This window comes from Oxalobacter paeniformigenes (assembly GCF_027158465.1).
GTDB lineage: Bacteria > Pseudomonadota > Gammaproteobacteria > Burkholderiales > Burkholderiaceae_D > Oxalobacter > Oxalobacter paeniformigenes.
This window is the reverse complement of record NZ_JAMKYL010000005.1, coordinates 55,748-113,418: the sequence shown is the minus strand read 5'-3', so window position 1 is coordinate 113,418 and position 57,671 is coordinate 55,748. Positions and strand designations below refer to the sequence as shown.

The following is a 57,671-nucleotide window of genomic DNA, read 5'->3' as shown; positions in this document are numbered from 1 at the left end:
GTTCGGCTGAAGGGTCCGGCATGCCGCGTTCGGAAATCGATGCCTATACGCAGTTCGTCGGTATTTATGGTGCCAAGGGACTTGCCTATATCCGTGTCAACGATATCAGCAAGGGCGCAGCCGGTTTGCAGTCGCCGATCGTGAAGAACCTGACGGATGAAGCGATCAAACAGATTCTGGAACGTACGGGTGCGAAGAACGGCGACCTGATTTTCTTTGGCGCGGACAAGGCACGGATCGTCAACGATGCATTGGGCGCATTGAGAAACAAGATCGGTTATTCCGATTTCGGTCAGGCTCACGGTCTGTTTGAAGATACCTGGAAACCGTTGTGGGTGATCGATTTCCCGATGTTTGAATATGATGAAGGTGAAAATCGCTGGGTTGCTTGCCATCATCCGTTTACTTCTCCGAAGGACGGCCATGAAGATTTCCTGGAAAGCGATCCGGGACGTTGCCGTGCCAAGGCATACGATATGGTATTGAACGGTTGGGAACTGGGCGGTGGCTCGATCCGTATCCACAAGGAAGATGTACAGAGCAAGGTATTCGGTGCGTTGAAGATCGGACCTGCCGAAGCCAAGGAAAAATTCGGCTTCCTGCTCGATGCCTTGCAGTATGGTGCCCCGCCGCACGGTGGCCTGGCTTTCGGACTGGATCGTCTGGTGACCCTGATGACCCGTTCGGATTCCATCCGCGATGTGATCGCGTTCCCGAAGACGCAGCGTGCGCAGTGTCTGCTGACGCAGGCGCCATCGGCGGTCAGCGAAAAACAGTTGCAGGAATTGCATATCCGTCTGAGAAAGATCGAAACGACACAACCTGCCTCTTGAAAGGAAAGGGAGCGAGATGCTCCCTTGTTTTTATTGTGAATGTGACATACAAGATTCCGCAGTCGGTTCTGGTCGTGATTTACACGAAAGAACTGGATGTTTTGCTGATCGAACGTGCCGATCGCCCGGGGTTCTGGCAATCGGTGACCGGGTCGCGTGATTCGCTTTCTGAGCCGCTTGAGCAGACAGCCGTGCGCGAGGTATTCGAGGAAACGGGGATACGGATCGTCACGACAGAACCTCATCCGGAACGTCATGAAGTGTCTTTCGATTGCCTGTGTGACTGGAAAACGGAGAATGTCTTTGAAATCTTTTCGGTCTGGCGTCACCGTTTTGCGCCCGGCGTGACGGAAAATACGGAACATGTTTACGGGCTTTTGGTGCCTGAGAAATTTCCGGTGGTTCTGGCACCGAAAGAACATCTGAATGCGGTCTGGCTTCCTTATCGGGAAGCAGCGGCGAAATGTTTTTCCTATACGAATCGTGATGCCATTTTGCAGCTGCCGGATCGTTCAGGGTGTCATGGCTGAATGCGTTATATAAAAAAGCCGGTTCATGCGAACCGGCTTTTTGTTGTGTGGAAGGCTTATTCGACTTTTGCCTGTTTCATGAGACCCATTTCATATTCCTGCCATTTCTTTTCTTCCAGGGCAGCCTTGATTTTCGGCTTGACCTGATTGAGCGTCGGCATGGTTGCCTTGCGTACATCGACTACCTTGAGGATATGGTAGCCAAACTGGGTTTTGACCGGGGTCTTGGAAGTCTGTCCTTTAGGCAGCGCAACCATGGCATCAGAGAAAGGCTTGATATAGTTGGATGGTGAGGCCCAGTTCAGATCGCCGCCATTGACGGCAGAGCTCTGGTCAATGGATTTTTCCTTGGCCAGTTTTTCGAAGTTGGCGCCTTTGTTGAGCTGGTTGATGATGTTTTGCGCTTCAGCTTCCGTTTTTACCAGAATATGCTTGACGTGGTACTGCTTGCCGTTTTGCTGGGAAGCGACACGGTCGTATTCCGCCTTGACTTCCTTGTCAGATACGGGATTCTTCTTCAGGTAATTCGCGCGCAAGGCATCGATCAGGATGCTGCGTCTTGCGAATTCCAGCTGTTTCTTGACTTCGTCGGTCGAGGCGATATTTTGTTTTTCGGCTTCCTGTACAAGGACTTCTCGCAAAACCAGCTTGTTTTTGACGTCCTGTCTTAACTGTGGGGTGTCTTTTTCACCATAGCTGACCAGTTCCTTGACCAGCGCGTCGGAATAGGAGGACGGAATCGGTTTGCCATTGACGACAGCCAGATTCTGGGCCAACGCAGCGGTGGACATGAGGGAAAGCGATACGGCGCTTAAAACCAGAGCCTTTTTGATCATGGGATTTCCTTGCGAATTGATGACATCAAAAAATATTACTGAAAAAAGTAACGGTTCGCCATTTTGTTGCAAAAAATTACAAAACATTTGCAGGCGGCGGTACGGTGTTTTTACTATACGCTTCTTTTGGTCAAAGTTTACGTGGCAAGTGACCGGATTTGGTGACAGAATAACTTTTTTCGGTTTCCTGCCGGATACCGAAGTGCCGTTGCGGCAGGGGTCCGGCTTTTCCTGTCAGGTTTCGCATGCAATGTCTTGTCAAAATGGTTCGTCTGTTGTTGGCCGCCTGGATCGGTATGTGCCTGAGTGTGGTGCATGCTGCGGATCCGGACAAGGTATTGCATTATGTTTTTACCGCTGCCGAAACCGGTTTCGATCCGGCTGTCGCGCATGATCTGTATTCCGCGCAGGTCATCAGCTCGATTTATGAAACGCTTTATACCTATGATTATCTGGCGCGTCCGGTGAAACTGGTTCCGCTGACGGCAAGCACGATGCCTCAGATCAGTCGTGACGGCAAAACCTATACCATTACCCTGAAAAAAGGGATTTATTTCGCGGACGATCCGGCTTTCGGCGGAAAAAAACGGGAATTGACGGCTGACGATTATATTTATTCGCTCAAGAGATTGCGTGATCCACGTGTCCGTTCGGCATGGAGCTGGTTGCTGGAAGGCAAGATCGCCGGCCTGGATGATGTCGCCGCGAGGGCGGCGAAAACGGGGCGTTTCGATTATGCCCGTACGGTTTCAGGAATGGAACGGGTTGACCGCTATACGTTCCGGATTCATTTGAACAGACCCGATTACAATCTGACCCATATTCTGGCGCATTTTCCGACCGGAGCAGTGGCCCGGGAAGTGGTGGAGAAATATTCGGGCGATGGCGGGCAGATCATGGCAAATCCTGTCGGAACGGGGCCTTACAGACTGGTGCAATGGCAGCGAGGCTCGAAAATCGTCCTGGATGCCAATCCGGATTACCGGGGATTTATCTGGCAGTTCGAGGCCTCGGCCGATCCGGACGACAGGAAAATCGTTGCGGATATGCAGGGCAAGCGGATGCCGCAAATCGGTCGTGTGGTGATCGACGTTATTCCGGAAGACCAGTCGCGCTGGCTGGCTTTCCAGAATCGCGAGATCGATTTGTTCAGTCTGGAAGGACCGCTTGCGCCGAAAGCGCTGGATAACGGTCGTTTGAAGCCCGATCTGGTGGCACGTGGTATCCGATTGTCGCGTATCGTGGAACCGGAACTGACACAATATTATTTCAATATGCGCGATCCGGTCGTCGGCGGGCTTTCAAAAGAAAAAATCGCATTGCGGCGTGCGATTGCCATGGCCCATAATGTTCAGGAAGAAATCGATGTGATCTGGAACGGTCAGGCGCAGTTGCTGGAATATCCGGTGCCGCCCGGAATTGCGGGACATGACCCGGCGTACAAGAGCAGTATCCGGTATGAACCGGATGTCGCCAATGCATTGCTGGACCGTTTCGGTTATCGTATCGGTGATGATGGCTGGCGGCAGCAGCCTGATGGCAAGCCGCTGGTGATCGTTTTTTCGGCAAGGGCCGATTCGACCGGTCAGCAGCAGCTTGAAATGTGGAAAAAAACCTTTGACCGGCTCCATATCAGAATGGAAAGCGACAAAAGGCTTTTTCCGGATATGCTCAAGGCAGAAAAACAGTGTCGCCTGATGATGCGTACCAGCAACTGGATCGCAGATTATCCGGATGGCAGCAATTTCATGCAGCTTTTTTATGGACCGCATGTCGGACAGAGCAATCATGGCTGTGTGGAAATACCCTTGTACGACCGGCTTTATGAGGAGTCGGCTGGCTTGCCGCAGGATGCGCGGCGTGATTTGCTGTATCACAAAATGGCAAGGGTTCTGGAGGTTTATACACCGATGCGCATAGGCTATGCACGTTACCGGAATATGCTGGTACAGCCTTATGTGATCGGTTACAAGAAACATCCCGTCATGCATAATGAATGGGTTTATATGGATATGGATAACGGCAGGCGGTAAGGGCGTTGCCGGCGCAGGTTGTCCATGGTGAAACGATGTGAATGAAATGCTGAATTTATGAACAAACGAGTACCCGTATTGAAATCCTTGGTGTGTGTCTTGTCGCTGGCTTTTTCGGCGATGGCTGTCGCGTCTAACGAGCGGCCGGTGTTGCCATTGCCTCAGGCAGGCGAGATCGGAACGCAATGCACCGCTTCTCTGGAAACATTGAAACAGAAAGTTTCCGAACTGGAAAACATTCCTGTCGAAACGGAAGAAGGTGCGGATGCTTTTCGCAAGGGATGGAACAATTTGCAGATCGGGATAGAAAATCTTCAGGGGCCCATGGCGTTGTTGAGTCAGGTGTCGCCCGACGCCGATGTCCGTCAAAATGCGGATGCCTGTTCGATCGATGTGCAGCGTTTCATTACGGATTTGTACCAGAACGGGAAGTTGTACCGGAATATGCGCATTGTCCGAGTCAATGATGATGAAGAACGGAAATGGCGGCAGGACAATGTCAGCGCCTATGAGGATGCGGGTGTGTCCCTGATGCCTGAAAAACGCCAGCGGGTGCGCCAGATTCTGTCCAGACTGGCGGAGATCGATCAGGAATTCAACAGGAATATCCGTGAAAACAGGACAAGGCTGACTTTTACGCCGTATGAGTTGCAGGGATTGCCAAAGGAGTATATCGACAGGGTGCCGCGCGACGAGAAGGGCAATTTCCTCCTCGGGTTTTCGTATCCCGAATATATTCCGTTCATGCAGTATGCGGAAAACGACAAGGCGCGTGAACGGTACCGTTTCGCTTTCATCAACCGGGGAACACCGGCCAATCTCAAGCTGTTGCAGGAAGCGGTCAATTTGCGTCACGAAATGGCGGTGCTCTCGGGCTATCGCAGTTTCGCCGATTTCGCATTGCGCCGGCGCATGGCGAAAAAACCTGTGGCGGTGGACAAGTTCCTCGAGGATGTCCGGAAAATCGTGGTGGCTCAGGAAAAACAGGAGCTCGACGAACTGAGCGCCTTCAAGGCCGCTGTAAGGCAGATTCCGCTGAATCAGGCCGAAATCAAACGCTGGGATACCAACTACTGGCTGCAAAAGGTCAAGCAGGTGCGTTATAACATCGACCAGAACGTATTGCGCCAGTATTTCCCGACCCAGGCGGCCATGGAATGGGCGATGGGGCTTGCCAGTCAGCTTTATGGGATCGAGTTCAGACAGGCCGATGTTCCTGTCTGGCATTCCGATGTGTTGTATTACGACGTGATCGATACCACGACAGACAAGCAGATCGGTGGCATTTATCTGGATATTTATCCGCGTGAGGGCAAGTATGGTCATGCGGCGGCTTTTCCGGTACAGGGATCCAGTACGATGGAAAACCGGTTGCCCATTTCGGTACTGGTCGCCAATTTCAACCGGTATGGTCTGGATATGGACGAGCTGGAAACGTTGTTGCATGAATTCGGGCATGTATTGCATGGCGTGATGTCGAAAACACGGTTTGTCGAACAGTCAGGTACCAGTGTGGAACGGGATTTTGTCGAGGCACCTTCCCAGATGTTCGAGGAATGGGCGCATGATTATGAAGCCTTGTCCCTGTTGCCGACCTATTGCGGCAATGCTTGTCCGAAGATCGACAGGGATATGCTGAGACGGCTCAATGAAGCGCGGCGTTTCGGACAGGGTATTTTCTATTCGCGACAGACATTGTATGCGCAATACGATATGAAGATATATGGCGACAAGCCGGTCGATGTCATGGATACCTGGGTGGAAATGGAGGGGAACACGCTTCAGGGTTATGATCAGGGTACCCAGTTTCCGGGGCAGTTCGGACATGTCGTCAGTGGTTATTCGGCGGGATACTATGGTTATCTCTGGTCGAAAGTGCTGGCGCTGGATATGCTCTCGCGCTTCAATGGCCAGCTGATGAATCCGCAGGTCGGGAAGTTTTACCGGAAAGCGATTCTGGAACGGGGAAGCGAATTGCCTGCCGACCGGATGGTCCGGTATTTTCTGGGACGTTCGCCGGACAGTACCGCGTTTTATGAAGACATTCGCGGTCTTGAACCGGCGAAATAGCGCATCGAGCCGGTCGTGACCGGCACGATGCTGGTGAGTATCCCGACAGGAAACGTCACATACTATGTTGCCTTATCTGATCCGTCGTCTCTGGCAGATGATCCCGACTCTTCTGGGAGTGCTGTTGCTGGTTTTTCTGCTTTTCAACTGGGTCGGGGGGGATCCTGCCTATGTGCTGGCCGGAAAAATTTCCAATCCCGAACAGATCGCGAATATTCGCAGGCAACTGGGGATCGATGAGCCGCTGTATGTACAGCTCTGGATATTTTTGAAACAGACAGTCTGTTTCGATTTCGGAAACAGCTGGAGTACCGGTGAATCCGTTTCCAGTATCATTTTGTCGCGTCTCGGGCCTTCGCTGATTTTGCTGGTCCCGCTGACGATTCTGGAAACGGGGCTGGCCATTGCACTGGGGTTGGCGGTCGCCTATGTGCGCGGTTCGCTGACCGATCGCATGATCATGATCGTTTGCACTATCGGGATGTCGGTCAGCATTCTGGTCTATATCATCGTTTTCCAGTACTGGCTGGCATACAAGCTGGGATGGTTTCCTGTGCAGGGATGGGGCGGTGGCTGGCTGGAGAACCTGTTCCGGTATGCTTCGTTGCCGATACTGATTCTGCTGGTAGTCAGCATCGCACCCAATCTTCGTTTGTACCGGACGTTCATGCTCGATGAAATCGGGCAGGATTATGTCAGGACGGCGCGTGCCAAAGGCGTGTCGGAGAAAAGGATTTTGTGGGTCCACGTATTGCGCAATGCGGCGATTCCGATCATTACCTACGTGATGTCGAATTTGCCGTCGTTGCTGATCGGCGCGTTTCTGGTCGAACGCTTCTTTTCCATACCCGGTATCGGTCGGGAAATCATTCTGGCTGTGGAACGGAGCGATTTTCCGGTGATCAAGGCCATTACGGTATATGTCGCCATTGCGACGATGTTTTTCAATCTTGCCGCGGATTTGCTGTATCAGAAGATCGATCCGCGTGTGCGTTTGCGGTGATGGGTATGACAAACCGGAAAGCGCAGTCCGACGGATTGTGGAAACTGACATGGAAACGCCTGAAGGCGGACAGGGTCGCCATGTGTTCGATGGGGATCGTTCTGCTTTTTCTGGCGATGATCGTGCTGTCGGCATCAGGCCTCGTCGCGTCGGACTGGTCAAGGGAAGTGGGTGTTCACTATGCACCGCCTGATTTTATCGGTGTACAGGCGGAAGATGGATCGGAACGGGCGGCAGAAGTGCCGGCGGCCGATTTGCCACCAGAAAATCCGGCTGATCCGTTAAGGGATGTATTGCGCAAATTGCGGAAATCGATGTCGTCCGGGCAAGCGGTCTTTGATGATTACGGTATCGCCGATCCGTTGCAGGAAGAACTCGATGTTATTCGTCAGGCACAACAGGACGGTGGGATAACGTCTGGCAATGAAGAAGGTCGCCTCAAAACGCTGCCGTTCGGTGCGGACAAGTGGGGGCATGATGTCATCAAGAAAACGGTCAAGGGTTCTGAAACGTCCATTCTTGTCGGCCTGGTCGCTGCGTTGGTCGCGACAGTGCTGGGCACGCTTCTGGGTGCTTTTGCAGGATATTTCGGCGGTTGGCTCGATGATTTGCTCAACTGGTTTTATAACGTGTTTACTTCGATTCCGTATTTGTTGCTGATTCTGGCGGTGGCCGCCGTATTGCAAAGCAAAGGAGTGCTGACGATCATTCTGATTCTGGGACTTACAGGATGGACCGGTGTGTTCCGTCTCGTTCGCGCCGAGTACATGAAGCACAAGGAGCGGGAATACGTACTGGCGGCCAGCACGATCGGTGCATCGGACTGGCGAAAAATGTTCATGCATATCTTTCCCAATGTCAGTCATATTTCACTGGTGCAGATGTCGATTTTGTCGGTCGGATTCATCAAGTCGGAAGTGATTCTGAGCTTTCTCGGTTTCGGGGTTCCGGTCGGTGTGGTTTCATGGGGCAGTATGCTCAACGAAGCACAAAACGAACTGATTCTCGGAAAGTGGTGGCAACTGGCTGCTGTGACCGCGGCCATGGCTGTGCTGGTGACGGCGTTGTCGCTGTTTACCGACGGCTTGCGTGATGCACTGGATCCGAAACTGAAACAGGGGGATGCATGAACGGTACCAGGTATCAGCACCTTCTGGAAGTGGACAATTTGCGGGTCTCGTTCAGGACAGGCAAAAAGACTTTTTTCGAGGCGGTCAAAGGCATTTCTTTTGTCGTTCCGGCAAACAGCACGGTTGCGCTGGTCGGTGAATCGGGAAGCGGAAAATCGGTCAGTGCGTTGGCGATCATGGGATTGTTGCCGCCTGAAAATGTCGTGATCGACGCCTCTTCGGATATCCGTTACAGGGGCGAGAGCCTTCTCGGCATGACGCCTAGGGAACGGCGGAAATTGTGTGGTTCGGAAATTTCCATGGTGTTCCAGGAACCGATGTCGTCACTGAATCCTGTGTTTACCGTAGGTGCGCAGATCGGTGAGGTGCTTCGCCTGCATATGGGAATGGATGCGCGGCAGGCGAAAAGAAGGGCGGTCGAATTGTTGCATGAGGTCGGCATCGTGGATCCGGAACACAAGGTGGATGCCTATCCGCACCAGTTGTCCGGCGGACAACAGCAGCGGGTCATGATCGCCATGGCGATTGCCTGTGAGCCACAGCTTTTGATCGCAGATGAACCGACGACAGCGCTGGATGTGACGATACAGCGGCAGATTATCGGGCTGATTCAGGCGTTGCAGCGCAAACGTCATATGTCTGTACTGTTCATTACGCATGATTTGCAGCTGGTATCGGAAATCGCGGATGAAGTTATCGTCATGCGTTATGGGGAAATCCGTGAGCAGGCCAGCGCGCAGGCGGTTTTCGAGCATCCATCGCATCCTTATACAAAGGCATTGCTGTTGTGCCGTCCGCCGATGGATGCGCGCCCGAATCACCTGCCTGTGATCGAGGATATCATGGCTTCGGGTGGCGAGTCGCTTGCGGGTGGCCCGGACAGGGTCAGGGGATATGCCGAAGAGGATGAAGTCGTCCTGGATGTGCGGCATTTGAGCAAGCATTTCGAGATCAGGGACGGTTTTTTTCGCAAGCGGGTATTTGAAGCGGTCCGTGACGTATCGTTTACGTTACCACGTCGCAGGACGCTTGGTATCGTCGGCGAGTCGGGATCGGGAAAGACTACGCTGGGTCTGACGCTCATGCGTTTGCACAAGGCGACGGCCGGTCAGGTCCTGTTTAAGGGAGACGATATTCTGGCCATGACTGACAGGGAATTCATGCCGTACCGGCGGCGGATACAGATCGTGTTCCAGAATCCCTATGCATCGCTCAATCCGCGCTTTACGGTCGGACAGATTTTGATGGAACCGATGACGATCCACAGAATCGGCGATTCGTCTGCCGAACGGCAGGAAATGGCGTTCGACTGGTTGCGCAGGGTCGGTTTGCCGACAGATGCGTTTTACCGTTATCCTCATGAGTTTTCAGGTGGACAGCGCCAGCGGATCGCCATTGCGCGTTGCCTGACGATGCAGCCGGAAGTTCTGGTGTGCGATGAGTCTGTTTCGGCTCTCGATGTCTCGGTACAGGCGCAGATTCTCAATCTGTTGCAGGATTTGCAGGACGAATTCGGTTTGTCGTATCTGTTTATTTCCCATGATTTGTCCGTCGTGAAATATATGGCGGACGAAGTGATGGTCATGCAGCATGGCCAGGTTGTCGAAACGGGGCAGTCCGATGCATTGTACCGTCATCCTGTCCATCCCTATACGCAGGCATTGCTGGCGGCGGTTCCCAAAGACCGGTATCGCATGAGGGCCGGATGACGGAGATGTTTTTCGTCGGTACCGGTGGTGTGTACCGGTGGTGTGTTTTCCGGCGACATCACCGGATGTATTCGTATCGTCCGGTTTGAGGTCATCAAGTACGCAGGAGTTATGGCGCTTTCCGCATCGATTTTCAAGGCGACTGTCCGGATCGACGATATGGACAGGTCGCATTATGGTACTTATTCACTGACGTTGGCACGGCATCCGTCCGAGACAGATGAACGCATGATGGTGCGTTTACTGGCGTTTATGTGTTATGCCGATGAAAGGCTCTCGTTTACGAAAGGTTTGTCTGAAACGGATGAGCCCGATTTGTGGATGCATGACTTGCAGGGGCAGGTTGCGTTGTGGATCGAAACCGGTACGCCGACCTTGCGTCGTGTCGTGTCCGCCTGTCGCAAGGCTGAACGGGTCGTGGTGTTCGCTTACGGGCGCAGCGTCATGCAATGGTGGCGCAAAAACGGGGCGGATTTCGGGAAAATGGGCAATCTCGATGTCGTTTGTCTGCCGGAAGCGTTGACAGATTTTATGGTTGCTCGTGTGCATCGTACGATGCAGTGGCAGTGTCTGGTTCAGGACGGACAAATGACCGTCATGGATGAGAAGGATGCCTTTGAGTGGGATTTGCAGGGCAGTATCGGCCCGTCTGCATGCAAGGCTGACCCGTGATATATATCACGGGTCGGGATGGGCATGGTTATGCCAGCAGCTGACGCAGCCAGTCTCCGAGGTCATTGACTTCGGTGAGGGACATGGTATGGGTCATGTGGTAGGCGTTCCAGCTGACATTGTAGTTCAGCGCGCGCAGCAGTCGCATGCTATCTTCTCCACGCGAGAACGGGACGACTTCATCCTCTGTGCCATGAGCCAGAAAGATCGGGGTGTCCTGATTGGCGGGATGGCGTTCTTCAGGAAAAGAATAAATCAGCGGGACATAGCCGGACAGCCCGATGATGCCGCCCAGTTTTTCCGGGAAGCACAGGCCGGTATAAAGTGCCATGGCGCAACCTTGCGAGAAGCCGGCAAGCAATATCCGGTCATAAGGTACGCCGCGTTTTCTTTCCTGTTCGATCAGGCCGGTGATGAGACGTTGTGACTCATGGACACCTTCGGTGTCTTCCATGTCCGAATCTTCAAAACCACTGTAAATATCGAACCATGCGCGCATCGGATAACCGGCATTGGCCGTAATCGGGCGTTCCGGAGCGTGCGGGAAAATGAAACGGATAGGCGGGCATCCTGTGAGGTCGAATTCCTGAACCAGTGGAATGAAACTGGATCCGTGATCTCCCAGACCGTGCATCCAGATGATGCTGGTTTGGGGGTCGGCGCCGGTATCGGTCTGGCTGTATTGCAAAAAGGTTCTGTTCATTGTTTTTCTCGTCGGTTAAACAGGTGGAAAAAACGGGTCAGCTGGTTTTGGTTTCCGGACGCCATGCCTTGCATATAGCTTCGTTCGTTTCGATGGCGGGGCCACCGATGAGTTCGATGCAGTAGGGGATAGCGGTGAAAATGCCGGGTTCGGTGATATTGCCGTCGGCATCGCGTACACCTTCCAGCGTCTGGCGGATGGCGGCCGGGCGGCCCGGAAGATTGAGGATCAGGGATGCGTGATCCGGCCGTTCGCAGATGACGGCGACTTGTCTGGACAGTACGGCAGTCGGCACGAAATGCATGCTGATCTGGCGCATCCGTTCGGCGATGCCTGGCAATTCACGGGTGCCGACAGCCAGAGTCGCGTCCGGTGTCTGGTCGCGACGGGAAGGCCCGGTTCCGCCGGTCGTGAGGATCAGCGAACAGCGATCTTCATCGACCAGTTCGTGCAAGGTTTTTTCGATCTGTTCACGGTCGTCCGGTATCAGACGGGTTTCGAGCCAATATGGCGATGTGATCGCATGTGCCAGCCAGTCCTGCAATGCGGGAATGCCCAGATCGGGGTAAGTGCCGTTGTAGGCACGATCCGATATGGAAACGAGACCGATCGAGATATCTCCGGGTTTATGGTTCATGGTTTTCCTCACTTTCCGTATCATGTAAGACGGTTTTTGCCGGTGATGGTTCTGTCATGATTTGTCTGAGTAGACGGTATATTTCACGATAGGCTTTCGGGGGTTTGCCACCTGAAATTTCTTTTCGCGCATTGCGGATGAGCGTTCGCAGTTGCTGGACGTCCGCATGGGGATAGCGTTGCATGAATTCCGTGAGTGCCGTTTCTTGCGAGAGCAATTTCTCGCGCTGGTTTTCCAGCGCGTGCATGAATACCGTATCCGCACGGGATTGTCCCTTCCAGCTTTCGACGGCTTCGTTGATCCTGGCGATGTCTTCTTCATCAAGCGAGCGCATGAGCTTGCCGACGTATTGCAACTGACGTCTTCTGCCTTCGTGGTTTTTGATGCGGCGGCATTCGGAAATGGCATTTTGCAAATCATCTGGTATGCCGATGCGGCCGACACGCTCGGCCGATGCATCGACCAGTTGCTCACCAAGTTTTTGCAATGCGGTCATTTCGCGTTTGCGTTGCGATTTGGAAGGGCGGTCGTATTCTTCTCCGAATTCTTCGGACTGGAAACCGCAGTTGCCTCTGTTGGAATTTGGCATAATCGGACTTCTGTGTAAGGTCATTAAATCATTTGTATTTGGCTGCTATCATAACAGCCTTGACAATACCTTCAATAAGATAATCATCATGGTCGATCCCGATTTCATTTACACAAGCGATCAGTTGAAACAGATCGCCGAGGATACATTGCGTTATGCACGACAAAAGGGCGCATCCGGTGCAGCTGTCGGTGTGAGCGAGGGAAATGGTCTTGCCGTCAGCGTGCGCAAGGGGGAAATCGAGACGATCGAGAAAAACCGGGACAAGGGGATCGGTGTAACCGTTTTTATCGGAAAAAAACGGGGCAATGCGACGACATCGGATTTTTCGCTCCAGTCTTTGAAACAGACAGTCGATGCCGCGTATAACATCGCGTCGTTTACGTCCGAGGATGCCGCAGCCGGATTGCCCGAGGCGGATATGCTGGAACGACATCCGATGGAGTTGTCGCTTTATTATCGCTGGCCGATCGGTACGGAAGAAGCCGTCGAACTGGCACGACGTACCGAAGCTGCCGCCTTCGATACCGACAAGCGGATCACCAACAGTGAAGGCGCCAGTGTCAATGTGCAGCATTCGCACTTCATTCTCGCCAACAGCGAAGGGTTTGTGGGCGGTTATCCAGCCTCAAGCCATTCTTTCTCGGTGGCACCGATCGCGATGTCAGGCGGCAATATGCAGCGTGATTACTGGTATACCGCTTCACGTGATCCTGATCGGCTGAAATCGCCTGAAGAGGTCGGTCAGCGTGCAGCACGTCGTGCGCTGGCAAGATTGGACGCCCGACAGATCGGAACGCGGAAATGTCCGGTATTGTTCGAGGCGCCGGTTGCGATCGGGTTGCTCAATTCGTTTGTTTATGCCATTTCAGGGGGAGCGTTGTATCGCAAGTCCAGTTTTCTGGTGGATTCGCTAGGAAGACAGGTGTTCCCGGAACATATCGGGTTGCTTGAAGACGCGCATGTCAAAGGGGCGATGGGGTCGGCACCGTTCGATGACGAAGGTGTCAGGACGGGACGGCGGCAGATTGTGGAAAACGGCAGGGTATGCGGCTACTTTTTGTCGACGTATTCGGCACGAAAACTGGGAATGCAGACGACAGGCAATGCCGGTGGTTCACATAATCTGGTGTTGTCGTCGTCATTGACCGGAGCGGGCGATGATTTCGATGCCATGTTGAAAAAAATGGGAACCGGTCTGGTCGTGACTGAATTGATGGGACAGGGTATCAATTATGTGACCGGTGACTATTCACGTGGTGCTTCCGGTTTCTGGGTGGAAAACGGTGTGATCCGGTATCCGGTGCAGGAAATTACGGTGGCAGGCAATCTGAAAGATATGTTCGCGCATATCGTCGCCGTCGGTGACGATACTCTGATTCGAGGAGCCAAGCAGTCCGGGTCGATTCTGATCGAAGAGATGACGGTCGCCGGTGTCTAGGCAGCAAAAACTGTGCGGCTTCATGCTCAGGTGACAGGTTCCCGGAAACTTTCCAGTGCTTCTCGCCAGTATCCGATGTCAGTGTGTGCATGGGTTTGAATGGGGGAATGTTCCCAGCCGACGACTTGTCGAATACCGTGAAGGGCATTGACGGCCCAGATTTCACGGTGGTTCAGTTCGTGCGGTTTGCGCATCCGGCAGGCAACGGGGATTTTGTGACGGTCGGCGATATGCAAAATGAGTCGGCATGTAATGCCCGGCAGAATCCTGCATGAGGGCGGTACATGGCAGAGTGTGCCGTTTTCCCACCACATGATCGAGCTCGTCAATCCTTCGAGAACATATCCCTTTGGGGTCGTGATCAAGGCTTCTTCTGCACCTGAAGACAGGATGTCGCGACGCATGGCGATACATTGCGCCAGATCCGGGCCTTTGTGACGTGGCATTTTCCGGAAATCAGTGAGATAACCGTCATGAAGGCGGATCGTGTGGCGGATTGCAGGTGCCTTGCGGAGTCGGAACTGGAAAACGGGACGACGGAAGGAACCGGCCAGTTCAATGCGCGGGAACCAGAGACCGGCTTCAGGAATGCATGCCATCGCGGCATCCCAGAACGGGGTGATATCCCGTTCATGTATCGTGGTCAGCGACAGGACGCTCGACAGAAAACGTTGACGGTGCCAGTGCAGTGCGCGGGTCTGTCCGTCCCTTACGAGCCATGAATCGGCGATGCGCAAGACGGTTTCCGGTGCATCGACAGGAACAAGCGTTTTTCCGGGATGGTACTGGTAGATGACTTCAGCAGACATGATTTCAGGGTGTTGAGGTGTCGTCGGCAAAACCGGTCTGGAACAGATCGAGAAAGGCTTTGGCCTTGATGCGGGTTTCCTCGAATTCTTCTTCAGGGGTGGACAGCGCAGTGATGGCACCTCCCACGCCGAACGTCATGGTACCGTGCGACATGACGAGTGTGCGGATGACGATGCTCAAATCCACGGCGCCGCACAGGGAAAAATACCCGATGACACCGGAATAGATGCCGCGGGCGCCTCCTTCGAGTGAGTCCAGTATCTGCATGGTGCGCAGTTTGGGGGCACCGGTCATGGAACCGCCCGGAAAGGCGGCACGGATGCACTGGCATGGCGAGGAATCTTCGCGAATGGTGGATGTGATGGTACTGACCAGCTGGTGGACAGTCTGGTACGATTCAATGGCGAACAGTTTCGGTACCTTGACGCTGCCGGGGGTTGCCGTTAGTCCCAGATCATGTCGGACCAGATCGACGATCATCAGGTTTTCCGCCAGTTCTTTTTCGCTGGATACCAGCGACTCGTACAATTGTCTGTCTTTTTCCGGGTCTGCCGATCTGGGGCGCGTTCCCTTGATCGGTTTCGATTCGGCGATGCGGTCGCCGGAAATTTTCAGGAAACGTTCCGGTGAACAGCTCAGGATGTACAGGTCGCCCAGTTGAAGGTATGCCCCATAGGGACTGGGGTTGTTGCGGCGCAGAATACGATATGCCGTCCAGGGATCGGCATCCGTGTGTCCGACAGCTGTATTGGTGAGGCAGACTTCATAGGTATCTCCCTGACGGATGTATTCCTGACTTTTCCGGATCAGGTCGATGTAAGTCTGTTTGTCGTGTCTGAGCCGGAAGGGTGCCTTGATGGGAAGATGCGATGGCAAGTCGGGCAGGTGGCTGTCGTCTGGCCGGAATGAACGAAACCGGTTCGCCATATCGTCCAGCCATTTCACGGCGTTTCCGGTCACGTTTTTTTCGGACAATGCCAGCAGATGAATTTGTTTTTCCTGATGATCGATGACGATGCCGCGATCGCAAAACAGCAGGATGGCGTCCGGATACGGTGACGGGTGTGGGCGTTCTTTCGTTCCGTCCGCTTTCATTTCGTAGCCGATATACCCCATCCATCCCAGCGTGAATTCAAATGGAATGTCGATGCCATCGCGGGGGATGCGTTTTTTCGCCAGATCTTCTTCAAGCCATTCGAAAAGGGAATGACGGACGGTATGGGTACCGGAGGAATCCGTTATCTGGATGCTTCGGGTTGCGATATCGGCTTTGGCGATACGGCCGGGTGTCCCACCGGCGCATCCCATGAAAGAAAATCTTCCCGATCCGTAGCCGTTGCGGTTGCTGTCGAGCCAGATGGCATGGGGATGATGTCTGAAGCAGGTATCGAACAGGTATTCGCTGTCGAGTTCGTATGACAGGCGACGGTGGTGCAGGACAAGTGAGGTGCGTTCCCGGCAGATCGACCGGGCTGAAATGGCAGGTTTTGGCGGTGAAGCGACAAACGGGCTTCTGTCATGGCGCAGGTTCCATTCTTTTGTCAGCGTGTCGAAGTTTTCAAAAATCCGGTGGCCGAATGCCGTTCCGATGGATTCCGGATGGAATTGCACGCCCCATTGTGGCAAGGTACGGTGGCTGACAGCCATGATGGTGCCATCTTCCGCATGGGCTGTGGCAACCAATGTTTCCGGGAGTCTGTCCACGGCCAGCGAATGGTATCGGACGGCAGTAAATGGGGAAGGAATATGCTCGAACAGACCGGTGCCATCGTGTGTGATGCGTGAGTATCTGCCGTGACGTGCATGGATGGCAAGATCGACATGGCCGCCATGAAGGTGGCAGATGCCCTGATGCCCCAGACAAATGCCGAGTACCGGTACGGTGTTTTGCAGAATGGCATCGCGACAGATGCCGAAATCACGGTCGTGATCCGGCCGTCCTGGACCAGGCGAGATCACGATGTTGTCGAATTGTTGCAATATATCCGGGTGCCAGTCGCGTGCATCGTTGGGTATGACGGTCGGTGCACAGCCGTTGACGGCCAGAATCAGATGGTAAAGGTTGCTGGTAAAGGAATCGTAATTGTCGATCAGCAGGGTTCTAGTCAATTTTGCGTTTCTCCGGCGGATGGCGCAGGACGAGCGATACGGAATGTGGCCGGTTTGCGGGTACGGTTGGAGCCTGCAACCATATCGAAACGGAACAGACGGCATTCGATCGGGCCGTTGTAAAAAGGTGTTTTGCGTGATTCTTTCAGGCGAAGCAGTCTCGGAACGTTGAAATCGGCGGTAAACAGGAAAACGGTCCAGCCCGGAAAACGCTGTTTGAGGGTGGTTCCGAATGCCTGGTAGAAACGGATGGCTCTCTCGTTTTCTTCCAGATTGCGGTTGCCACGCACGCCGATACGTTCGCCGTATGGCGGATTGGTCAGGATGATGCCGGGTTTTTCGGTCGGCAGACGGATTTCCTGCGCTTCGATCTGGTGAAGCGGAATATCGAAAGTGATGCCGGCCGCTTTCAGGTTGTGGCGGGTCATGTCCAGCATGTCGCCGGAGATGTCGCTGCCGAAGATCGACGGTTCCATCGGTGCCGGGTTGAGGCGAACTGCCGATTTCATGGCCTGCCATTTTTCACGATCGAACCCGGTGAATTTTTCAAACGAGAAGGTGCGGTTGAGTCCGGGGGGAATGCCCAGCATGATTTGTGCCGCTTCTATCAGAATGGTGCCCGATCCGCACATGGGGTCCAGCAGCGGGATGCCGGGTTTCCAGCCTGCGGTTCTCAGCAGTCCGGCGGCAAGGTTTTCACGCAGTGGTGCATCACCTGTTTCATGACGCCATCCGCGTTTGAACAGGGCTTCGCCTGAAGTATCCAGATACAGGGTGACGTTGTGCGCGTCCAGAAAAGCGGCGATACGGATATCGGGTGTATGAGTGTTGACGGAAGGTCGGGAGCGGGTAAAACTCCTGAAACGGTCCACAACACCGTCCTTGATGCGCAGGGTGGTGAAGTTCAGACTTTTCAGTGGGGAACGGATTGCGGTGATATCGATACGGATCGTGTTTTCCACACCGAACCATGTTTCCCATGGTTGTTTGACAGCCAGACGGTATATGTCTTCCTCATGGCGATAGGATGACTGTGCGACACGTTGCAAGACGCGCGATGCAATGCGCGAATACAGGTTGATCAGCCAGCCGTCATGCTGCATGCCGGAACAGTGGACGCCGCCCGGAATGGTCTGGTGAATATGGAGCGTATCGCTTTTGCCGGCGATTTCCTGCAGTTCTTCGGCAAGGGCGGCCTCAAGTCCTCGCGGACAAGGGCAAAAATAGGAATGGATTGTCGGCATATCGGTTACCTGTTGACCGTGTGGATGGATTATTTCCGGATTTCGCCATGTCCCAGTACGACATATTTCATGGAAGTCAGTCCTTCGAGACCGACGGGACCACGCGCATGCAACTTGTCGTTCGAAATGCCTATTTCCGCCCCCAGACCATATTCGAAACCGTCTGCGAAGCGGGTTGACGCATTGACCATGACAGAGGACGAATCGACTTCCCGCAGAAAACGGAGGGCGTGACTGTAGTTTTCCGTGATGATGGCATCGGTATGTTTGGATGAATAACGATTGATATGGCCTATCGCTTCGTCGAGGTTGTTGACGATACGGACAGACAGGATTGGTGCCAGATATTCGGTTTCCCAGTCGGCTTCGGTTGCACGTGCCAGATAGGGGTAATCGTAAAGAATTTCGTATGCCTTTTCATCGCATCTCAATTCGACTTCTTCGTCATGGTATCGTTTTGCCAGCATGGACAAGGCTTCCAGTGCCACGTTTTTGGAAACCAGAAGCGTTTCCATTGTATTGCAGGTCCCGTAGCGCTGGCATTTCGCGTTGAAGGCGATTTCGGCAGCTTTTTCAAGATCCGCGCAATCGTCGATGTAGATGTGGCAGATGCCGTCCAGATGCTTGATCATGGGGATTTTCGATTCGCGCATGAGCCGTTCGATCAGGCCTTTGCCTCCGCGTGGTACGATGACATCGACGTATTCGGTCATGGTGATAAGCTCGCCGACGGCGGCACGGTCGGTTGTTTCGATCACTTGTACGGCCTGTTCCGGCAAACCGGCGTGCTTCAGGCCTTCACGCACGAGCGATGCCAGTACCTGATTGCAATGAATGGCTTCGGAACCACCGCGCAGGATGGTGGCATTACCGCTTTTGATGCACAGGCCCGCGGCATCGACGGTCACGTTGGGACGTGCTTCGTAAATGATGCCGATGACGCCAAGGGGTACACGCATCTGGCCTACTTGTATGCCAGACGGACGCAAGCGAAGATCGGTGATTTCGCCGATAGGATCGGAAAGGGAAGCGATTTGTTCCAGCCCGGCAGCCATGGTTTCGATGGCTTTTTCCGAGAGGGTCAGACGATCCAGCAGTGCCGGTTCCAGACCGTTCTCTGCGGCGATGTCGAGATCTTTTTGATTGGCGGCGCGCAGTTGTGCGACATCACGACGAATCGCTTCGGCGATATATCGCAAAGCGCGGTTTTTGGTGTCGGTGTCCGCCCTGGCCATTTCGCTGGCGGCTTTGCGGGCCTGTTGCCCGATCCGGGTCATGTAACTTTTAATGTCCATTGTCGCGTATATGGTTGGTGGCTGGAAAAAATAACGTTACCATCGAGCGGGTATCCGTTCAAGGGTGTGCCAGTGACAAGCCCAGTTGTGTCAGAGCATCCCATGCATCGTCCATCCATGACGCCGAATGCAATCCCTTGATGATCCGGTCGATTTGTGCTGTTTGCTGCAAGGCGGTACGGATATCCTGTTTGTCAAGACGGTTTACAGCCGCTTGCATCAGACGTTCTCTGGGACCCCACAGGCGGAGCGTTTTGGCGATGCCGGAAAAGGATTGTCCGTTTTCAAGTGCGATCTTGCATTTGAGCAACGTCCGTATTTCTTCGGTGAATGTCCAGAGTATGAGCGGCAGCGGTTCGCCTTCGCCTTTCAGTCCTTCCATCATCCGGATGAAACGGCTCCGGTTGCCGCTGAGCATGGCTTCGTTCAGTTTGAAGATGTCGTAGCGCGCGACGTTGAGAACCGACTGGCGGACTTGTTCGAAGTCCAGCTCGCCTTCCGGATACAACAGACCGAGTTTCAGGATTTCCTGATGCGCGGCCAGCAGATTGCCTTCGACGCGCTCCATCAAAAAATCGATGCATTGCCGACTGGCACTCTGGTGCTGTTTTTTGAGTCGTGCAATGATCCAGTTTCCAAGGCGTGAAAGATCGATGGTCGGAATTTCGATATAGATGCCGTTTTTTTGCAGTGCAGTCACCCATGCGGATTTTCGGGTCGCCATGTCGAGTCTGGGCAGGGTGATCAGCGTGATATTGTCCGTGTGCCGTGCGGCGACATATTCCTGCAGGGCCTGACTGCCTTCCTTGCCGGGTTTGCCCCCGGGTATGCGCAATTCGATGAATTTTCGATCACCGAACAGTGACATGGCATTGTTGGCTGCGTGCAGTTGTCCCCATTTAAATCCGCGTTCAACGGTCATGACTTCACGTTCAATGACATGCTGGCGGCGTGCAGCCTGACGGATCTGGTCGGCTGATTCCAGTAACAACAGCGGTTCATCGCCCGTCAGGATATACAGCGGAGCCAATTCCTGATCCAGATGGGATTCGAGCGTTTCATATTTGAGCAGCATACATTCAGGTCGTCAGGGGCGTTCCGTACCGTAGGCGTTGTCCCCGGAATCGGTGGTATTGTCCGCACCGGTCATGTCGATGCTTGCCAGCCGACGGAGCAGACGTTGCGCCATATCCGATTGCATGTCCTTGTACAGCAAAATTGCCTCGTTTTCCTTGGACAACGCTTCCGAGTCGTCGTAGGTCATGGTTCTGCGAAGCGTGACTTTGGTGGGAGCGAGCAGTACTTTTCCCTGGGCTGTCTTGATCATGTATTCCAGGTCGTAATGCAGGGAATATTCGCGTACACGTCCCTGTACGTTGTAAGTCAGGATTTCCCTGCGGTTTTTTTCCGAAATGGCGGACAGGATGACTTCGGCTTCCTGGGGACTGTTGACGATACGGGTGGCGTTCATTCCCTGGATTTGCCGTTTCAGGACACTGGCAGTATGCGAATTGGCAGGAAAGTCAATATACAGTGTGGAAAACGGAAAGTCGTAATTGCCACGCAAATGAAAGCCGCATGAAACCAGGAATATGACTGTTGCGGCGATGGCGATCCTGCAAAGCAGGGAAACCGGTTTCATGAAGGCTTTTTTCATAGACAGTCCTGCGGGATATCACACTACGATATTGACCAGTTTGCCCGGAACGACGATGACCCGTTTCGGGGTGCCGGTTACGAATTTCGCGACGCTTTCGTTGGCGAGGGCGATTTGTTCGATGACCGGTTTGTCGGCGGATTTCGGAACACGGATGTTGCCGCGCAATTTGCCGTTGACCTGAACGACCATGGTGATTTCGTCCTGTTCCAGTGCCGCAGGGTCGACTTCCGGCCATGCCGCATCGAGGAGGTCTCCGTAGTGGTCGGCATATCCCAGTTCTTTCCACAGGATATAGGTGATATGCGGTACGACCGGATACAGTACCCTGAGGAAAATGGAAAAGGTTTCGTAAAGTACACTGGCGAATTCGGATGAGCCGTCCGGTTTGACCGCTTCAAGGGTATTGAGCATTTTCATGCAGGCCGACACGACAGTGTTGTACTGGATACGGGCATAATCCTGGTTGGCTTGCTGCAGTACCTGGTGGATGTCGCGACGCAGGCTCTTGAGCGGTTCGGGCAGATTGTCCGGCAGCGTGCGGTTCGCGCCGGCGAGGATTTCACGGTTTCTGTATGCAAAAGCCCAGACACGACGCAGGAAGCGGCTGGCGCCTTCCACACCGGAGCCTGACCATTCCAGCGTCTGTTCCGGCGGGGCAGCAAACATGGTGAACAATCGTGCGGTGTCCGCCCCGTACTGGTCGATCTGGGTTTGCGGATCGATACCGTTGTTTTTCGATTTAGACATTTTTTCGATGCCGCCGATCTGGACGGGTTGTCCGTCTGCTTTCAGACTGGCCGAGACAGGGCGCCCTTTTTCGTCCAGTCGCAATTCGATTTCTTCCGGATTGAACCATGTCTTTTTGCCGGAGGCATCTTCACGATAGTAGGTTTCGTTCAGTACCATGCCTTGTGTCAGGAGCCGTACGAACGGTTCATCGAATTTCACCAGACCGAGGTCACGCATCACCTTGGTCCAGAAGCGTGCGTAGAGCAGGTGCATGACGGCATGTTCGATACCGCCGATGTACTGGTCCATCGGCATCCAGTAGTCGTTTCTTTCATCAACCATGGCCTTGTCGGAGCCGGGTGAACAGTAGCGCATGAAATACCAGCAGGAATCGACGAAGGTGTCCATGGTGTCGGTTTCGCGTTTTGCAGGCTTGCCGCAGTGCGGACAGGTGGTATTGATGAATCGTTCGTCTTTTGCCAGCGGGTTGCCGGTACCGTCCGGAATACAATCTTCAGGCAGCAGAACGGGCAGGTCTTTTTCAGGTACCGGAACGGCGCCGCAGTCCGGACAATGGATGATAGGAATCGGCGTTCCCCAGTAGCGCTGACGCGAAATACCCCAGTCACGCAAACGGTAAGTGGTTTTTTTCTCACCCAGTCCTTTTTCAGCCAGTACGGCGGCGATGGCATCGACGGCTTCCTGATGGTTCATGCCATCGAAACGGCCGGAATTGATGCATTTGCCGTGTTCCTTGTCGGCATACCAGTCGTGCCAGACGTCTTCCATGAAGGTCTTGCCTTCGACGTCGATAACCTGCCGGATCGGCAGGCCGTATTTGTGTGCGAATTCGAAGTCGCGTTCATCGTGCGCGGGGACGGCCATGACGGCACCGTCTCCATAACTCATGAGAACATAATTGCCGACCCAGACTTCGACAAGCTGGTTGGTCAGTGGATGCCGTACGAACAGTCCTGTCGGCATCCCTTTCTTTTCCATGGTTGCCATATCGGCTTCGATGACGCTGCCTTTTTTGCATTCTTCGATGAAGGCGGCCAGTTCGGGATTGTTTTTCGCTGCAAAGCGTGCCAGTTCGTGTTCCGGCGCGACGGTGCAGAAGGTGACACCCTTGATGGTGTCGGCACGTGTGGTGAATACCCAGAGTTTTCCGTCGCCGATAAGTTTGCCGTCCGTGTCGTGAATGTCGTGCAGGAATGCGAAGCGGACACCTTCGGATTTGCCGATCCAGTTGATCTGCATGGTACGGACCCGTTCGGGCCATCCCGGCAATTTGTTGGTGACATAGTCGAGCAATTCTTCGGCATAATCGGTGATACGGGCATAATACATCGGGATTTCCCGCTTTTCGATCAGCGCACCGGAGCGCCAGCCACGTCCGTCAATGACCTGTTCGTTGGCCAGAACGGTCTGGTCGACAGGGTCCCAGTTGACGGTGCCGGTTTTCTGGTAAATGATGCCTTTTTCCAGCATTTTCAGGAACATCCATTGGTTCCATTTATAGTATTCCGGCTTGCACGCGGTCATTTCACGGGACCAGTCGATAGCCAGTCCCATCGAGGCCATCTGGCCTTTCATGTAGGCAATATTGGAGTAGGTCCATTCAGCTGGCGGAATGCCGTGAGCCATGGCAGCGTTTTCGGCAGGCATGCCAAACGCATCCCAGCCCATGGGCATCAGGACATTGTAGCCGTTCATGCGCAGGTAGCGATACATGACATCGTTGATGGTGTAGTTGCGCACGTGTCCCATGTGCAGGCGTCCGGAAGGGTATGGCAGCATGGAGCAGGCATAAAATTTCCCTTTCGGAAAACGCGGATCGTTTTCTGTTGTCTTGTAGGCGTGCGTGGATTCCCATTGATCCTGCGCAGCTTTTTCTACTTCTGCATGGTTGTATCTGTCTTGCATGATGGACTACACAAATAAGGTTGTTCGGTTCGGTACGGTGTCGTTATGATAATACGACCACGTGGGGATGGCGTATTCATGAGCCGTGCCGGATCATGTGTGCCGGCACGGTATACGGGTGATTATTTCAGATGCAGAACGTCCTGCATGTCGAAAAGACCGCTGGATTTGTCAGCCAGAAAACGGGCCGCACGCAGACTGCCTTGTGCATATGTGGCACGGCTGGCCGACTTGTGCGTGATTTCTATCCGTTCGCCCGTGCCTGCGAACAGGACGGTGTGATCGCCGACGATATCGCCGCCACGGATCGTCGAAAATCCGATGGTCGACGGGTCGCGTTCACCGGTGATGCCTTCGCGGGAATAGACCGCACATTCCTGAAGGTTGCGTCCGATGGCATTGGCGATGACTTCGCCCATCTTGAGCGCTGTTCCGGACGGCGCGTCCACTTTATGACGGTGGTGCGCTTCGATGACCTCGATGTCGTAACCTTCGGCGAAATTTTTTGCGGCGATTTCGATCAGTTTCATGGTGACGTTGACACCGACGCTCATGTTGGGCGCGAACACGACAGGAATGGTTTTGGCCGCTTCCTCGATGGCCTTTTTGCCGTTTTCGTCGAAGCCGGTCGTGCCGATGATCATTTTGATGTTGTGTCTTGCGCAATAGGCAAGGTGTTCGAGTGTTCCTTCCGGACGGGTGAAGTCGATGACATATTCGGCATCCCCAAATGCCTTTTCCATGTCCGACTCGATGCGAACGCCTGTGGTTTCTCCGAGAAAAAGTCCGGCATCGTTCCCGATTCCCGGCGCATTCGCGACATCGAGCGCGCCGGTCAGGATGGCATCGTCAGCGCGCAAGACGGCTTCGATCAACATGCGGCCCATACGGCCATTGGCTCCTGCAATTGCTATTTTCATTTTGTTCATTGGATATTTCCGATCAATTCATCATTCGGTGAGTGCGGAAGCATTCTGCCGGCACGGTTCGGTGTGCTGATAGGTTCGAAGGCACCGATGTTTCCGGAGGACGTTTCTTCTTCATCTTCGTAATCTGCCTGGACGGGCGGTCGCGGAAGCGGGCGCACGATACGTTTGGGCTGACTTGTCGGCTCGGTCGCACGTACCGGTTCGGACGTGCTGACCGGCTCAGGTGCACGAACCGGTTCCGGTGATGGCAGTGTGACAGGTGCTGGCGCTGTCCTTGTCGTGTCCGGAGCGCGTGTTGCAGGTGTCTGCTCGCGTACCGGTGCGGTGCGCGGTTGCTGAACACGGGCCGGTTCAGGTGTGCTTGAGGCTCTGGGCAGGCGAATGGCGCCTGACGGGCGAAGTGATGGTTGTGCGGCGGTAACCGGTGCTGCCTGCGCCGCACGATTCCTGTCATCCGAATCGTCTTTGCCTGACACCGCAGTATCGTCAGATGGCTCCCGTGTTTCTCGATGTTCTGTCGCAGCCGGTTCGGAAGATGGCGCCGATGACATATCGTCAGCCGTTTCCGCATGGCTTTCGTCGGCAACGGCAGCAGTGGATGCGTCAGCGGACTCTGGCGTGGAGGTCGCCGTCGTTTCTGCCGTTTCCTGCGCTGTTGCTTCGGAATCGATGTCTTTCCTCGTTTTGTCCGATGCTTCGTCGTCGGACGTGATGTGCATCAGGTATTCTTTTTCGTTCGGGAGCTTGTCGCTGACGATGCGGTCGACCAGATTGCCGCTGAAGAAGATGGTGACGCGGTTGGTGGTCGTGGCGCCGTTCGGTTTTTGCAGCCGGAACAGATAATCCCAACGGTTGGCATGGAACATGTCCATCAGCAAGGGAGTGCCCAGTACGAAACGTACTTGTTCCTTGGTCATGCCGTACTGCACTCTGGAAAGCATTTCAGATGATACGAAATTGCCTTGCTGGATATTGAGTTTGTATGGCGTGAATATGCTCAGCCATTTCTTAAAACCGGTCGGTTTGGCGTTCAGATCGGTTTCCGCATGGGTTTCGCCAGTCTGCATGGCGGGCATCGGCTCGATGACGGTTGGACGCCGTGGTTGTTCTGTTACGGGCAGCTCGGCCATGGCGTCGGACTCACCTTGCGTTTTGTTGTCTTGCACGATGGTTTCCGCAGCTGGCGATGAGGTAACGGCGTTGTCATGACGTATGCGTTCCGTCTTGACAGGATTTGGCAGAGTATCGGGTTTTGCCGGTATTTCGTCGTTTTGCCGGATGGTTTTTGTCGCAGGTGATGGGGTAACCATGCTGTCGGATCGCGGCTGTTCCGTTTCGACCGGTTCGGACAAGGCATCCGGTTCGTGGGCGGTTTCGGTTTTTATCGCGCTTTCGCGGATACCGGCATCGGTGGCAGGTGGTGCGCTATCCGTTGTACGTTCTGCTTTTTCTGTTGCGACAGTGACTTTTTCAGCGTCTTCGGAAGGTTCAGCTTCGTCTATCAGGGGGTTTTTTGAAGCGCAACCGATTACGAAAACGGTTGCCGATGTTAGCAGTACAGGTGTACGAAGGTATCGCCACAGGCTGACCATTTTTTTATGCATCACGAAGTTGAATCCCAAGAGCAATTTATTGAGCAGATTTCACAAACACTATATGATAAAGCAGATAATAATAAAGAACCAATTTTGATATTTGCAAACTTTTCAAAACGATGAGTCATAATCCTGTCGAATTGAAGGCAACGGGGCTCAAGGCTACGTTGCCGCGGTTGAAGATTCTCGATATTTTCCAGAAAAATTCCGAGCGGCATTTGAGCGCCGAGGATGTCTACAGGCTGCTTTTGTCCGACAAGCTGGAAATCGGGCTGGCGACGGTGTATCGGGTCCTGACGCAGTTCGAACAGGCCGGGATATTGTCGCGGAATTATTTCGAAACCGGCAAGGCTGTATTCGAGCTCAACGAGGGAACGCATCATGACCATATCGTTTGTGTGGATTGCGGGCATGTCGAAGAATTCCATGATGACGAAATCGAAAAAAGACAGCGTGAAATCGCAAAGCGCAACGGGTTCGAAATCGTCGACCATACGCTGGCGATCTACGGGCGATGCAGCAAGTGTCGGCAGAAATAATGCATGATATTTGTTTTTCAGCAAAAAAGCCGTGATTTTCACGGCTTTTTTGCTGAAAAGGATGTTTCAGGATTTCGAATGCACCGTTGTGGGAGATTCTTGCGGCGCGATGAATTTTTGTGACAACGCATGATAAAGCGGGACGGGGGTGACATATCTCGATACCAGCGTGGCCAGCAGTGAAACGGCCATCAACGCCAGCAGCATCTGGTGACTGCCGGTCATTTCCATGGTGATGATGAACGATGTCAGCGGAGAACGCGTGACGCCTGAGAGATAGGCAGACATGACCAGAATGATGATGGCGCCGTGCGGTGCCAGATTGGGGAACAGGGCATAGACATTGTCGCCGATACCGGCACCTACGGAGAGGGTCGGAGCGAACAGACCGCCGGGAATGCCGCTCAATGTCGAGACAAGTGTCGCGATGAATTTGGCGGCACCATAGTACCAGACCAGACAGGTGCTGTCGCTTTCCAGTGTCATGCGTGTTGGCTGGTAGCTTGTGCCATAGACCAGACCGTCTGTCAGCAGGCCCAGTATGGCAACGACCAGACCGCATATGGCAGCAAAAATCAGGGGGTGTTCCTGTATGGCTTTACGGATTTTGGGGGGTGGGGTGACGGAAATTTTTTGGACGATCAGGCTGAACAAACCGCCGGTAAGCCCGCCCGCGATGCCGCATACGAGAATGGCGGGGATATTGGTCAGCAGGGAAAGCGATTCATTGGTATAGCCGAAGTAAGTGTAGTTGCCGACGAGCGCCATGGAAATCAGACCGGAAAGAATGACGGTCAGCAAGGTGGAGCTGTGGGCGTTGAAAATGTATTTTTTCGTCAGTTCCTCCATGGCGAACATGATGCCGGCCAGCGGTGTGTTGAACGCCGCGGCAATGCCGGCCGCACCTCCGGACAATGCCAGCATACGCCGTTGTGCTGCGGTGCGAAGGGTGCCGTAACCATAGAAGGCATGCATGATGGATGCGCCGACCTGTACGGTTGGACCTTCACGTCCGATCGAGGCACCAATCGTCAGCCCGCCCAGCAACATGGCGATTTTGCCGACCAGTATCTTGACGGAGAGCAAGTTGCTTTTTTTCTTGTGATCCGGATCGTCGATGACGGCGATGGTTTGAGGGATGCCGCTGCCTTGTGTGCCCGGAAAAAAGCGTCGGGCGATATAGGCGATCAGGGCAAAGCCTGCCGGCATGTACAGAATGGAAGCCCATGGTATCCGGTTGACGATCCATGTGTTGATTTCAAAGGCGTAATCACTGGCTTGCGCCATGCCGACACCGACCAGACCGATCAGTACCGGAGCCAGAATCCATGCACAGGTCCGTTTCCAGTACCGTGATGTTTTTTTGACGATGACCCGTTTGGTCAAGTGTGGGGGTTCGAAGTGCGAAAATGGCATAACGTGTACTTTTGCAAGGATGATCCGTATTATTATATTTGAACAAATATATTTCAAGTTGTATCGTGCAGACAGGGGGCTATGGCATGAGTGGAAACGGATGTTCGGAAGATGAAAAGGATGGTGTTTCCTATCTGGAAATTCTCCAGAAATTCAGGATCATTGTCAGTGCAGCACAGAAATATTCACAGCGAGTCGAAAAATCGTTGGGCGTGTCAGGCGCTCAGTTGTGGATCATGAAGGAAATCGAGCGTGTGCCGGGTATGCGTGTCGGTGAAGTGGCGAGAAAACTGGCGATTCATCAAACGACGGCCAGCAATTTGCTGGACGCGCTTGAAAAAAAGGACATGGTTTGCAAGATGCGGATGACGACGGATCAACGGATCGTCAATCTGACCCTGACGGAAAAGGGACGTGCGTTGCTCATGAAAGCACCCGATCTGACACGAGGTTTGTTGCCTGAGGCGTTGTCACAAATGGAGCAAGCCGATCTGGTACGAATCGGTGAGAGTCTCGATCTGCTGTTGCATACGATGTCGCAGGTGGATGTGGATTTCGCATTGCAACCGTTACCGTTCACCATGTAAAAAAACCTGCAAGCAAAAGCTTGCAGGTTTTCACGACTGAAGGATTTGCAGTGGGGCAGATTACATCATGCCGCCCATGCCGCCCATACCTCCCATGCCGCCCATGCCACCCATGTCAGGTGCCGGTTTTTCTTCCGGAATGTCATAGATCATGCAATCCGTGGTCAGCATCAGTGCGGAGATCGATGCTGCATTTTGCAATGCGGAACGGGTTACCTTGGCAGGATCGACAACGCCCATTTCGACCATGTCGCCATAGGTGCCGTTGGCAGCGTTGTAACCGAAGTTTCCGGAACCTTCGATGACCTTGTTGACGACAACGGAGGCTTCTTCGCCGGCGTTGTGAACGATCATGCGCAGTGGTTCTTCCAGAGCGCGCATAACGATGTTGATACCGGCTTCCTGATCGGAATTGTCGCCCTTGACGTTGACGTTGGCACGGGCGCGCAGCAGTGCGACGCCACCACCCGGGACGATACCTTCTTCAACGGCTGCGCGGGTAGCATGCAGCGCATCTTCGACACGGGCTTTCTTTTCTTTCATTTCAACTTCGGTTGCGGCACCGACCTTGATGACGGCAACGCCACCAGCCAGTTTGGCGATACGTTCCTGCAGTTTTTCCTTGTCGTAGTCGGAAGTGGCTTCTTCCATCTGGACACGAACCTGTTTGACGCGTGCTTCGATCGAATCGGCTTTGCCAGCACCGTCGATGATCGTGGTGTTTTCCTTGTTGACTTCGACACGTTTTGCCTGGCCGAGCTGATCCAGCGTTGCGTTTTCAAGGGTCAGGCCGACTTCTTCGGCGATGACTTGGCCACCGGTCAGGATTGCGATGTCTTCCAGCATGGCTTTGCGACGATCGCCGAAGCCCGGAGCCTTGACAGCGCAGGTCTTCAGAATACCGCGGATGTTGTTGACGACCAGGGTGGCGAGTGCTTCACCTTCGACGTCTTCAGCAATGATCAGCAGCGGACGGCTTGCCTTGGCAACCTGTTCCAGTACCGGCAACAGATCACGGATGTTGGAGATTTTCTTTTCGCACAGCAGGATATACGGATTGTCGAGTGCGACGACCTGTTTGTCGGCGTTGTTGATGAAATACGGCGACAGATAGCCGCGATCGAACTGCATACCTTCGACGATGTCGAGTTCGTCGTTGAGGGACTTGCCGTCTTCGATGGTGATGACGCCTTCCTTGCCGACTTTGTCCATGGCTTCGGCGATACGTTCACCGATGGAGTGGTCACTGTTGGCGGAAATGGAACCGACCTGTGCGATTTCCTTGCTGGTGGTGCAGGGTTTGGCGATTTTCTTCAGTTCGGCGATGGTGGCTTCGACAGCTTTGTCGATACCACGTTTCAGGTCCATCGGGTTCATGCCGGCGGCGACATATTTCATGCCTTCGCGGACGATCGCCTGTGCCAGAACGGTTGCAGTCGTGGTACCGTCACCAGCATTGTCGCTGGTTTTGGAGGCGACTTCCTTGACCATCTGTGCGCCCATATTCATGAGCTTGTCTTTCAGTTCGACTTCTTTTGCGACCGAAACACCGTCCTTGGTGATGGTCGGGGCGCCCCAGGTGCGTTCCAGAACGACGTTTCTGCCTTTCGGGCCCAGCGTAACTTTTACGGCGTCTGCCAGAATATTGACGCCTTCGACCATTTTGTTTCGGCCGCTATCGCCGAAAATGACTTCTTTAGCTGACATGGAATTCTCCTAATATAAAACAGGTATGCGTTGACAGGTCCTTGATGACGCTGGTCTGAAATTACTGTTCGACGATAGCCATGACATCGGATTCGTGCATGACGAGCAATTCCTCGCCGTCGACCTTGACGGTCTGTCCGGAATATTTTCCGAAGAGAACCATGTCACCGACCTTGACATCCAGCGGCAGAACCTTGCCGTCTTCCAGTACTTTGCCGTTACCGACGGCCAGTACTTCGCCTTGATCCGGTTTTTCAGCAGCTGCATCTGGAATGACGATGCCGGATGCCGTGGTTTTTTCCTGATCGACGCGTTTGACGATAATACGGTCTTGCAAAGGACGAAGTTTCATAACGATTCCTTATTCAATCAAATGGGTTGTATGGGTAAACGATAAAACCTGAATTGTCAGGCCCACTTTGTATTCCTGTCCCTTTCGCAGGGCAATCCGGGGAGCGTTATTAGCACTCTCCGCTAACGAGTGCTAAGTATATGGGCGCTCATGAAAGATTTCAAGATAAAAGAAAAAATTTTTTCCGGTTTGCGCCAGAACATAAAAGTCGCAGATGGTGTCGCTGTTCAGTGGGAATCCGTTCAGTTGTGTTTGCGTGGCGGCTTCACAAAATGAAGGGGTTTTTCGGAAGTCGTGGTACAACCGGAACAGCCATGACATGCCGGATATGGTGATGTCGGTTTTCGCTTTGGGGCGATGTGCATGGCCAGTGTACGGGCATGGAGAAAGAGGAAGAAACGTGACAGTATTTCCCGGAAGCGGTATTTCCAGAGTGGGGGAATGCCTCGTACATACAGGATGCAGCATGCCGCGACGACAATGATGAAGACGATCGGTTCTTGCATGTCATACTCCGAGTATCAGGCTGCTGATCCGGTAGGTTGCCCAGGATATGAGATAGGCCAGCGCGAACAGGTAGCACATCGCAAAAAGCATGGTCCACCATGAATTGGTTTCCCGGCGGATAACGCCGAGTGTGGCGAAGCATTGCGGAGCAAAGACAAACCAGGCCAGTAGCGACAGTGCAGTTGGCAAACTCCAGCTTGATGCAATGAAAGAGGCCAGGGCGCCGGAAAGATCGTCGCCGGTTGCGGACAAGGCATAAACGGTTCCCAGTGCGCTGACGGCGATTTCTCTGGCTGCCATGCCCGGAATAAGGGCGACGGCGATTTGCCAGTTGAATCCGATAGGCTCGACGATGTACTCAAGCCAATGCCCCAGTTGCCCTGCGAAACTGTACTGGATGGGGGAACCGGTCGCTCCTTCCGGCGGTGATGGATAGGTCGACAGTACCCATAACAGAACCGATGTGGCGAATATGACGGTGCTGACACGGATGAGGAAAACGCGGGCGCGTTCCCAAAGTCCGAGTGCGATGTTGCGCACGCGCGGCATGTGATAGGAGGGCAATTCCATCAGAAGCGGTTGATATTCGTTTTTACCGATCAGGTGATTCAGTATCCATGCGACGATGATGGCTGCGAGGATGCCGCTGACGTACAGTGTGAACAGGACAAGTCCCTGAAGATTGAAGGGGCCGACGTTGCGTTCGGGAATGAAGGCGCTGATGATCAGCGAATATACCGGCAGTCTGGCCGAACAGGTCATGAGTGGTGCGATCAGGATAGTAATGATCCTGTCCTTGCGGTTTTTGATGGTGCGTGTGGCCATGATGCCCGGTACAGCACAGGCAAAGCTCGACAGCAGCGGTATGAATGCGTGTCCTGACAAGCCGATACCGCTCATCAGTTTGTCAAGCATGAAGGCAGCACGTGGCAGATAGCCGGATTCTTCCAGAACAAGAATGAAGAAGAAAAGTATCAGGATTTGCGGCAGGAAAACGATGATGCTTCCGACACCTGCGATAACCCCATCGACGATCAGGCTGCGCAGGATGCCTTCCGGCAGTAGTGCTGAAAGGAGATCGCCGGTTGTGCTGACGCCGTTTTCGATCCATTCCATGGGTAGCTCTGCCCAGCTGAAGACGGCCTGGAACATGAGAAACAGGATGCCGAGCAATATCGGGATTCCGAAAGCGGGATGCAATACAATGGCATCGATTTTCCGGGTCAGTGTATAGGTATCGGCATTTTTACGAATGACGGCATCCAGTATGCGGCGCGATTCGTCAAAACTCGTGCCGGAATCCGGCGATGATCCGGAATGATGTGCAGCCGATGTCCGGCTCGTCTCATTGATGGCCTGGTCCAACCAGTCCAGCAACGGTGCAATACCGTTCGTGTCGATGGCAACGGTTTCGATGACGGGTATGCCCAGTTCGGTGCGCAGACGATCCAGATCGATGATTTGTCCGCTTTTTCTTGCCAGATCTGTCATGTTCAGCGCAAGCACCATCGGATGGCCCAGCGCGATGACATCCAGAACGAGTTTCATGCAGCGCCTGAGGTTGGTGGCATCAGCGACGAAAACGATGAAGTCAATCGGTGTTTCGCCGGATTTGTCGAGCAGGGCTTGCCGTGTGACAGCTTCATCCTGTGTGAGCGGGGTCAGGCTGTATATACCGGGCAGATCGGTTACATGCACGGTTTGTCCGGATGGCAGGAAAAAGTCCCCTTCCTTTTTTTCGACAGTGACGCCGGCATAATTGGCGACTTTCTGGTGTGCGCCGGTCAGACGGTTGAAAAGTGCGGATTTTCCGCTGTTTGGGTTGCCGACCAGGGCGATGGAATGAACGGACGGATTTGCTGGCGTGATACCGGATTCGCGTTCAGGCGGATTCATGACCGTTTTGGACGACGTAAATGTTGGCGGCTTCCTGACGACGAAGTGCGAAAATAGAATTTCCTATCCGGATGGCCATGGGATCGCGTCCCGGAAAAGCCTCGGCGTGGACATAAATGCGTTCGCCAGGCAAGAAACCAAGTTCCTGCAACCGTGATTTCATGAAGATGCTATCAGCCGAATCGTCTGCCAGTCCGAGAATGGTCGCGGACTGACCTTTTCTGAGTTGGGCCAGATTGCTGATGATGCCGGTGTCCTGCGAGGCGAATGGTTGTTGTGACATGTAAGGAGACTTTCCGGAAACGGGAATCGGTTTCGATTCGTTGCTATGAATGATAACGATTCTCAATATAAACTGTTCCATTCAAAAAAACAACTGGCGTCGAGGCAGTTTTTTGTAACAGACGGAAACCGTCGGGTTTTTTGTTGGAAAATAGTGAAAGCGCTGGCGGCTGGCCGTGGATGGCATGGTGTCGTATGCCAGTGAAATAGGGTTATGACCGGGTGGGCGAAAAATGAATGGCGAATATGACGGTGCGATCATGATGGCGGATTTGCAGAAGTGGCTGATCAACATGTGTCTGTTTGTGGCGACAGCCTTGTCGGCTGCTGTTGCAATGGCGAACGAATTGCCTGATGAATTGCAGGAGGCTGTCGCGCTGACAGGACTGCCTCAAGAAGCTGTCGGCATGGTTGTCGAACCGCTTGAGGCGAGCGAGCTTGTTGTTTCGTTAAATGCCGACAAGCCATTTCATACGGCTTCGACGATGAAAGTCGTAACGACTTATGCTGCGCTGGAATTGCTGGGACCGTCGAAAGTCTGGAAAACGGGCGCCTATACGACGGGTGTGCTGGAAAACGGGATTCTGACCGGCGATTTGTATATCAGGGGGAGTGGGGATCCGTCTTTTTCGCAAACAGGATTGTGGCAGTTCGTGCGGAAAATACAGGATTCGGGGATACATGAAATTCGCGGTGATGTCATTCTCGACAAGAGCGTATTCGGGATAAGGGATTATGATGCGGCCGCGTTTGATGAAGCGCCGTTAAAGCCCTATAACGCCGGGCCGAACGGGTTGCTGCTGAACGAGAAGAAGGTCGATGTGCGTTTTGTACCGGATGCGGTGCGGGATACCGTTATGGTATTTATGGAGCCGAGAATGGAGCAGATCACTATTGTTCCTCCTGTGGCTGGCAGTTCGGAATGCGGTAACTGGCAAAACGGGATGGCCGTTCATTTCGACGACCGTGTTGCGTATTTCGAAGGAGAATATCCCTTGTCATGCGGCGAAAAAGTATGGTCGATTCATCCGTATCAGATGAGTGATTTGCGTTACTTCGAAAGTGTATTTCTACGACTGTGGCGTGAATCGGGCGGGATATTTTCCGGGCGGTTCGCGGAGGGGACTGTGCCTGCGGATGCACGCCTGATTGCGGAATGGGTTTCTCCCGAACTCGGTGTGATCGTGAATGCCGTCAACAAATATAGTAATAATGTGATGGCACGGCAGTTACTGCTGTCTCTGGGTGAGGCAGTCTATGGGGCCGGAGTGACGGAAAGAGAGGGGGCACAGGTGGTACGGAACTGGCTTTCCGGCAAGGGAATCTCGGTTGCTGAACTGACGATCGAAAATGGCTCCGGTCTTTCGCGTGAGGAAAAAATTACTCCATCGACGATGGCGCAAATTTTGAAAGCGGCTTACCAATCGCCTGTCATGCCGGAGCTGATGGCATCCTTGCCGCTGGTCGGCCGTGACGGAACGATGTCCAAACGCTTGCGTGATGATGAAATCGCAGGGAAAGCACATGTCAAGACGGGCGCGATAAAGGATGTCAGGGCGGTTGCCGGATATGTGCTGGCAAAAAGCGGAAAACGTTATCTGGTCGTGTGTCTGGTCAATCATCCCGAAGCATGGCGTGCTCGCGAAATGATGAATCACTTGTTGAGCTGGACATACGCTAACGGGTGAGGTTCTGTATGGCGGTTCACGGATCAGGAAAGCCATGCCTTACCGAAATAATAAATGCTCATGATGAAAAAGAAGATGGCCAGAGCTCTTAAAAAGGTCGTCATCCAGCCGGTTTTCTTGGGTTTTTGTTCTTGTGTCATAGCGTATGCGATACGGAAGGTTCGTTCATAACGTTTATTATCGCTGCATGTTTGTCTGAAAGGTAGCGTTTTCAGACAAATTGCGGCGATACAGCAATACAAAGTTACATCTTTTACAGTTGTTGTCTGGTTTGGTGTTACGGGACGGATTAAGGTTGAAGACAGCAAACAACGATACTGTGAAAGGTGGCCAAAATGGAAAGCAAGAAAATTTTCCCTCGATTGCTGGCTGTGTGTCTGGGTGCTGGTGCGCTTTGTTTGTCTGTCTCTGCCAGCGCGGGTAATACGCATTTTTCCCTGAATATCGGGGTACCTGTTGTGGCGCCTCCTCCGGTCGTCACGTATTCTGTGCCGGTTGTTCCTGGTGCAGTTGTGCCGGCATCTGTCGGAGTTTATTCGTATCCGTATGTGACGGGGGCCGTGATTGTGCCGTCACACCCGGCCCCGCATTTTGTCGGACACAGGCCGCCGGTACGCAGGGGACCTCCGCATCGCCCGCCTCATCATCGGTAATGAATAACAAGGCAATGGAATATCGGTGAATATTTGCGCGAAGGACAGGCAGGCATTTGTCGTTTTGTCGTATTTTTGCCTAATCACAAGAAACTTGTGCGGAACATGCGCACATTGGTGGTGTGAGATGGAATTTATAGCGTATAATTTCATTTTAAACCGGGTGAGAATTGTTGATCTGGAATTTTCCCGTTGACTTGTCTGGGATCTTCTGACATAATCCGGAGTTTCTGCGGAGAGGTGGCCGAGTGGTTAATGGCAGCAGACTGTAAATCTGCCCTCTAACGAGTACGCTGGTTCGAATCCAGCCCTCTCCACCAAAGATTGCTGCAAAAGAAGGTCAAGCGAGTGCGGGTGTAGCTCAATGGTAGAGCCGAAGCCTTCCAAGCTTAAGACGAGGGTTCGATTCCCTTCGCCCGCTCCATCTTCTTTTGTAGGTGAGTTTTGCGGCCCTTGTAGCTCAGTGGTAGAGCACTCCCTTGGTAAGGGAGAGGTCACGTGTTCAATCCACGTCAAGGGCACCACAGATTGTGTTTTTTCAGGACGTGGGTGTTTTTTCAGCGCGAAATGGGCGTGGTCTTGGTATTCTCTTCATGATTAGGAGTTGAAAATGGCAAAGAGCAAGTATGAGCGGACGAAGCCGCACGTAAACGTAGGAACAATTGGTCACGTTGATCATGGCAAGACCACCCTGACGGCGGCGATTGCGACCGTACTGTCGAAGAAATTCGGAGGTGAAGCCAAGGACTACGACCAGATTGACGCAGCGCCGGAAGAAAAGGCACGTGGCATCACCATCAACACAGCCCACGTAGAATACGAAACCGCAAACCGTCACTATGCCCACGTTGACTGCCCGGGCCACGCCGACTACATCAAGAACATGATCACCGGCGCAGCCCAGATGGACGGAGCCATCCTGGTCGTATCCGCAGCAGACGGTCCGATGCCGCAGACCCGTGAACACATCCTGCTGGCCCGTCAGGTCGGCGTTCCGTACATCATCGTATTTTTGAACAAATGCGACATGGTCGACGACGCAGAACTGCTGGAACTGGTAGAAATGGAAGTACGCGAACTGCTGTCCCGCTACGAATTCCCGGGTGACGACATTCCGATCATCAAAGGTTCCGCCAAAATGGCACTGGAAGGCGACACCGGCGAACTCGGCGAAGTCGCGATCATGGCACTGGCCGACGCACTCGACAGCTACATTCCGACCCCGGAACGTGCAGTTGACGGCACCTTCCTGATGCCGGTAGAAGACGTATTCTCCATCTCCGGTCGTGGTACCGTCGTAACCGGTCGTGTAGAAAGAGGCGTCATCAAGGTAGGCGAAGAAATCGAAATCGTCGGCATCCGCGAAACCGCCAAGACCACCTGCACCGGCGTAGAAATGTTCAGAAAACTGCTGGATCAGGGACAGGCAGGCGACAACATCGGCGTACTGCTGCGCGGAACCAAACGTGAAGAAGTCGAACGTGGACAGGTTCTGGCAAAACCGGGCACCATCAAACCGCACACCCAGTTCTCCGGCGAAGTCTACGTACTGTCGAAAGAAGAAGGCGGTCGTCACACCCCATTCTTCAACAACTACCGTCCGCAGTTCTACTTCCGTACGACGGACGTAACGGGCGCCATCGAATTGCCGAAAGACAAGGAAATGGTCATGCCGGGCGACAACGTCACGATCAACGTCAAGCTGATCAGCCCGATTGCGATGGAAGAAGGTCTGAGATTCGCGATTCGCGAAGGCGGCAGAACCGTTGGTGCTGGCGTCGTCTCCAAAATCTTCGAATAATCGTATATAATAGCAGGCCCCTCTGTTCGTGAGGGGCCAACAAACTGATTTTCGTCAGACTGAAGAAGTAGGGGAATAGCTCAATTGGCAGAGCGTCGGTCTCCAAAACCGAAGGTCGGGGGTTCGAGGCCCTCTTCCCCTGCCACCTGTTGTTACATAACTGAAAGCAGAGTTTTATGTCTAACCAACCTGTGCAAGCCGAGGGTGGCCTGGGCGACAAGGTGAAGGTTGCCTGTGCTGTTGCCTCAATTTTGGCAGGTATTTTCGGTTTTTATTTTCTTGCTGGCCATCCTTCCCTGGCAAGGGTGGGTGTTCTCATTGCCGGTATCGTTGTTGGTGCCGGTTTTATCTGGTTTTCTTCCTCCGGGCGCAATTTTGTCGCGTTTGCCAGAGAGTCTGTGCGTGAAACCAAGAAGGTGGTTTGGCCTGCGCGTAACGATGCGATCCGTGTGACGGGTATCGTGTTCGGTTTTGTTTTGTTGATGGCGATATTCCTCTGGGGTGCTGACAAGGTGCTGGAGTTTGTTCTTTATAACTTCTTACTTGGCTGGAAAAGATAATGAGTGAAAATAGCCAGGATCAGACGGGCAAGGAAAAAAATGCGAGCGCATCGGGCAAGATGCGCTGGTATGTCGTTCATGTCTATTCGGGAATGGAAAAAAGTGTTCGCCGTTCTCTGATGGAAAGAATCGAACGCATGGGTATGAGCGACAAGTTCGGCCAGATACTGGTTCCGACGGAGGAGGTTGTCGAGGTCAAGAGTGGGCAACGTTCAGTGACGGAGCGCCGGTTTTTTCCGGGATATGTCCTGATCGAAATGGAAATGACAGACGATACCTGGCATCTGGTCAAGGATACTGGCAAGGTTACGGGCTTTGTTGGTGGAAAGTCCAACAAGCCGACGCCGATCCCTGCGCGTGAAATGGACAAGTTGCTGCAGCAAATGCAGGATGGTGTGGACAAACCGCGTCCGAAAGTGTCCTATGAAGTCGGTGAGCTGGTTCGCATCAAGGAAGGTCCTTTTGCTGATTTCAATGGCAATGTCGAGGAAGTCAACTACGAAAAGTCGCGTCTGAGGGTTTCCGTGACTATTTTCGGCCGTTCGACGCCGGTCGAACTCGAATTCGGACAAGTCGAAAAAGTTTGATGCGCATGCCGGTGCGCATGTTTTCAAATCCGGCAGAGGAGCCTGCAGCAAGTGCGGGCGTTATGACTCATAAATAGGAAAAAGAAAATGGCAAAGAAAATCGCAGGCTTTATCAAGCTGCAGGTTCCTGCAGGCAAAGCCAATCCATCTCCTCCGATTGGCCCGGCACTGGGTCAGCGCGGTCTGAACATCATGGAATTCTGCAAGGCGTTCAATGCGCAGACGCAGGGTTTTGAAGCAGGCATGCCGATTCCGGTCGTTATTACCGCTTATGCCGACAAGTCGTTCACGTTCGCCATGAAGACGCCGCCGGCCACCTTCCTGATCAAGAAGGCTGCAGGTATTGAAAAGGGCTCCCAGAGACCGAATTCTGAAAAGGTCGGTTCCATTACCAGAGCGCAGGCAGAAGAAATTGCGACCATGAAGAAGCCGGATTTGACGGCTGCGGATATGGAAGCTGCCGTCAGAACGATTGCTGGTTCGGCCAAGTCGATGGGCATTACTGTGGAGGGTGTATAAGATGGCAAAAGCATCCAAGAGAGTACGTGCCTTTCAGGAAAAGGTTGATCGCAGCAAACTGTATCCGGTAGATGAAGCGCTGGCACTGCTGAAAGAATTCGCAACGGCAAAATTCAATGAATCCATTGATGTCGCCGTTCAGCTGGGCGTCGATCCGAAGAAGTCCGATCAGGTCGTTCGTGGTTCCGTTGTGTTGCCAGCCGGTACTGGCAAGACGGTGCGCGTAGCCGTATTCGCTTCTGGTGAAAAGGCTGAACAGGCCAAGGCCGCAGGTGCCGATGTTGTCGGTATGGAAGATCTTGCCGCTCAGATCAAGGGTGGCGATATTCCGTTTGACGTCGTTATCGCATCTCCGGACACCATGCGTATTGTCGGTTCCCTGGGTCAGATTCTGGGTCCTCGCGGTCTGATGCCGAACCCGAAGGTCGGTACGGTTACGCCGGATGTCGCAACGGCAGTCAAGAACGCCAAGGCTGGTCAGGTTCAGTACAGAACCGATCGTGCAGGCATCATTCATGCGACAATCGGTCGCAAGTCGTTCTCCGATGCCGATCTGAAGACGAACCTGGTAGCGTTGATCGACGCGCTGAACAAGGCCAAACCGGTCAGCAGCAAGGGAACGTATATTCGCAAGGTTTCGCTGTCTTCCACGATGGGAGCCGGCGTCCGTGTGGATCAGGCATCGATCGCTGCCTGAGTGATATAATAATAGACCCGGTTTTTTCCGGGTAATGACTTTGGGCCATGCCGGGGTTACCCGGCATGGACAATCAAAGACCGCTGGGCAGTCCGGATGAAGTTTGCGGACTGTTAAAAGACAACCCAGCGTAGATGGTGAACCCAAACAGTTTTGCAGTTTCAGGGCGTATGCCTGTAGTGAACTCCTAACGTTGGACACCGTGTTCGAACCGATGCCCGGAAGACGGGTATCATTTTTGGAGGTTGACCGTGGGTCTCAATCTGAATGACAAAAAGGCCGTAGTTGCAGAAGTCAGTGCACAGATCGCTGAAGCACAGACGATTGTATTGGCCGAATATCGTGGTATCCAGGTTGGTGACATGACGCAACTGCGTGCCAAGGCACGTGAAAACGGCGTGTATATGCGTGTTCTGAAGAATACGCTGGCACGTCGTGCTGTAGAGGGAACGGCTTTTGCTGATCTTGCTCCTCAAATGACTGGTCCTTTGGTTTATTCCATTTCCAAGGATGCCGTTGCCGCCGCCAAAGTCGTACAGGACTTTGCAAAGCGCAATGAAGCACTGGTCATCAGGGGCGGCAGCTATGCCGGAAAGATGCTCGACAAAGCTGGTGTCGCTGCACTGGCCAGCATTCCGAGCCGTGAAGTTTTGCTCTCTCAGCTTATGGGCGTTATGTTGGCACCTGTTTCGGGCTTTGCTCGTGGGCTGGCTGCGCTGGCAAAGAAAAAAGAAGCGGAAGCAGAAGCGGCCTGATGGGCCTGTTTTGTGCGGATCATGTCCGTACTTGTCGCTCGCATGTACCGAATATTGTATTTAACAAAAAATTTAGGAGTTTTACATGGCAATTAGCAAAGAAGACATCCTGGAAGCCGTTGGCGCGATGTCCGTTATGGAACTGAATGACCTGGTCAAGGCATTCGAAGAAAAATTTGGCGTTTCTGCTGCCGCTATGGCTGTTGCTGGTCCTGCAGGCGGTGCTGCTGCAGGTGCTGCTGCTGCTGAAGAACAGACCGAATTCACCGTTGTTCTGTCCGAATTCGGTTCCAACAAGGTTGCAGTCATCAAGGCTGTTCGTGAAATCACCGGTCTGGGCCTGAAGGAAGCCAAGGATATGGTTGATTCCGCACCGAAGCCGGTCAAGGAAGGTGTCAGCAAGGCTGACGCAGAAGAAGCCAAGAAAAAACTGGAAGCAGCTGGCGCAAAAGTCGAAATCAAGTAATTTCGGTTTTGCCGACAGTTTTTGCAGTATTCGAGTCATTGCTGAATCGCCTGCATGGGCGATTCGGCTTTGACTTAATTGTGTTTCGTGAAATAGCTTGCTTAGCACGCTGGAATTGAAACTTGAGTTTTATGCGTCTGGTCCGGAGACCAGAGCACAAAACTGAATTTTCCATCCTTCAGCCACTCATGGAGTGTCCATGCACTACTCATTTACTGAGAAGAAGCGCATCCGCAAATCGTTTGCAAAGCGCGATAATGTTCACCAAGTTCCCTTTTTGCTGGCGACACAGCTTGAATCTTATGAAAAATTCCTGCAAGCCGATGTCCCTCCATTGAAACGCAAGAACGAAGGCTTGCAGTCTGCGTTTACGTCCATTTTTCCGATCGTCTCGCATAACGGTTTCGCGAGACTGGAGTTTATTTCCTATACATTGGGTGATCCGCCGTTCGATGTCAAGGAATGCCAGCAGCGAGGCCTGACTCTGGCGTCACCGTTGCGGGCAAAGGTTCGTCTGGTGATTCTGGACAAGGAATCGCCGACCAAACCTGTAGTCAAGGAAATGAAGGAACAGGAAGTCTATATGGGTGAATTGCCCCTGATGACTGCAACCGGTTCCTTTGTCATCAACGGTACGGAACGTGTCATCGTATCGCAGCTGCATCGTTCGCCGGGTGTCTTTTTCGAACATGACAAGGGCAAGACGCATTCATCCGGAAAACTGCTTTTTTCCGCACGAATCATTCCCTACCGCGGTTCATGGCTTGATTTCGAATTCGATCCGAAAGATATTCTGTTCTTCCGTATCGACCGCCGTCGCAAGATGCCAGTGACGATTCTGCTCAAGGCCATTGGCATGACATCTGAAGAAATTCTGGAAAATTTCTTCGTATTTGACGATTTCCTGCTGCGTCCACAGGGCGCTGAAATGGAATTCGTTCCATCGCGTATGCGTGGCGAAATCGCACGTTTCGATATTCTGGGCAAAGACGGCAAGGTACTGGTCGAAAAGGATAAACGTATCAATGCACGTCATATTCGTGATATCGAGGCGGCGGGTATCAAGCGGATTTCCGTGCCAGAAGATTTCCTGTACGGGCGTGCGCTGGCCAAAAATATCGTCGATCAGGATACCGGCGAGATCATCGCACGGGCCAATGATGAAATTACGGAAGATGTCATGAATCGCCTGCGTGAAGCAGGTGTTTCCGAAATCCAGACGTTGTATACGAATGATCTGGATCAGGGGGCTTATATTTCCCAGACTCTTCGCATGGACGAAACAGCCGATCAGATGGCCGCGAGAATCGCCATTTACCGCATGATGCGTCCTGGCGAACCGCCGACCGAAGAATCCGTTGAAGCGTTGTTCAATGGGCTGTTCTATAACGAGGAACGTTACGACTTGTCCGCAGTCGGCAGGATGAAGTTCAACAGCCGCGTCGGACGTGATGAGCTGACAGGGCCGATGACGTTGTCCAATGACGATATTCTGTCGGTCATCAAGATTTTGGTCGAATTGCGCAATGGTCGCGGTGAAATTGACGATATCGACCATCTTGGCAATCGGCGTGTCCGCTGTGTCGGCGAATTGGCTGAAAACCAGTTCCGTGCCGGTCTGGTCAGAGTGGAACGCGCTGTGAAGGAACGTCTGGGACAGGCTGAAACCGACAATCTGATGCCGCATGATCTGATCAATTCCAAACCGATTTCCGCAGCGATTCGCGAATTCTTCGGATCGTCGCAGTTGTCGCAGTTTATGGATCAGACCAATCCGCTGTCTGAAATTACACACAAGCGTCGTGTATCGGCACTTGGTCCTGGCGGTTTGACCCGCGAACGTGCAGGCTTTGAAGTGCGTGACGTGCATCCGACCCATTATGGCCGTGTCTGCCCGATCGAAACACCGGAAGGCCCGAATATCGGCCTGATCAATTCGCTGGCACTTTACGCGCGCCTGAATGAATACGGTTTTCTGGAAACTCCGTATCGCAAGGTCGTCGACAGTCATGTGACCGACCAGATCGAATATTTGTCCGCGATCGAGGAAGGTCGCTATATCATCGCGCAGGCAAACAGCAAGATCGAAAACGGGATGCTGGTGGATGAACTGGTTTCCGCTCGTGAGGCAGGTGAAACCATTCTGGTATCACCGGAACGTGTCCAGTACATGGATGTCGCTCCGGGTCAGATCGTCTCTGTCGCTGCATCGCTGATTCCGTTCCTTGAACATGATGACGCTAACCGTGCATTGATGGGAGCCAACATGCAGCGTCAGGCCGTTCCGTGTCTGAGGCCACAGAAAGCGCTGGTTGGTACCGGTATCGAACGGACGGTAGCGGTGGACTCCGGCACGACTGTTCAGGCGGTCAGAGGTGGTGTGGTTGATTATATTGATGCAGGCCGTGTCGTCGTTCGTGTCAACGATGAGGAAGCCAAGGCTGGTGAAGTCGGTGTCGATATTTACAATCTGATCAAATATACCCGTTCCAACCAGAATACGAACATCAACCAGCGTCCGATCGTCAAGGTCGGCGACCGTATCGCCAAGGGGGATGTGATCGCGGATGGTGCATCGACGGATCTGGGTGAACTGGCACTCGGCCAGAATCTGCTGGTTGCGTTTACGCCATGGAACGGTCTTAACTATGAAGACTCGATCCTGATTTCCGAAAAGGTTGTCGAGGATGACCGTTATACGTCAATCCATATCGAGGAACTCTCGGTTGTGGCACGTGACACGAAGCTGGGACCTGAAGAAATCACTCGCGATATTTCCAATCTGGCGGAAAACCAGCTTGCCCGTCTGGATGAGTCCGGTATCGTCTATATCGGTGCGGAAGTCGAGGCAGGTGACGTGTTGGTGGGCAAGGTGACGCCGCGTGGCGAAACCCAGTTGACGCCGGAAGAAAAATTGCTGCGTGCGATTTTCGGTGAAAAGGCATCGGATGTGAAAGATACGTCGTTGCGTGTTCCGTCCGGCATGGTCGGTACCGTTATCGACGTTCAGGTTTTCACGCGTGAAGGTCTGGTTCGCGACAAACGTGCCCAGCAGATTATCGATGACGAACTGAAACGCTATCGTATCGATCTGAACGACCAGATGCGTATTGTGGAAGGGGATGCATTCCAGCGTTTGAGCAAGCTTCTGATCGGCAAGAAAGTCAACGGCGGTCCGAAGAAACTGGCTCGCGGTGCTGAAATCACGCAGGAATATTTGTCGGATCTGGAAAGATACCACTGGTTCGATATCCGTCCTGCCGACGAAGAAACCGCCAATGCGCTGGAAGCGATCAAGGATTCGATCGAGGAAAAACGTCACCAGTTCGATCTGGCGTTTGAAGAAAAACGCAAGAAGCTGACGCAGGGTGATGAATTGCAGCCCGGCGTGCAGAAGATGGTCAAGGTTTATCTGGCGGTCAAACGTCGTTTGCAGCCCGGCGACAAGATGGCAGGTCGTCACGGCAACAAGGGCGTTGTCTCGAAGATCGTCCCGATCGAGGATATGCCGTATATGGCCGACGGTACGCCGGCCGATATCGTGTTGAATCCGTTGGGCGTTCCTTCACGTATGAATATCGGTCAGATTCTGGAAACCCATTTGGGTTGGGCATCGAAAGGTCTGGGGCTGCGTATCGGTGAAATGCTTCAGGCCAAACGTAAAGTCGAAGATATCCGCGCGTTCCTCAAAGAGATTTATCTGAGCAGCGGCAAGCCGGAAGATCTGGATAGCCTGACGGAAGCGGAAGTGCTGACGCTGGCGGAAAACCTGAAGGATGGTGTGCCGTTTGCTACGCCGGTTTTCGATGGCGCCGATGAAGAAGAAATCCGCCGTATGCTGGATCTGGCCTATCCGGACGATATTGCCAAGAAACTGGGCATGACGGAAATGAAGAACCAGGTTACCCTGTATGACGGCCGTACCGGTGAACCGTTCGAACGTCCGGTGACGGTCGGATACAAGCATATGCTGAAATTGCACCATCTGGTCGATGACAAGATGCATGCACGTTCGACAGGTCCGTATTCGCTGGTTACACAGCAGCCGTTGGGCGGCAAGGCGCAATTCGGCGGCCAGCGTTTCGGCGAAATGGAAGTCTGGGCACTGGAAGCCTATGGTGCATCGTATGTATTGCAGGAAATGCTGACGGTGAAATCCGACGATGTTGCAGGCCGGACGAAAGTTTATGAAAATCTGGTCAAGGGGGATCACGTCATCGACGCAGGTATGCCTGAATCCTTCAATGTGCTCGTGAAGGAAATCCGTTCCCTGGGTATCGATATCGATCTGGAACGTAACTAGGCAAGCGAGTTGACGACCGGACAGGGCGCCTGGCCACCTTGTCCGGTACAGAATTTTTGGCCGCAGTTCTCACCCAATTGGAGTGAAAAGATGAAAGCACTGCTCGATCTATTCAAGCAAGTTCAGCAAGATGAACAATTCGATGCCATCAAGATTGGTCTGGCATCCCCTGAAAAAATCAGATCCTGGTCTTATGGTGAAGTCAAGAAACCGGAAACGATCAATTACCGTACATTCAAGCCGGAACGTGACGGCCTGTTCTGCGCGAAGATTTTCGGGCCTATCAAGGATTACGAATGTCTGTGCGGCAAGTACAAGCGTCTGAAACACCGTGGTGTGATTTGCGAAAAATGCGGTGTCGAAGTAACGCTGGCGAAAGTCCGCCGTGAACGGATGGGTCATATCGAACTGGCTTCGCCGGCGGCACATATCTGGTTTCTGAAATCCCTGCCGTCGCGTCTGGGTATGGTGCTCGATATGACGTTGCGCGATATCGAACGTGTCTTGTATTTCGAAGCCTATGTCGTTACCGATCCGGGCATGACGCCGCTCAAGAAATGCCAGATCATGTCAGAAGATGATTATGCGGCAAAATATGAGGAATACGGTGACGAATTTTCCGCCTCCATGGGCGCTGAAGGTATTCGTGAGCTGTTGCGTTCGATCGATATCGACCGTGAAGCGGAATTGCTGCGCAATGAACTCAAGGATTCCAAGTCGGAAGCCAAAATCAAGAAGTACGCAAAACGTCTGAAAGTGCTCGAAGCTTTCCAGCGTTCCGGAATCAAGCCGGAATGGATGATTATGGAAGTGCTGCCAGTGTTGCCGCCGGAATTGCGTCCGCTGGTGCCGCTGGACGGTGGTCGTTTCGCGACTTCCGATCTGAACGATCTGTATCGCCGTGTCATCAACCGCAATAATCGTCTGAAACGTCTGCTGGAATTGCGTGCTCCGGAAATCATCACCCGCAATGAAAAACGTATGCTTCAGGAAGCGGTCGATTCATTGCTGGATAACGGTCGTCGCGGCAAGGCCATGACCGGCGCGAACAAGCGTCCGTTGAAATCCCTTGCAGAAATGATCAAGGGCAAGGGTGGGCGTTTCCGTCAGAACTTGCTGGGCAAGCGTGTCGACTATTCCGGCCGTTCCGTCATTACCGTCGGTCCACAGCTGAAACTGCACCAGTGTGGTTTGCCGAAGTTGATGGCGCTGGAATTGTTCAAGCCGTTCATTTTCAACAGACTTGAACTGATGGGGTTGGCCACGACTATCAAGGCCGCCAAACGTCTGGTCGAACTTCAGGAACCGGTCGTCTGGGATATTCTCGAGGAAGTCATCCGTGAACATCCGGTGATGCTCAACCGTGCACCGACGTTGCACCGTCTGGGTATTCAGGCTTTCGAACCGGTATTGATCGAAGGTAAGGCCATCCAGCTGCATCCGCTGGTTTGTGCAGCGTTCAACGCTGACTTCGACGGTGACCAGATGGCGGTACACGTTCCGTTGTCGATCGAGGCACAGCTCGAAGCGCGTACCCTGATGTTGTCTTCGAACAATATTCTGTTCCCGTCCAACGGCGAACCATCCATCGTGCCGTCCCAGGATATGGTGCTGGGGTTGTACTATGCAACGCGCGAAAAGATCAACGGCAAGGGCGAAGGCATGATGTTCGCCGATATCGCCGAAGTCCAGCGAGCCTATGACAACAAGGAAGTCGAACTGGCGACGCGTATCACGGTTCGACTGCCGGATTATGTCAAGGATCCGATTTCCGGTGAAACCGTCAAGAAAGTGGTTCGTTATGAAACGACGGTCGGCCGTGCGTTGCTTTCGGAAATCCTGCCGGAAGGTCTGCCGTTCTCCGTACTGAATACGCCGCTGAAGAAAAAGGAAATTTCGCGCCTTATCAATACGTCGTTCAGAAAATGCGGTTTGCGTGCGACCGTCGTGTTCGCAGATCATCTGATGCAGTCGGGCTTCAAGCTGGCGACCCGTGCCGGTATTTCCATCTGTATCAACGACATGCTGGTACCGAAACAGAAAACCGAACTGATTTCCACGGCCGAACAGGAAGTCAAACAGATCGAACAGCAATATGCTTCCGGTCTGGTTACGTCCGGTGAACGTTACAACAAGGTGGTCGATATCTGGGGCAAGACCGGTGACAGCGTCGGCAAGGCCATGATGGATCAGCTGAAAGTGGAAGAAGTCGTCAAACGTGATGGTACGGTCGGTACGCAGGAATCCTTCAATTCCATTTACATGATGGCAGACTCCGGCGCACGTGGTTCTGCCGCTCAGATCCGTCAGCTGGCCGGTATGCGCGGTCTGATGGCGAAACCGGATGGCTCGATTATCGAAACGCCGATTACGGCCAACTTCCGTGAAGGTTTGAACGTATTGCAGTACTTCATTTCCACGCATGGCGCCCGCAAGGGTCTGGCAGATACGGCACTGAAGACGGCAAACTCCGGTTATCTGACCCGTCGTCTGGTTGATGTGACACAGGATCTGGTCGTTATCGAAGACGATTGCGGTACGCATGAAGGCGTTGTCATGAAGGCGCTGATTGAAGGCGGTGAAGTCGTCGAAACACTGGGTGATCGTATTCTGGGCCGTGTTTGCGCGAACGACATCATCAATCCGGAATCGCGCGAAGTGCTTTACGAAGCCGGTACGCTGCTTGACGAAGACAAGATCGAGGAAATCGAACGTCTGGGTATCGATGAAGTCAAGGTTCGTACACCGCTGACTTGCGAAACCCGTTACGGCATGTGCGCAAAATGCTATGGTCGCGATCTGGGACGCGGTACGCTGGTCAACGCGGGCGAAGCCGTCGGTGTGATCGCCGCACAATCCATCGGTGAACCTGGAACACAGCTGACGATGCGTACTTTCCACATCGGTGGCGCTGCATCGCGTTCCGCTGTGGCTTCCAGTGTCGAGGCACGTTCCAACGGTACCATTCACTTTACTTCGGCCATGCGTTATGTCACCAACGACAAGGGTGACCAGATCGTGATTTCCCGTTCCGGTGAAATCACCATTGCAGACGATGTCGGTCGTGAACGTGAACGTCATAAGGTGCCGTATGGCGCAACCCTGCTGGTCAACGATGGTTTGCCGGTCAAGGCTGGCAAGGTACTGGCTACCTGGGACCCGATGACCCGTCCGATCATTACGGAATATGCCGGTACGATCCGCTTTGAAAATGTGGAAGAAGGGGTGACTGTCGCCCGTCAGGTCGATGAAGTGACCGGTTTGTCCACGCTGGTGGTTATCGATCCGAAGCGTCGTGGTACGTCGACCCGCTCGGCACGCCCGCAGGTCAAATTGCTCAATGATAACGGCGAGGAAGTCAAGATCGCCGGTACGGAACATGCCGTGACGATCAGCTTCCAGGTCGGCGCGCTGCTGATGGTTCAGGATGGCCAGAAAGTTTCTGTCGGTGAAGTGCTTGCACGTATTCCGACGGAATCGCAGAAGACGCGTGACATTACCGGTGGTCTGCCGCGTGTCGCGGAACTGTTCGAAGCCCGTTCTCCGAAGGATGCCGGTATGCTGGCGGAAGTGACGGGTACAGTTGCGTTCGGCAAGGAAACCAAGGGTAAACAGCGTCTTGAAATCACCGACATGGATGGCAATCGTCATGAATTCCTGATCGGCAAGGACAAGCAGGTTCTGGTTCATGATGGTCAGGTCGTCAACAAGGGCGAAATGATCGTCGATGGGCCGGCCGATCCTCAGGATATTTTGCGCTTGCTGGGTATCGAGGCACTTGCCCGCTATATCGTCGATGAAGTACAGGACGTTTATCGCCTGCAGGGTGTGAAGATCAACGACAAGCATATCGAAGTCATCGTTCGCCAGATGCTGCGTCGTGTGAATGTGGTCGATGCCGGTGATACCTGCTACATTCCGGGTGAACAGGTCGAACGTTCGGAATTGCTGGACGAAAACGATCGCGTCATCGCGGAAGGCAAACGTCCGGCAACTTATGAAAATGTCTTGCTGGGTATTACCAAGGCATCCTTGTCGACAGATTCGTTCATCTCGGCAGCGTCCTTCCAGGAAACGACTCGTGTTCTGACGGAAGCCGCTATCATGGGCAAGAAGGATTCCCTGAGAGGCCTGAAGGAAAATGTGATCGTTGGTCGACTGATTCCTGCCGGTACCGGTCTGGCAATGCATCGTGCGCGCAAGCAAAAAGCGATCTGGGAACAGGAAGAGCGCGCAGCTTTGCAGCGTGCCGAACAGTTGCAGCATGAGCAGCAACAGAGTGTTCACGATGTCGTCAGCGAAAACCCTGAGCAGGAGTCCTGAAGTTGAACGGGGGCATGTCGTGAAATAGCGGCATGCCTATTTGAGACAACAAGAGCAGTGCCTGTTGTTTTTGGCGTGGTCAGACGGTGTATGTCGTTGAAGTAATTGACTTTGCCAAGGAGACAGTTTAGAATCCGCAGTCTTTGGTGCGCTTGGATAATGATCGTTCTGATCGTTTTTCCGGTGGCACAACCTGTGGTGATAGTTTTTCCATGGAGTCCCCGGCCATTGTGGATGGTCGGGATTTTTCTGTAATTTTACTTAGTTGGATTAAATCGATGCCAACCATCAATCAATTGATTCGCCAACCACGTGTGACTGTCAAGGCAAAAAGCAAGTCGCCTGCGTTGGAAAACTGTCCGCAAAAGCGTGGCGTATGTACCCGTGTTTATACGACAACCCCGAAAAAACCTAACTCTGCATTGAGAAAGGTTGCCAAGGTCAGACTGACCAATGGTTTTGAAGTCATTTCCTATATCGGCGGTGAAGGTCACAATCTGCAGGAACACAGTGTTGTCCTGCTGCGTGGCGGTCGTGTCAAGGACTTGCCTGGTGTCCGTTACCATATGGTTCGTGGCTCTCTCGATACGCAGGGTGTCAAGGATCGTAAACAGGCTCGTTCCAAATACGGTGCAAAACGCGCCAAAGCGGCAAGTAAATAATCTGGGTCGGTCGTGTGATCGAGTAAGTGGTGTGTCATGATGGTCACCGTGAGTGCTTGCACTCAGCTGAAGAAAGAAAGGAAAAGAAATGCCTCGTCGTCGTGAAGTACCGAAACGCGAGATTCTGCCGGATCCGAAGTTCGGCAATGTGGATGTTGCAAAATTCGTGAATGTGCTGATGCTTTCGGGCAAGAAGTCGGTCGCTGAAAACATCATTTATGGTGCATTCGAAATCATCGAAGGTAAATCCGGAAAAGATCCTCTGGAAATTTTCATGCAGGCGGTCAATAACTGCAAACCGCTGGTCGAAGTCAAGTCCCGTCGTGTCGGCGGTGCCAATTATCAGGTTCCTGTTGAAGTGCGTCCGGTTCGTCGTATGGCACTGGCGATGCGCTGGTTGCGTGAAGCGGCTACCAAACGCAGTGAAAAATCCATGCCGCAGCGTCTGGCTGGTGAGCTGATGGAAGCTGCAGAAGGTCGCGGCGGTGCCATGAGAAAACGTGACGAAGTTCATCGGATGGCAGAAGCCAACAAGGCTTTCTCGCATTTCCGCTTCTAGTTCGAGAATGAGAGGGTGGCTGTCAAATGACGTTTGTTCAGGCGGCTGCCCGTGGAAAATATCAGGCAGGCCGGGCGCATTTGCAGAAAAAATGCAGCTCGGTTTTGTTTATTAAAAAGTTTTAGGAAAGATTATGGCTCGCAAGACACCGATCGAACGTTATCGTAACATTGGTATTTCTGCACATATTGATGCAGGCAAGACGACGACGACTGAACGTATTCTTTTTTATACCGGCGTGAACCACAAGCTGGGTGAAGTTCATGACGGCGCCGCAACCATGGACTGGATGGAACAGGAACAGGAACGCGGTATTACCATTACTTCTGCTGCGACGACCTGCTTCTGGAACGGCATGGCCAACAATTTCCAGAACCATCGTATCAACATCATTGATACCCCGGGCCACGTTGACTTCACGATCGAAGTGGAACGTTCCATGCGCGTGCTGGATGGTGCCTGTATGGTTTATTGCGCTGTCGGCGGCGTTCAGCCGCAGTCCGAAACCGTTTGGCGTCAGGCCAACAAATACAAGGTGCCGCGTCTGGCATTCGTCAACAAGATGGACCGTACCGGTGCGAATTTCTTCAAGGTTTATGACCAGATGCGTTCGCGTCTGAAAGCCAATCCGGTACCGTTGCAGATTCCTATCGGCGCAGAAGACAGTTTTGAAGGCGTTGTCGATCTGATCAAGATGAAAGGGATTTACTGGGATGATGCTTCCCAGGGTACCAAGTTCGAATATCGTGATGTACCAGCCGAACTGATGGATCAGGCCAAGGAATGGCGTGAAAAACTGGTTGAAGTCGCCGCCGAATCCAGTGAAGAACTGATGGACAAGTATCTGGGCGAAGGCGATTTGCCGGAGGAAGATATCAAGAAGGCATTGCGCCAGAGAACCATTGCCGGCGAAATTGTTCCGATGATGTGTGGATCCGCATTCAAGAACAAGGGCGTTCAGGCCATGCTGGATGCTGTTGTCGAATACCTCCCGTCTCCGGTCGATATTCCTGCGGTCGAAGGTACGGACGAAAATGACAATATCGTTACCCGCAAGGCTGCCGACGATGAAAAATTCGCTGCACTGGCATTCAAGATCATGACGGACCCGTTTGTCGGACAGCTGATTTTCTTCCGCGTTTATTCAGGTGTGGTCAAATCCGGCGATACGGTTCTCAATCCGATCAAGAACAAGAAAGAAAGAATCGGTCGTCTGTTGCAGATGCACGCCAACCAGCGTGAAGAAATCAAGGAAGTGATGGCGGGCGATATCGCTGCAGCCGTCGGTCTGAAAGAAGCGACAACCGGTGAAACACTGTGTGATCCGAGCGCACCGATCACCCTTGAAAAGATGGAATTCCCGGAACCGGTTATTTCCGAAGCGGTAGAACCGAAGACCAAGCAGGATCAGGAAAAAATGGCTCTGGCACTGAACCGTCTGGCTCAGGAAGACCCGTCCTTCCGTGTCTATACAGACGAAGAATCCGGTCAGACCATTATTGCCGGTATGGGCGAATTGCACCTGGATATTATCGTTGACCGTATGCGCCGTGAATTCGGCGTCGAAGCAACGATCGGCAAACCACAGGTTGCATATCGTGAAACCATTCGCAAGTCTTGTGAAGAAAGTGAAGGCAAGTTCGTCAAACAGTCCGGCGGCCGTGGTCAGTATGGTCACGTTGTGCTGAAGATCGAACCGCAGGAACCTGGCAAGGGCTTCGAATTCGTCGATGCGATCAAGGGTGGTGTTGTTCCGCGTGAATTCATTCCGGCAGTTGAAAAGGGTATTCGCGATTCCCTGAATTCCGGCGTGATGGCCGGCTATCCGGTGGTTGACGTCAAGGTTACGTTGTTCTTCGGTTCCTACCACGATGTCGACTCGAACGAAAACGCCTTCCGTATGGCAGGTTCCATGGCATTCAAGGAAGGTTGTCGCAAGGCTGATCCTGTCATCCTCGAACCGATGATGGCGGTCGAAGTCGAAACGCCAGAAGATTATGCCGGTACGGTTATGGGTGACCTGTCTTCCCGTCGCGGCATGGTTCAGGGTATGGAAGATATGGCCGGCGGTGGCGGCAAGGTCATCAAGGCCGAAGTTCCGCTGTCCGAAATGTTCGGTTATGCAACTGCGCTGCGTTCTGCAACACAGGGCCGTGCAACCTATACGATGGAATTCAAGCACTACGCTGAAGCACCGAAAAATATTATCGAAGCAATTGTCAGCTCGCGCGCAAAATGATTTAATTGCCTGTTGAGCTAAATATTTAATAAATCGTTCTTTTTGAAGGAAATCTGAAAAATGGCAAAGAGCAAGTATGAGCGGACGAAGCCGCACGTAAACGTAGGAACAATTGGTCACGTTGATCATGGCAAGACCACCCTGACGGCGGCGATTGCGACCGTACTGTCGAAGAAATTCGGAGGTGAAGCCAAGGACTACGACCAGATTGACGCAGCGCCGGAAGAAAAGGCACGTGGCATCACCATCAACACAGCCCACGTAGAATACGAAACCGCAAACCGTCACTATGCCCACGTTGACTGCCCGGGCCACGCCGACTACATCAAGAACATGATCACCGGCGCAGCCCAGATGGACGGAGCCATCCTGGTCGTATCCGCAGCAGACGGTCCGATGCCGCAGACCCGTGAACACATCCTGCTGGCCCGTCAGGTCGGCGTTCCGTACATCATCGTATTTTTGAACAAATGCGACATGGTCGACGACGCAGAACTGCTGGAACTGGTAGAAATGGAAGTACGCGAACTGCTGTCCCGCTACGAATTCCCGGGTGACGACATTCCGATCATCAAAGGTTCCGCCAAAATGGCACTGGAAGGCGACACCGGCGAACTCGGCGAAGTCGCGATCATGGCACTGGCCGACGCACTCGACAGCTACATTCCGACCCCGGAACGTGCAGTTGACGGCACCTTCCTGATGCCGGTAGAAGACGTATTCTCCATCTCCGGTCGTGGTACCGTCGTAACCGGTCGTGTAGAAAGAGGCGTCATCAAGGTAGGCGAAGAAATCGAAATCGTCGGCATCCGCGAAACCGCCAAGACCACCTGCACCGGCGTAGAAATGTTCAGAAAACTGCTGGATCAGGGACAGGCAGGCGACAACATCGGCGTACTGCTGCGCGGAACCAAACGTGAAGAAGTCGAACGTGGACAGGTTCTGGCAAAACCGGGCACCATCAAACCGCACACCCAGTTCTCCGGCGAAGTCTACGTACTGTCGAAAGAAGAAGGCGGTCGTCACACCCCATTCTTCAACAACTACCGTCCGCAGTTCTACTTCCGTACGACGGACGTAACGGGCGCCATCGAATTGCCGAAAGACAAGGAAATGGTCATGCCGGGCGACAACGTCACGATCAACGTCAAGCTGATCAGCCCGATTGCGATGGAAGAAGGTCTGAGATTCGCGATTCGCGAAGGCGGCAGAACCGTTGGTGCTGGCGTCGTCTCCAAAATCTTCGAATAATTCATTGCAGGTACGATAATTCAAATGCTGCGGGTGGCAAGCCATCCGCAGCTCGTTCTTTGGAAAGATATTATGCAAAACCAGAAAATCCGCATTCGCCTCAAGGCATTCGACTATAAACTGATCGACCAGTCTGCACAGGAAATCATCGACACAGCCAAACGTACCGGTGCCGTCGTCAAGGGGCCTGTTCCACTGCCGACCCGTATCCAGCGTTTCGATATCCTGCGTTCGCCGCGCGTCAACAAAACCTCGCGCGACCAGTTCGAAATCCGTACGCACCAGCGTTTGATGGATATCATCGATCCGACCGACAAGACCGTCGATGCCCTGATGAAACTGGATCTGCCAGCAGGTGTCGATGTCGAAATCAAGCTGCAATAATTGCTTAGCAGGCAATTAGCGGTTGTGCAAACGGCGCATGCGGGATATAATGCGCCGCTTGAGCAAGTCAAGAGATTGTTTTTGCTCTTGTTTCTGTAAAATAACAAACAGCCCTGCCCAATCGTAGGCAGGAATGGAGATAAAAATGAGCCTAGGCCTTATCGGGCGTAAGGTTGGGATGATGCGTATATTCACGGATGATGGGGATAGCATTCCTGTTACCGTGGTAGATGTATCGGACAACCGCGTTACGCAAGTCAAGACGACCGAGACAGACGGTTACACGGCTGTCCAGGTTGCATTCGGCAAACGCCGTCCTTCCCGTGTCAATAAAGCTGCAGCCGGACATTTCGCGAAAGCAGGTGTCGAAGCAGGCAGTGTATTGCGCGAATTCAGAGTTGATGCTGCCAAGGCAGCGGAAGTCAAGGCAGGTGACGTATTGCCTGTCACCCTGTTTGAAGTCGGTCAGAAGATTGATGTTCAGGGCGTTTCGATCGGTAAAGGTTATGCCGGTACCATCAAACGTTACAATTTCGGTTCCGGTCGTGCTACCCATGGTAACTCCCTGTCGCACAATGTCCCGGGTTCCATCGGTATGAACCAGGATCCGGGTCGCGTTTTTCCGGGCAAGAAAATGACGGGTCACATGGGGGATGAAACCACCACCGTTCAGAATCTGGAAGTCGCACGTATTGATGCAGAACGTAATCTGCTGCTGGTCAAGGGTGCTGTTCCGGGTGCCAAGAATGCGCAGGTTGTTGTACGTCCTGCCGTAAAAACCAAAGTAAGCAAGGGGGCATAACAGATGGAATTGAAGCTCCTAAATGGAAAAGACCAGGTTGCCGGCAAAGTGGAAGCGCCGGATACCATTTTCGGCCGTGAATATAACGAAGCACTGATTCATCAGATCGTTGTCGCTTTCCAGGCCAATGCCAGAACTGCCGATCGTCAGCAAAAGAGCCGTGAAACGGTTGCGCATACGACCAAGAAACCGTGGCGTCAGAAAGGTACCGGTCGTGCACGTTCGGGTATGTCGTCCTCGCCGCTGTGGCGTGGAGGCGGTCGCGCGTTTCCCAATTCGCCCGACGAAAATTTTTCTCACAAGGTCAACAAGAAGATGTATCGCGCAGGTGTCTGTTCGATTCTCTCGCAGCTGGCACGTGAAGGCAGACTGACGGTGATCGACGAACTGGCGCTTGAAGCACCGAAAACGAAGATGTTGGCCCAGAAGCTCAAGGCTTTCGGTTTCGATTCCGTACTTGTCATTACGGACAATTTCGATGAAAACCTGTATCTGGCATCGCGCAACCTGCCGAATGTATTGGTGCTCGAACCACACCAGGCTGATCCTGTTTCCCTTGTCTATTTCAAGGATGTACTGATTACCAAGGCAGCTCTGGGCAAGATTGAGGAGATGCTGGCATGAGTGCGGTCATGAAAATTAGTGAAGAACGTCTGATGAAAGTATTGCTGGCTCCGGTAGTTTCGGAAAAGGCCACTTTTATCGCTGAAAAGTATGAACAAGTCATTTTTCGTGTACTGAAAAATGCAACCAAGCCTGAAATCAAGGCAGCCGTTGAAAATATGTTCAAGGTTGAAGTCGAATCAGTGCAGGTGCTGAATCGCCTGGGCAAGCAAAAACGTACGCGTAACGGTATGGGCCGCAAGAGCAATCAGAAGCTGGCATATGTTTGCCTCAAGCCTGGTCAGGAAATCCATTTTACCGAGGAGGCTAAATAATGGCTCTCGTTAAAGTCAAACCAACATCTCCGGCTCGCCGTGGAATGGTCAAGCTGGTCAATCCGGAACTGTACAAGGGACGTCCTTATGCCGCTCTGGTTGAAAAGAAATCCAAGAGTGCAGGGCGTAACAACAACGGTCATATCACGACCCGTCATATCGGTGGTGGTCACAAGCATCACTATCGCGTGATTGATTTCGTTCGTAACAAGGACGGTATTGCCGGCAAGGTGGAACGTATCGAATACGATCCGAACCGCACTGCCAACATTGCGCTGGTTTGCTACGCAGATGGCGAACGCCGTTACATCATCGCACCGAAGGGTCTGTCCGTCGGTGATCAGATCATGAACGGTTCCGAAGCACCGATCAAGGCTGGCAACTGCCTGCCGTTGCGCAATATTCCGGTCGGTACGACGTTGCACTGCATCGAAATCCTGCCTGGCAAGGGTGCGCAGCTGGCACGTACTGCCGGTGCCGCTGTCGTTCTGATGGCACGCGAAGGATCGTATGCACAGGTTCGTCTGCGTTCCGGTGAAGTTCGTCGTATCCATATCGAATGCCGTGCGACGATCGGTGAAGTGGGCAATGCGGAACAGAATCTGCGCAAATTGGGCAAGGCTGGTGCAATGCGCTGGCGTGGCGTACGTCCGACGGTACGCGGTGTTGTCATGAATCCTGTCGATCACCCGCATGGTGGTGGTGAAGGTAGAAC

Annotated in this window: 50 protein-coding genes and 4 tRNA genes (2 of these 54 running past the window's edge); 34 read left to right on the top strand and 20 right to left on the bottom strand. The window is 53.2% G+C overall.

Going from position 1 to position 57,671, the window contains the following annotated elements; genetic code table 11:
* Positions 1-833, top strand: the end of a protein-coding gene (gene aspS, locus NAI64_RS07270; protein ID WP_269299169.1) for an aspartate--tRNA ligase. Its footprint begins 988 nt before the window's first position; 833 of the gene's 1,821 nt are visible here — the last part of the coding sequence; its start codon lies off the left edge, out of view; its stop codon occupies positions 831-833.
* Between the two features lie 35 nt (positions 834-868).
* Positions 869-1,363, top strand: a complete 495-nt coding sequence (gene nudB / locus NAI64_RS07265; protein WP_269299167.1) for a dihydroneopterin triphosphate diphosphatase — start codon at positions 869-871, stop codon at positions 1,361-1,363.
* A 56-nt stretch (positions 1,364-1,419) separates the two neighbouring features.
* Here nudB and NAI64_RS07260 read toward each other — a convergent pair whose 3' ends face one another.
* Positions 1,420-2,199, bottom strand: coding sequence for a peptidylprolyl isomerase (locus NAI64_RS07260; protein WP_269299165.1), 780 nt, complete (start codon positions 2,197-2,199; stop codon positions 1,420-1,422).
* Positions 2,200-2,444: 245 nt separating this feature from the next.
* Between NAI64_RS07260 and NAI64_RS07255 the strand changes: the two genes are divergently transcribed.
* The 6 genes from NAI64_RS07255 (at position 2,445) to NAI64_RS07230 (ending at position 10,816) form a co-directional block, all read left to right on the top strand.
* Positions 2,445-4,232: an ABC transporter substrate-binding protein gene (locus NAI64_RS07255; RefSeq protein ID WP_269299163.1), complete on the top strand. Its 1,788-nt coding sequence runs from the start codon at positions 2,445-2,447 to the stop codon at positions 4,230-4,232.
* Between the two features lie 57 nt (positions 4,233-4,289).
* Entirely contained in the window at positions 4,290-6,302 is a 2,013-nt protein-coding gene (locus NAI64_RS07250) for a M3 family metallopeptidase (protein WP_269299162.1), read from the top strand.
* A gap of 64 nt (positions 6,303-6,366) precedes the next feature.
* Positions 6,367-7,305, top strand: coding sequence for an ABC transporter permease (locus NAI64_RS07245; protein ID WP_269299161.1), 939 nt, complete (start codon positions 6,367-6,369; stop codon positions 7,303-7,305).
* A gap of 5 nt (positions 7,306-7,310) precedes the next feature.
* On the top strand, positions 7,311-8,435 hold the full coding sequence (locus tag NAI64_RS07240; protein ID WP_269299160.1) for an ABC transporter permease: 1,125 nt from the start codon (positions 7,311-7,313) through the stop codon (positions 8,433-8,435).
* Positions 8,432-10,144, top strand: coding sequence for an ABC transporter ATP-binding protein (locus NAI64_RS07235; RefSeq protein ID WP_269299158.1), 1,713 nt, complete (start codon positions 8,432-8,434; stop codon positions 10,142-10,144). The genes NAI64_RS07240 and NAI64_RS07235 overlap by 4 nt, the downstream gene beginning before the upstream one ends.
* A gap of 111 nt (positions 10,145-10,255) precedes the next feature.
* Positions 10,256-10,816, top strand: a complete 561-nt coding sequence (locus NAI64_RS07230) for a YaeQ family protein (protein ID WP_269299156.1) — start codon at positions 10,256-10,258, stop codon at positions 10,814-10,816.
* Between the two features lie 28 nt (positions 10,817-10,844).
* Here the strand turns inward: NAI64_RS07230 and NAI64_RS07225 are convergent, their stop codons facing one another.
* The 3 genes from NAI64_RS07225 to yjgA are packed head-to-tail and all read right to left on the bottom strand — an operon-like array spanning position 10,845 to position 12,745.
* Positions 10,845-11,519 carry an alpha/beta hydrolase gene (locus tag NAI64_RS07225; RefSeq protein WP_269299154.1) on the bottom strand — a complete coding sequence of 225 codons (675 nt, stop codon included), beginning with the start codon at positions 11,517-11,519 and terminating at the stop codon, positions 10,845-10,847.
* 37 nt (positions 11,520-11,556) lie between these two features.
* A complete protein-coding gene (mog, locus tag NAI64_RS07220) occupies positions 11,557-12,156 on the bottom strand; it encodes a molybdopterin adenylyltransferase (RefSeq protein WP_269299152.1) in 600 nt (199 codons plus the stop codon).
* Complete coding sequence (gene yjgA, locus NAI64_RS07215) at positions 12,146-12,745, bottom strand: ribosome biogenesis factor YjgA (protein WP_269299150.1); 600 nt, start codon at positions 12,743-12,745, stop codon at positions 12,146-12,148. The genes mog and yjgA overlap by 11 nt, the downstream gene beginning before the upstream one ends.
* An 88-nt stretch (positions 12,746-12,833) precedes the next feature.
* Between yjgA and pmbA the strand changes: the two genes are divergently transcribed.
* Entirely contained in the window at positions 12,834-14,186 is a 1,353-nt protein-coding gene (pmbA, locus tag NAI64_RS07210; protein ID WP_269299148.1) for a metalloprotease PmbA, read from the top strand.
* A gap of 26 nt (positions 14,187-14,212) precedes the next feature.
* On the opposite strand, the gene NAI64_RS07205 is transcribed toward pmbA, so the two are convergent.
* The 9 genes from NAI64_RS07205 to bamE form a co-directional block, all read right to left on the bottom strand.
* Positions 14,213-14,995, bottom strand: a complete 783-nt coding sequence (locus tag NAI64_RS07205) for an aminotransferase class IV (RefSeq protein WP_269299147.1) — start codon at positions 14,993-14,995, stop codon at positions 14,213-14,215.
* Positions 14,996-14,999: 4 nt separating this feature from the next.
* Positions 15,000-17,105, bottom strand: coding sequence for an aminodeoxychorismate synthase component I (gene pabB / locus NAI64_RS07200; protein WP_269299145.1), 2,106 nt, complete (start codon positions 17,103-17,105; stop codon positions 15,000-15,002).
* Positions 17,102-18,349, bottom strand: coding sequence for a THUMP domain-containing class I SAM-dependent RNA methyltransferase (locus tag NAI64_RS07195; RefSeq protein ID WP_269299143.1), 1,248 nt, complete (start codon positions 18,347-18,349; stop codon positions 17,102-17,104). Before NAI64_RS07195 ends, pabB begins: the two co-directional genes overlap by 4 nt.
* Before the next feature lie 29 nt (positions 18,350-18,378).
* A complete protein-coding gene (locus NAI64_RS07190; protein WP_269299142.1) occupies positions 18,379-19,644 on the bottom strand; it encodes a glutamate-5-semialdehyde dehydrogenase in 1,266 nt (421 codons plus the stop codon).
* A gap of 58 nt (positions 19,645-19,702) precedes the next feature.
* Complete coding sequence (holA, locus tag NAI64_RS07185) at positions 19,703-20,719, bottom strand: DNA polymerase III subunit delta (RefSeq protein ID WP_269299141.1); 1,017 nt, start codon at positions 20,717-20,719, stop codon at positions 19,703-19,705.
* 12 nt (positions 20,720-20,731) lie between these two features.
* Positions 20,732-21,301: an LPS-assembly lipoprotein LptE gene (locus NAI64_RS07180; RefSeq protein WP_269299139.1), complete on the bottom strand. Its 570-nt coding sequence runs from the start codon at positions 21,299-21,301 to the stop codon at positions 20,732-20,734.
* 18 nt (positions 21,302-21,319) lie between these two features.
* Positions 21,320-23,959: a leucine--tRNA ligase gene (gene leuS, locus NAI64_RS07175; RefSeq protein ID WP_269299138.1), complete on the bottom strand. Its 2,640-nt coding sequence runs from the start codon at positions 23,957-23,959 to the stop codon at positions 21,320-21,322.
* 122 nt (positions 23,960-24,081) lie between these two features.
* Complete coding sequence (dapB, locus tag NAI64_RS07170; RefSeq protein ID WP_269299137.1) at positions 24,082-24,888, bottom strand: 4-hydroxy-tetrahydrodipicolinate reductase; 807 nt, start codon at positions 24,886-24,888, stop codon at positions 24,082-24,084.
* A complete protein-coding gene (gene bamE / locus NAI64_RS07165; protein ID WP_269299197.1) occupies positions 24,885-26,492 on the bottom strand; it encodes an outer membrane protein assembly factor BamE domain-containing protein in 1,608 nt (535 codons plus the stop codon). Before bamE ends, dapB begins: the two co-directional genes overlap by 4 nt.
* 110 nt (positions 26,493-26,602) lie before the next feature.
* Here bamE and fur point away from each other — a divergent pair, with 110 nt between their 5' ends.
* Positions 26,603-27,022 (top strand): ferric iron uptake transcriptional regulator, encoded by a 420-nt coding sequence (fur, locus tag NAI64_RS07160; RefSeq protein WP_269299136.1) that lies wholly within the window; start codon positions 26,603-26,605, stop codon positions 27,020-27,022.
* 66 nt (positions 27,023-27,088) lie between these two features.
* Here fur and NAI64_RS07155 read toward each other — a convergent pair whose 3' ends face one another.
* Positions 27,089-28,438 carry a chloride channel protein gene (locus NAI64_RS07155; RefSeq protein WP_269299135.1) on the bottom strand — a complete coding sequence of 450 codons (1,350 nt, stop codon included), beginning with the start codon at positions 28,436-28,438 and terminating at the stop codon, positions 27,089-27,091.
* 86 nt (positions 28,439-28,524) lie between these two features.
* Here NAI64_RS07155 and NAI64_RS07150 point away from each other — a divergent pair, with 86 nt between their 5' ends.
* Positions 28,525-29,025: a MarR family winged helix-turn-helix transcriptional regulator gene (locus tag NAI64_RS07150; RefSeq protein ID WP_269299133.1), complete on the top strand. Its 501-nt coding sequence runs from the start codon at positions 28,525-28,527 to the stop codon at positions 29,023-29,025.
* A gap of 60 nt (positions 29,026-29,085) precedes the next feature.
* On the opposite strand, the gene groL is transcribed toward NAI64_RS07150, so the two are convergent.
* The 5 genes from groL to NAI64_RS07125 all read right to left on the bottom strand — a co-directional run bounded on the left by groL (position 29,086) and on the right by NAI64_RS07125 (position 33,770).
* Complete coding sequence (groL, locus tag NAI64_RS07145) at positions 29,086-30,732, bottom strand: chaperonin GroEL (RefSeq protein WP_269299131.1); 1,647 nt, start codon at positions 30,730-30,732, stop codon at positions 29,086-29,088.
* A 61-nt stretch (positions 30,733-30,793) separates the two neighbouring features.
* On the bottom strand, positions 30,794-31,084 hold the full coding sequence (groES, locus tag NAI64_RS07140; RefSeq protein WP_269299128.1) for a co-chaperone GroES: 291 nt from the start codon (positions 31,082-31,084) through the stop codon (positions 30,794-30,796).
* 242 nt (positions 31,085-31,326) lie between these two features.
* Positions 31,327-31,590, bottom strand: a complete 264-nt coding sequence (locus NAI64_RS07135) for a DUF6587 family protein (RefSeq protein ID WP_269299126.1) — start codon at positions 31,588-31,590, stop codon at positions 31,327-31,329.
* 1 nt (position 31,591) lies between these two features.
* Positions 31,592-33,487 carry a ferrous iron transporter B gene (gene feoB / locus NAI64_RS07130; protein WP_269299124.1) on the bottom strand — a complete coding sequence of 632 codons (1,896 nt, stop codon included), beginning with the start codon at positions 33,485-33,487 and terminating at the stop codon, positions 31,592-31,594.
* Positions 33,474-33,770 carry a FeoA family protein gene (locus NAI64_RS07125; RefSeq protein WP_269299122.1) on the bottom strand — a complete coding sequence of 99 codons (297 nt, stop codon included), beginning with the start codon at positions 33,768-33,770 and terminating at the stop codon, positions 33,474-33,476. The genes feoB and NAI64_RS07125 overlap by 14 nt, the downstream gene beginning before the upstream one ends.
* 232 nt (positions 33,771-34,002) lie before the next feature.
* Here NAI64_RS07125 and dacB point away from each other — a divergent pair, with 232 nt between their 5' ends.
* Entirely contained in the window at positions 34,003-35,457 is a 1,455-nt protein-coding gene (gene dacB, locus NAI64_RS07120) for a D-alanyl-D-alanine carboxypeptidase/D-alanyl-D-alanine endopeptidase (protein ID WP_269299120.1), read from the top strand.
* Between the two features lie 23 nt (positions 35,458-35,480).
* On the opposite strand, the gene NAI64_RS07115 is transcribed toward dacB, so the two are convergent.
* A complete protein-coding gene (locus tag NAI64_RS07115; RefSeq protein WP_269299118.1) occupies positions 35,481-35,888 on the bottom strand; it encodes a hypothetical protein in 408 nt (135 codons plus the stop codon).
* 456 nt (positions 35,889-36,344) lie between these two features.
* Here NAI64_RS07115 and NAI64_RS07110 point away from each other — a divergent pair.
* From NAI64_RS07110 to rplB, 22 genes are all read left to right on the top strand, one after another.
* Positions 36,345-36,430: transfer RNA gene (locus NAI64_RS07110), tRNA-Tyr, on the top strand.
* A 30-nt stretch (positions 36,431-36,460) separates the two neighbouring features.
* Positions 36,461-36,534 (top strand) — tRNA-Gly (locus NAI64_RS07105).
* Positions 36,535-36,559: 25 nt separating this feature from the next.
* Positions 36,560-36,634: transfer RNA gene (locus tag NAI64_RS07100), tRNA-Thr, on the top strand.
* Between the two features lie 86 nt (positions 36,635-36,720).
* The gene (gene tuf, locus NAI64_RS07095) at positions 36,721-37,911 is read left to right on the top strand and encodes an elongation factor Tu (protein WP_269299101.1); all 1,191 of its coding nucleotides are present in this window, start codon (positions 36,721-36,723) and stop codon (positions 37,909-37,911) included.
* A 69-nt stretch (positions 37,912-37,980) separates the two neighbouring features.
* Positions 37,981-38,056: transfer RNA gene (locus tag NAI64_RS07090), tRNA-Trp, on the top strand.
* Positions 38,057-38,087: 31 nt separating this feature from the next.
* Positions 38,088-38,471 carry a preprotein translocase subunit SecE gene (secE, locus tag NAI64_RS07085; RefSeq protein ID WP_269299116.1) on the top strand — a complete coding sequence of 128 codons (384 nt, stop codon included), beginning with the start codon at positions 38,088-38,090 and terminating at the stop codon, positions 38,469-38,471.
* Entirely contained in the window at positions 38,471-39,058 is a 588-nt protein-coding gene (nusG, locus tag NAI64_RS07080) for a transcription termination/antitermination protein NusG (protein ID WP_269299115.1), read from the top strand. The genes secE and nusG overlap by 1 nt, the downstream gene beginning before the upstream one ends.
* Before the next feature lie 87 nt (positions 39,059-39,145).
* Positions 39,146-39,577: a 50S ribosomal protein L11 gene (gene rplK / locus NAI64_RS07075; RefSeq protein WP_269299114.1), complete on the top strand. Its 432-nt coding sequence runs from the start codon at positions 39,146-39,148 to the stop codon at positions 39,575-39,577.
* 1 nt (position 39,578) lies between these two features.
* Entirely contained in the window at positions 39,579-40,274 is a 696-nt protein-coding gene (rplA, locus tag NAI64_RS07070; RefSeq protein WP_269299113.1) for a 50S ribosomal protein L1, read from the top strand.
* A gap of 245 nt (positions 40,275-40,519) precedes the next feature.
* Positions 40,520-41,029, top strand: a complete 510-nt coding sequence (gene rplJ, locus NAI64_RS07065; RefSeq protein ID WP_269299112.1) for a 50S ribosomal protein L10 — start codon at positions 40,520-40,522, stop codon at positions 41,027-41,029.
* A gap of 85 nt (positions 41,030-41,114) precedes the next feature.
* Positions 41,115-41,495: a 50S ribosomal protein L7/L12 gene (gene rplL, locus NAI64_RS07060; protein ID WP_269299111.1), complete on the top strand. Its 381-nt coding sequence runs from the start codon at positions 41,115-41,117 to the stop codon at positions 41,493-41,495.
* Positions 41,496-41,694: 199 nt separating this feature from the next.
* Positions 41,695-45,798 (top strand): DNA-directed RNA polymerase subunit beta, encoded by a 4,104-nt coding sequence (gene rpoB / locus NAI64_RS07055; protein ID WP_269299110.1) that lies wholly within the window; start codon positions 41,695-41,697, stop codon positions 45,796-45,798.
* Between the two features lie 90 nt (positions 45,799-45,888).
* Positions 45,889-50,121, top strand: a complete 4,233-nt coding sequence (rpoC, locus tag NAI64_RS07050; RefSeq protein WP_269299109.1) for a DNA-directed RNA polymerase subunit beta' — start codon at positions 45,889-45,891, stop codon at positions 50,119-50,121.
* A 278-nt stretch (positions 50,122-50,399) separates the two neighbouring features.
* Positions 50,400-50,783, top strand: a complete 384-nt coding sequence (rpsL, locus tag NAI64_RS07045; RefSeq protein WP_269299108.1) for a 30S ribosomal protein S12 — start codon at positions 50,400-50,402, stop codon at positions 50,781-50,783.
* Positions 50,784-50,871: 88 nt separating this feature from the next.
* Positions 50,872-51,342: a 30S ribosomal protein S7 gene (gene rpsG, locus NAI64_RS07040; RefSeq protein ID WP_269299105.1), complete on the top strand. Its 471-nt coding sequence runs from the start codon at positions 50,872-50,874 to the stop codon at positions 51,340-51,342.
* A gap of 133 nt (positions 51,343-51,475) precedes the next feature.
* On the top strand, positions 51,476-53,581 hold the full coding sequence (gene fusA, locus NAI64_RS07035; RefSeq protein ID WP_269299103.1) for an elongation factor G: 2,106 nt from the start codon (positions 51,476-51,478) through the stop codon (positions 53,579-53,581).
* Between the two features lie 60 nt (positions 53,582-53,641).
* Complete coding sequence (gene tuf / locus NAI64_RS07030; RefSeq protein ID WP_269299101.1) at positions 53,642-54,832, top strand: elongation factor Tu; 1,191 nt, start codon at positions 53,642-53,644, stop codon at positions 54,830-54,832.
* A 72-nt stretch (positions 54,833-54,904) separates the two neighbouring features.
* Complete coding sequence (gene rpsJ, locus NAI64_RS07025) at positions 54,905-55,216, top strand: 30S ribosomal protein S10 (protein ID WP_269299100.1); 312 nt, start codon at positions 54,905-54,907, stop codon at positions 55,214-55,216.
* A gap of 145 nt (positions 55,217-55,361) precedes the next feature.
* A complete protein-coding gene (gene rplC / locus NAI64_RS07020; RefSeq protein WP_269299099.1) occupies positions 55,362-56,018 on the top strand; it encodes a 50S ribosomal protein L3 in 657 nt (218 codons plus the stop codon).
* Between the two features lie 3 nt (positions 56,019-56,021).
* On the top strand, positions 56,022-56,642 hold the full coding sequence (gene rplD / locus NAI64_RS07015) for a 50S ribosomal protein L4 (protein ID WP_269299098.1): 621 nt from the start codon (positions 56,022-56,024) through the stop codon (positions 56,640-56,642).
* Positions 56,639-56,956 (top strand): 50S ribosomal protein L23, encoded by a 318-nt coding sequence (gene rplW / locus NAI64_RS07010; RefSeq protein WP_269299096.1) that lies wholly within the window; start codon positions 56,639-56,641, stop codon positions 56,954-56,956. Before rplD ends, rplW begins: the two co-directional genes overlap by 4 nt.
* Positions 56,956-57,671, top strand: the 5' portion of a protein-coding gene (gene rplB, locus NAI64_RS07005; RefSeq protein ID WP_269299093.1) for a 50S ribosomal protein L2. The gene runs 112 nt beyond the window's last position; 716 of the gene's 828 nt are visible here — the first part of the coding sequence; it begins with the start codon at positions 56,956-56,958; the stop codon falls past the right edge of the window. Before rplW ends, rplB begins: the two co-directional genes overlap by 1 nt.

Bases quoted from the DNA above. Each gene is read 5' to 3' on its own strand.
- NAI64_RS07230 (WP_269299156.1), top strand. From the start codon at position 10,256: ATGGCGCTTTCCGCATCGATTTTCAAGGCGACTGTCCGGATCGACGAT.
- NAI64_RS07250 (WP_269299162.1), top strand. From the start codon at position 4,290: ATGAACAAACGAGTACCCGTATTGAAATCCTTGGTGTGTGTCTTGTCG.
- NAI64_RS07235 (WP_269299158.1), top strand. From the start codon at position 8,432: ATGAACGGTACCAGGTATCAGCACCTTCTGGAAGTGGACAATTTGCGG.
- rplA (WP_269299113.1), top strand. From the start codon at position 39,579: ATGGCAAAAGCATCCAAGAGAGTACGTGCCTTTCAGGAAAAGGTTGAT.
- rpsL (WP_269299108.1), top strand. From the start codon at position 50,400: ATGCCAACCATCAATCAATTGATTCGCCAACCACGTGTGACTGTCAAG.
- secE (WP_269299116.1), top strand. From the start codon at position 38,088: ATGTCTAACCAACCTGTGCAAGCCGAGGGTGGCCTGGGCGACAAGGTG.
- bamE (WP_269299197.1), bottom strand. From the start codon at position 26,492: ATGCATAAAAAAATGGTCAGCCTGTGGCGATACCTTCGTACACCTGTA.
- yjgA (WP_269299150.1), bottom strand. From the start codon at position 12,745: ATGCCAAATTCCAACAGAGGCAACTGCGGTTTCCAGTCCGAAGAATTC.
- NAI64_RS07260 (WP_269299165.1), bottom strand. From the start codon at position 2,199: ATGATCAAAAAGGCTCTGGTTTTAAGCGCCGTATCGCTTTCCCTCATG.
- rplK (WP_269299114.1), top strand. From the start codon at position 39,146: ATGGCAAAGAAAATCGCAGGCTTTATCAAGCTGCAGGTTCCTGCAGGC.
- rpsG (WP_269299105.1), top strand. From the start codon at position 50,872: ATGCCTCGTCGTCGTGAAGTACCGAAACGCGAGATTCTGCCGGATCCG.
- tuf (WP_269299101.1), top strand. From the start codon at position 36,721: ATGGCAAAGAGCAAGTATGAGCGGACGAAGCCGCACGTAAACGTAGGA.
- groL (WP_269299131.1), bottom strand. From the start codon at position 30,732: ATGTCAGCTAAAGAAGTCATTTTCGGCGATAGCGGCCGAAACAAAATG.
- nusG (WP_269299115.1), top strand. From the start codon at position 38,471: ATGAGTGAAAATAGCCAGGATCAGACGGGCAAGGAAAAAAATGCGAGC.
- rplC (WP_269299099.1), top strand. From the start codon at position 55,362: ATGAGCCTAGGCCTTATCGGGCGTAAGGTTGGGATGATGCGTATATTC.
- tuf (WP_269299101.1), top strand. From the start codon at position 53,642: ATGGCAAAGAGCAAGTATGAGCGGACGAAGCCGCACGTAAACGTAGGA.
- rpoB (WP_269299110.1), top strand. From the start codon at position 41,695: ATGCACTACTCATTTACTGAGAAGAAGCGCATCCGCAAATCGTTTGCA.
- holA (WP_269299141.1), bottom strand. From the start codon at position 20,719: ATGCTGCTCAAATATGAAACGCTCGAATCCCATCTGGATCAGGAATTG.
- NAI64_RS07195 (WP_269299143.1), bottom strand. From the start codon at position 18,349: ATGCCGACAATCCATTCCTATTTTTGCCCTTGTCCGCGAGGACTTGAG.
- fusA (WP_269299103.1), top strand. From the start codon at position 51,476: ATGGCTCGCAAGACACCGATCGAACGTTATCGTAACATTGGTATTTCT.
- NAI64_RS07155 (WP_269299135.1), bottom strand. From the start codon at position 28,438: ATGCCATTTTCGCACTTCGAACCCCCACACTTGACCAAACGGGTCATC.
- fur (WP_269299136.1), top strand. From the start codon at position 26,603: ATGAGTCATAATCCTGTCGAATTGAAGGCAACGGGGCTCAAGGCTACG.
- dapB (WP_269299137.1), bottom strand. From the start codon at position 24,888: ATGAACAAAATGAAAATAGCAATTGCAGGAGCCAATGGCCGTATGGGC.
- rplW (WP_269299096.1), top strand. From the start codon at position 56,639: ATGAGTGCGGTCATGAAAATTAGTGAAGAACGTCTGATGAAAGTATTG.
- rpoC (WP_269299109.1), top strand. From the start codon at position 45,889: ATGAAAGCACTGCTCGATCTATTCAAGCAAGTTCAGCAAGATGAACAA.
- NAI64_RS07190 (WP_269299142.1), bottom strand. From the start codon at position 19,644: ATGGACATTAAAAGTTACATGACCCGGATCGGGCAACAGGCCCGCAAA.
- NAI64_RS07205 (WP_269299147.1), bottom strand. From the start codon at position 14,995: ATGTCTGCTGAAGTCATCTACCAGTACCATCCCGGAAAAACGCTTGTT.
- rpsJ (WP_269299100.1), top strand. From the start codon at position 54,905: ATGCAAAACCAGAAAATCCGCATTCGCCTCAAGGCATTCGACTATAAA.
- dacB (WP_269299120.1), top strand. From the start codon at position 34,003: ATGAATGGCGAATATGACGGTGCGATCATGATGGCGGATTTGCAGAAG.
- NAI64_RS07135 (WP_269299126.1), bottom strand. From the start codon at position 31,590: ATGCAAGAACCGATCGTCTTCATCATTGTCGTCGCGGCATGCTGCATC.
- feoB (WP_269299124.1), bottom strand. From the start codon at position 33,487: ATGAATCCGCCTGAACGCGAATCCGGTATCACGCCAGCAAATCCGTCC.
- NAI64_RS07180 (WP_269299139.1), bottom strand. From the start codon at position 21,301: ATGAAAAAAGCCTTCATGAAACCGGTTTCCCTGCTTTGCAGGATCGCC.
- rplL (WP_269299111.1), top strand. From the start codon at position 41,115: ATGGCAATTAGCAAAGAAGACATCCTGGAAGCCGTTGGCGCGATGTCC.
- NAI64_RS07150 (WP_269299133.1), top strand. From the start codon at position 28,525: ATGAGTGGAAACGGATGTTCGGAAGATGAAAAGGATGGTGTTTCCTAT.
- NAI64_RS07255 (WP_269299163.1), top strand. From the start codon at position 2,445: ATGCAATGTCTTGTCAAAATGGTTCGTCTGTTGTTGGCCGCCTGGATC.
- NAI64_RS07245 (WP_269299161.1), top strand. From the start codon at position 6,367: ATGTTGCCTTATCTGATCCGTCGTCTCTGGCAGATGATCCCGACTCTT.
- rplD (WP_269299098.1), top strand. From the start codon at position 56,022: ATGGAATTGAAGCTCCTAAATGGAAAAGACCAGGTTGCCGGCAAAGTG.
- NAI64_RS07225 (WP_269299154.1), bottom strand. From the start codon at position 11,519: ATGAACAGAACCTTTTTGCAATACAGCCAGACCGATACCGGCGCCGAC.
- leuS (WP_269299138.1), bottom strand. From the start codon at position 23,959: ATGCAAGACAGATACAACCATGCAGAAGTAGAAAAAGCTGCGCAGGAT.
- NAI64_RS07125 (WP_269299122.1), bottom strand. From the start codon at position 33,770: ATGTCACAACAACCATTCGCCTCGCAGGACACCGGCATCATCAGCAAT.
- NAI64_RS07240 (WP_269299160.1), top strand. From the start codon at position 7,311: ATGACAAACCGGAAAGCGCAGTCCGACGGATTGTGGAAACTGACATGG.
- pmbA (WP_269299148.1), top strand. From the start codon at position 12,834: ATGGTCGATCCCGATTTCATTTACACAAGCGATCAGTTGAAACAGATC.
- groES (WP_269299128.1), bottom strand. From the start codon at position 31,084: ATGAAACTTCGTCCTTTGCAAGACCGTATTATCGTCAAACGCGTCGAT.
- mog (WP_269299152.1), bottom strand. From the start codon at position 12,156: ATGAACCATAAACCCGGAGATATCTCGATCGGTCTCGTTTCCATATCG.
- NAI64_RS07115 (WP_269299118.1), bottom strand. From the start codon at position 35,888: ATGCGTATTACCCGCGCTGGCAGAGACAGACAAACAAAGCGCACCAGC.